51 protein-coding genes, 1 tRNA gene and 1 riboswitch (2 of these 53 only partly in view) are annotated in these 57671 nt (G+C 36.2%); of the genes, 26 read left to right on the forward strand and 26 right to left on the reverse strand.

All coding sequences use genetic code 11. The features are described from left to right. Both ACTJIP_RS02725 and ACTJIP_RS02730 read left to right on the forward strand, forming a co-directional pair. Positions 1-1807: the 3' portion of an endonuclease MutS2 gene (locus tag ACTJIP_RS02725; protein WP_180564324.1), read on the forward strand. The gene continues 341 nt to the left of window position 1, outside the view; the window shows 1807 of its 2148 coding nt (coding positions 342-2148); the start codon falls outside the window, past its left edge; its stop codon occupies positions 1805-1807. Between the two features lie 109 nt (positions 1808-1916). Beyond that, complete coding sequence (locus ACTJIP_RS02730) at positions 1917-2585, forward strand: hypothetical protein (RefSeq protein WP_219073082.1); 669 nt, start codon at positions 1917-1919, stop codon at positions 2583-2585. 53 nt (positions 2586-2638) lie between these two features. On the opposite strand, the gene ACTJIP_RS02735 is transcribed toward ACTJIP_RS02730, so the two are convergent. Beyond that, positions 2639-3730 carry a GEVED domain-containing protein gene (locus ACTJIP_RS02735; protein WP_428168017.1) on the reverse strand — a complete coding sequence of 364 codons (1092 nt, stop codon included), beginning with the start codon at positions 3728-3730 and terminating at the stop codon, positions 2639-2641. Between the two features lie 259 nt (positions 3731-3989). On the opposite strand from ACTJIP_RS02735, the gene ACTJIP_RS02740 reads away from it, so the two are divergent. Beyond that, positions 3990-4790, forward strand: a complete 801-nt coding sequence (locus ACTJIP_RS02740; RefSeq protein WP_077418366.1) for a hypothetical protein — start codon at positions 3990-3992, stop codon at positions 4788-4790. Between the two features lie 33 nt (positions 4791-4823). After that, positions 4824-5003, forward strand: a riboswitch (cobalamin riboswitch). Positions 5004-5122: 119 nt separating this feature from the next. Further along, positions 5123-5506: an acyl-CoA thioesterase gene (locus ACTJIP_RS02745; protein ID WP_002977578.1), complete on the forward strand. Its 384-nt coding sequence runs from the start codon at positions 5123-5125 to the stop codon at positions 5504-5506. Positions 5507-5563: 57 nt separating this feature from the next. Here ACTJIP_RS02745 and ACTJIP_RS02750 read toward each other — a convergent pair whose 3' ends face one another. Next, positions 5564-6154, reverse strand: a complete 591-nt coding sequence (locus ACTJIP_RS02750; RefSeq protein ID WP_077418364.1) for an HD domain-containing protein — start codon at positions 6152-6154, stop codon at positions 5564-5566. Position 6155: 1 nt separating this feature from the next. Next, positions 6156-6854: an XAC2610-related protein gene (locus tag ACTJIP_RS02755; protein WP_440704088.1), complete on the reverse strand. Its 699-nt coding sequence runs from the start codon at positions 6852-6854 to the stop codon at positions 6156-6158. 511 nt (positions 6855-7365) lie between these two features. Between ACTJIP_RS02755 and ACTJIP_RS02760 the strand changes: the two genes are divergently transcribed. The 5 genes from ACTJIP_RS02760 (at position 7366) to ACTJIP_RS02780 (ending at position 11951) form a co-directional block, all read left to right on the forward strand. Then, positions 7366-7695, forward strand: a complete 330-nt coding sequence (locus ACTJIP_RS02760) for a PadR family transcriptional regulator (protein ID WP_047387534.1) — start codon at positions 7366-7368, stop codon at positions 7693-7695. An 11-nt stretch (positions 7696-7706) separates the two neighbouring features. Next, complete coding sequence (locus ACTJIP_RS02765; RefSeq protein WP_219073084.1) at positions 7707-9428, forward strand: PspC domain-containing protein; 1722 nt, start codon at positions 7707-7709, stop codon at positions 9426-9428. Between the two features lie 316 nt (positions 9429-9744). After that, on the forward strand, positions 9745-10332 hold the full coding sequence (locus ACTJIP_RS02770; protein WP_077418358.1) for a 1-acyl-sn-glycerol-3-phosphate acyltransferase: 588 nt from the start codon (positions 9745-9747) through the stop codon (positions 10330-10332). 45 nt (positions 10333-10377) lie between these two features. Beyond that, the gene (locus tag ACTJIP_RS02775) at positions 10378-10806 is read left to right on the forward strand and encodes a PaaI family thioesterase (protein ID WP_440704089.1); all 429 of its coding nucleotides are present in this window, start codon (positions 10378-10380) and stop codon (positions 10804-10806) included. 158 nt (positions 10807-10964) lie between these two features. Beyond that, a complete protein-coding gene (locus tag ACTJIP_RS02780) occupies positions 10965-11951 on the forward strand; it encodes a chorismate-binding protein (protein ID WP_219073085.1) in 987 nt (328 codons plus the stop codon). A 328-nt stretch (positions 11952-12279) separates the two neighbouring features. On the opposite strand, the gene ACTJIP_RS02785 is transcribed toward ACTJIP_RS02780, so the two are convergent. The 10 genes from ACTJIP_RS02785 to ACTJIP_RS02830 form a co-directional block, all read right to left on the reverse strand. Beyond that, entirely contained in the window at positions 12280-12480 is a 201-nt protein-coding gene (locus ACTJIP_RS02785; protein ID WP_047387519.1) for a hypothetical protein, read from the reverse strand. A gap of 5 nt (positions 12481-12485) precedes the next feature. Continuing rightward, positions 12486-13088, reverse strand: coding sequence for a MarC family protein (locus ACTJIP_RS02790; protein WP_047387516.1), 603 nt, complete (start codon positions 13086-13088; stop codon positions 12486-12488). 44 nt (positions 13089-13132) lie between these two features. Then, positions 13133-14872 (reverse strand): BatD family protein, encoded by a 1740-nt coding sequence (locus tag ACTJIP_RS02795; protein ID WP_219073086.1) that lies wholly within the window; start codon positions 14870-14872, stop codon positions 13133-13135. After that, positions 14872-15615: a tetratricopeptide repeat protein gene (locus ACTJIP_RS02800; protein WP_077418350.1), complete on the reverse strand. Its 744-nt coding sequence runs from the start codon at positions 15613-15615 to the stop codon at positions 14872-14874. The genes ACTJIP_RS02795 and ACTJIP_RS02800 overlap by 1 nt, the downstream gene beginning before the upstream one ends. Positions 15616-15714: 99 nt before the next feature. Beyond that, positions 15715-16722 (reverse strand): vWA domain-containing protein, encoded by a 1008-nt coding sequence (locus ACTJIP_RS02805; protein ID WP_077418348.1) that lies wholly within the window; start codon positions 16720-16722, stop codon positions 15715-15717. Continuing rightward, complete coding sequence (locus tag ACTJIP_RS02810) at positions 16722-17714, reverse strand: VWA domain-containing protein (protein WP_077418346.1); 993 nt, start codon at positions 17712-17714, stop codon at positions 16722-16724. The genes ACTJIP_RS02805 and ACTJIP_RS02810 overlap by 1 nt, the downstream gene beginning before the upstream one ends. Further along, positions 17707-18603, reverse strand: a complete 897-nt coding sequence (locus ACTJIP_RS02815) for a BatD family protein (protein ID WP_180564328.1) — start codon at positions 18601-18603, stop codon at positions 17707-17709. Before ACTJIP_RS02815 ends, ACTJIP_RS02810 begins: the two co-directional genes overlap by 8 nt. A gap of 55 nt (positions 18604-18658) precedes the next feature. After that, the gene (locus ACTJIP_RS02820; protein ID WP_047378531.1) at positions 18659-19522 is read right to left on the reverse strand and encodes a DUF58 domain-containing protein; all 864 of its coding nucleotides are present in this window, start codon (positions 19520-19522) and stop codon (positions 18659-18661) included. Between the two features lie 60 nt (positions 19523-19582). Continuing rightward, on the reverse strand, positions 19583-20041 hold the full coding sequence (locus ACTJIP_RS02825) for a GNAT family N-acetyltransferase (RefSeq protein WP_077418342.1): 459 nt from the start codon (positions 20039-20041) through the stop codon (positions 19583-19585). After that, positions 20041-21045, reverse strand: coding sequence for an AAA family ATPase (locus tag ACTJIP_RS02830; protein WP_077418735.1), 1005 nt, complete (start codon positions 21043-21045; stop codon positions 20041-20043). The genes ACTJIP_RS02825 and ACTJIP_RS02830 overlap by 1 nt, the downstream gene beginning before the upstream one ends. A 251-nt stretch (positions 21046-21296) precedes the next feature. On the opposite strand from ACTJIP_RS02830, the gene ACTJIP_RS02835 reads away from it, so the two are divergent. The 8 genes from ACTJIP_RS02835 to ACTJIP_RS02870 all read left to right on the forward strand — a co-directional run bounded on the left by ACTJIP_RS02835 (position 21297) and on the right by ACTJIP_RS02870 (position 29382). Then, positions 21297-21770, forward strand: a complete 474-nt coding sequence (locus ACTJIP_RS02835; RefSeq protein WP_047387497.1) for a DinB family protein — start codon at positions 21297-21299, stop codon at positions 21768-21770. A gap of 114 nt (positions 21771-21884) precedes the next feature. Beyond that, positions 21885-22634: a 23S rRNA (guanosine(2251)-2'-O)-methyltransferase RlmB gene (gene rlmB / locus ACTJIP_RS02840; RefSeq protein ID WP_077418341.1), complete on the forward strand. Its 750-nt coding sequence runs from the start codon at positions 21885-21887 to the stop codon at positions 22632-22634. A gap of 2 nt (positions 22635-22636) precedes the next feature. Further along, the gene (locus ACTJIP_RS02845) at positions 22637-23758 is read left to right on the forward strand and encodes a serine hydrolase domain-containing protein (RefSeq protein ID WP_440704090.1); all 1122 of its coding nucleotides are present in this window, start codon (positions 22637-22639) and stop codon (positions 23756-23758) included. A 12-nt stretch (positions 23759-23770) separates the two neighbouring features. After that, entirely contained in the window at positions 23771-24820 is a 1050-nt protein-coding gene (locus tag ACTJIP_RS02850) for a DUF6263 family protein (RefSeq protein WP_077418337.1), read from the forward strand. A 58-nt stretch (positions 24821-24878) separates the two neighbouring features. Then, positions 24879-25109: a hypothetical protein gene (locus ACTJIP_RS02855; RefSeq protein WP_047387482.1), complete on the forward strand. Its 231-nt coding sequence runs from the start codon at positions 24879-24881 to the stop codon at positions 25107-25109. A gap of 30 nt (positions 25110-25139) precedes the next feature. After that, positions 25140-27680: a YfhO family protein gene (locus ACTJIP_RS02860; protein WP_440704091.1), complete on the forward strand. Its 2541-nt coding sequence runs from the start codon at positions 25140-25142 to the stop codon at positions 27678-27680. A 176-nt stretch (positions 27681-27856) separates the two neighbouring features. Beyond that, entirely contained in the window at positions 27857-28039 is a 183-nt protein-coding gene (locus tag ACTJIP_RS02865) for a GIY-YIG nuclease family protein (RefSeq protein WP_317169714.1), read from the forward strand. 53 nt (positions 28040-28092) lie between these two features. After that, entirely contained in the window at positions 28093-29382 is a 1290-nt protein-coding gene (locus ACTJIP_RS02870) for a glycosyl transferase family 1 (RefSeq protein WP_077418333.1), read from the forward strand. A gap of 64 nt (positions 29383-29446) precedes the next feature. Here the strand turns inward: ACTJIP_RS02870 and ACTJIP_RS02875 are convergent, their stop codons facing one another. Continuing rightward, on the reverse strand, positions 29447-30088 hold the full coding sequence (locus ACTJIP_RS02875) for a hypothetical protein (protein WP_077418331.1): 642 nt from the start codon (positions 30086-30088) through the stop codon (positions 29447-29449). A 131-nt stretch (positions 30089-30219) separates the two neighbouring features. On the opposite strand from ACTJIP_RS02875, the gene ACTJIP_RS02880 reads away from it, so the two are divergent. Continuing rightward, positions 30220-31185, forward strand: coding sequence for a YpdA family putative bacillithiol disulfide reductase (locus ACTJIP_RS02880; protein ID WP_077418329.1), 966 nt, complete (start codon positions 30220-30222; stop codon positions 31183-31185). Positions 31186-31268: 83 nt separating this feature from the next. Here the strand turns inward: ACTJIP_RS02880 and ACTJIP_RS02885 are convergent, their stop codons facing one another. After that, complete coding sequence (locus tag ACTJIP_RS02885; protein WP_440704229.1) at positions 31269-32450, reverse strand: MFS transporter; 1182 nt, start codon at positions 32448-32450, stop codon at positions 31269-31271. Between the two features lie 303 nt (positions 32451-32753). On the opposite strand from ACTJIP_RS02885, the gene ACTJIP_RS02890 reads away from it, so the two are divergent. Together ACTJIP_RS02890 and ACTJIP_RS02895 are read left to right on the forward strand one after the other, a co-directional pair. Then, a complete protein-coding gene (locus ACTJIP_RS02890) occupies positions 32754-33632 on the forward strand; it encodes a helix-turn-helix domain-containing protein (protein WP_077418325.1) in 879 nt (292 codons plus the stop codon). Positions 33633-33721: 89 nt separating this feature from the next. Continuing rightward, positions 33722-35662 carry an oleate hydratase gene (locus ACTJIP_RS02895; protein ID WP_440704092.1) on the forward strand — a complete coding sequence of 647 codons (1941 nt, stop codon included), beginning with the start codon at positions 33722-33724 and terminating at the stop codon, positions 35660-35662. Between the two features lie 83 nt (positions 35663-35745). Here the strand turns inward: ACTJIP_RS02895 and ACTJIP_RS02900 are convergent, their stop codons facing one another. Further along, complete coding sequence (locus ACTJIP_RS02900) at positions 35746-37419, reverse strand: glutamine--tRNA ligase/YqeY domain fusion protein (protein ID WP_077418321.1); 1674 nt, start codon at positions 37417-37419, stop codon at positions 35746-35748. 155 nt (positions 37420-37574) lie between these two features. Here ACTJIP_RS02900 and ACTJIP_RS02905 point away from each other — a divergent pair, with 155 nt between their 5' ends. Further along, the gene (locus tag ACTJIP_RS02905; protein WP_440704093.1) at positions 37575-38705 is read left to right on the forward strand and encodes an alpha/beta hydrolase; all 1131 of its coding nucleotides are present in this window, start codon (positions 37575-37577) and stop codon (positions 38703-38705) included. Between the two features lie 430 nt (positions 38706-39135). Next, positions 39136-39303, forward strand: a complete 168-nt coding sequence (locus ACTJIP_RS02910) for a bacteriocin-like protein (protein WP_156118473.1) — start codon at positions 39136-39138, stop codon at positions 39301-39303. 9 nt (positions 39304-39312) lie between these two features. Here ACTJIP_RS02910 and ACTJIP_RS02915 read toward each other — a convergent pair whose 3' ends face one another. Then, positions 39313-40323 carry an o-succinylbenzoate synthase gene (locus tag ACTJIP_RS02915; RefSeq protein WP_440704094.1) on the reverse strand — a complete coding sequence of 337 codons (1011 nt, stop codon included), beginning with the start codon at positions 40321-40323 and terminating at the stop codon, positions 39313-39315. Continuing rightward, positions 40323-41339 carry a class 1 fructose-bisphosphatase gene (gene fbp, locus ACTJIP_RS02920; RefSeq protein ID WP_047421077.1) on the reverse strand — a complete coding sequence of 339 codons (1017 nt, stop codon included), beginning with the start codon at positions 41337-41339 and terminating at the stop codon, positions 40323-40325. Before fbp ends, ACTJIP_RS02915 begins: the two co-directional genes overlap by 1 nt. Before the next feature lie 324 nt (positions 41340-41663). On the opposite strand from fbp, the gene ACTJIP_RS02925 reads away from it, so the two are divergent. From ACTJIP_RS02925 to ACTJIP_RS02940, 4 genes are all read left to right on the forward strand, one after another. Then, on the forward strand, positions 41664-42902 hold the full coding sequence (locus ACTJIP_RS02925) for an aspartate kinase (RefSeq protein ID WP_180564338.1): 1239 nt from the start codon (positions 41664-41666) through the stop codon (positions 42900-42902). A gap of 22 nt (positions 42903-42924) precedes the next feature. Further along, positions 42925-44766 (forward strand): lysophospholipid acyltransferase family protein, encoded by a 1842-nt coding sequence (locus ACTJIP_RS02930; protein ID WP_047387446.1) that lies wholly within the window; start codon positions 42925-42927, stop codon positions 44764-44766. 108 nt (positions 44767-44874) lie between these two features. Next, positions 44875-44947: transfer RNA gene (locus ACTJIP_RS02935), tRNA-Phe, on the forward strand. Positions 44948-45168: 221 nt separating this feature from the next. Then, positions 45169-46515: a DUF3472 domain-containing protein gene (locus ACTJIP_RS02940; RefSeq protein WP_440704095.1), complete on the forward strand. Its 1347-nt coding sequence runs from the start codon at positions 45169-45171 to the stop codon at positions 46513-46515. Positions 46516-46603: 88 nt separating this feature from the next. Here ACTJIP_RS02940 and ACTJIP_RS02945 read toward each other — a convergent pair whose 3' ends face one another. The 8 genes from ACTJIP_RS02945 to tssD all read right to left on the reverse strand — a co-directional run. Further along, a complete protein-coding gene (locus ACTJIP_RS02945; protein ID WP_440704096.1) occupies positions 46604-47848 on the reverse strand; it encodes a hypothetical protein in 1245 nt (414 codons plus the stop codon). A 15-nt stretch (positions 47849-47863) separates the two neighbouring features. Further along, complete coding sequence (locus ACTJIP_RS02950) at positions 47864-52096, reverse strand: hypothetical protein (protein ID WP_440704097.1); 4233 nt, start codon at positions 52094-52096, stop codon at positions 47864-47866. Positions 52097-52114: 18 nt separating this feature from the next. Next, positions 52115-52909, reverse strand: a complete 795-nt coding sequence (locus ACTJIP_RS02955; RefSeq protein WP_440704098.1) for a hypothetical protein — start codon at positions 52907-52909, stop codon at positions 52115-52117. Between the two features lie 23 nt (positions 52910-52932). Beyond that, positions 52933-53175: a hypothetical protein gene (locus ACTJIP_RS02960; RefSeq protein ID WP_077418303.1), complete on the reverse strand. Its 243-nt coding sequence runs from the start codon at positions 53173-53175 to the stop codon at positions 52933-52935. A gap of 436 nt (positions 53176-53611) precedes the next feature. After that, on the reverse strand, positions 53612-54007 hold the full coding sequence (locus tag ACTJIP_RS02965) for a hypothetical protein (RefSeq protein ID WP_440704099.1): 396 nt from the start codon (positions 54005-54007) through the stop codon (positions 53612-53614). Further along, a complete protein-coding gene (locus ACTJIP_RS02970; RefSeq protein ID WP_180564343.1) occupies positions 54007-55302 on the reverse strand; it encodes a hypothetical protein in 1296 nt (431 codons plus the stop codon). Before ACTJIP_RS02970 ends, ACTJIP_RS02965 begins: the two co-directional genes overlap by 1 nt. A gap of 1 nt (position 55303) precedes the next feature. Further along, on the reverse strand, positions 55304-57184 hold the full coding sequence (locus ACTJIP_RS02975; RefSeq protein WP_077418296.1) for a type VI secretion system Vgr family protein: 1881 nt from the start codon (positions 57182-57184) through the stop codon (positions 55304-55306). A 127-nt stretch (positions 57185-57311) separates the two neighbouring features. Further along, positions 57312-57671 carry the 3' portion of a type VI secretion system tube protein TssD gene (gene tssD, locus ACTJIP_RS02980; RefSeq protein ID WP_077418293.1) on the reverse strand. The gene runs 45 nt beyond the window's last position, so the window shows 360 of its 405 coding nt (coding positions 46-405); its start codon lies beyond the right edge, outside the window; its stop codon occupies positions 57312-57314.

Consider the following 57671-nt stretch of genomic DNA (forward strand, 5'->3'; position numbering starts at 1 on the left):
ATTTCCTACTTTATTACAAGAAGTTTCTGTACTGGAATTCAGAAAAGAGATCATTGATAAAGTAGATAAGGTTTTCAACCGTTTTGGTGAAGTAAAAAATGAAGCTTCTCCGGCCTTAAAAGGCATAAGAACTGAAATTCAGCTTGCTAAAAAAGCAATTCAGGAAAATTTCAACCGTGCACTCACCACCTATGGACAGAGTGACTTTTTGGATGATATCCGGGAAACAATTATTGATGACCAAAGAGTTCTGGCTGTAAAATCAGGATTCAAAAAAAGAGTGGCCGGAAGAACGTTGGGAATTTCCAAAACAGGTTCCATTACTTACATTCAGCCGGACAGTGTTGTAAAACATTACTTCAAGCTTCGTGAAAGTGAAGAAGAAGAGAAAAAAGAAATCGACAAAGTTCTCCGACAGCTTACCACAGAACTGGCAGAGTTTCAACCTCAGCTATGGAGATATCAGGTTTATATTTTTGACCTGGATCTTACAAGAGCGAAAGCTAAATTTGCTGATTTAGTGAATGGAATTCTTCCAAAGATCAACCGTCATAAGACATTGAAGCTTAAAGACGCTTACCATCCATTGCTATGGTTGAGAAATAAAGTAGAGAATAAAACGATTCATCCCCAGACTCTTGCTTTAACAGAACATAACAGAATCATCTGTATTTCCGGGCCTAATGCCGGTGGAAAATCAATTACTCTGAAAACAGTAGGATTATTACAGCTGATGATTCAGAGTGGTATTCTGGTTCCGGTTCATCCCAAATCTGAAATGTTTTTCTTTGAGAAAGTCATGACCGATATTGGTGATAATCAATCCATTGAAAACCACCTGTCGACTTATTCATCCAGATTGAAGAAAATGTCCGGAATCATCCGTGAGGCAGATGCCAATACGCTTCTATTGATTGATGAATTTGGTACCGGTTCTGATCCTGAACTTGGAGGTGCGCTGGCAGAAAGTTTCATGGAGTTTTTCTACGACAAAAAGAGTTTTGCCATTATTACAACACACTACACCAATATTAAACTGGTGATAGAACAGCTTCCCAATGCCCAGAACGCAGCAATGCTCTTCAATGAAGAAACACTGGAGCCGATGTATAAGCTGGAAGTAGGCCAGGCAGGAAGTTCATTTACTTTTGAAGTTGCAGAAAAGAATAAAATCCCAAGATTTATTATCCATTCTGCGAAGAAAAAGGTAGAGCATGATATTGTTAACCTTGATAAGACTATTGTAAAGCTGCAGCAGGAGAAATTTGAAGTTGAAAAGCTGAAATCTGATCTTGCAGAAAGAAAAGAATCTGTAGAAGATAAGCGTGACAATCTTCAGAAACTGAATGATCAGCTTCAGCAGAAACTTTTCAATTTCCAGAAATTATATGAGGAGGAACACCGCAAGCTTCAGTTCGGGAATAAGATTGAAACATTCATCGACAGTTATACAAAGGGAAAATCCAGAAAGGATGTTGTAAAAGACTTTGTAAAGCTTCTTGAGCAAGAGAAATTCAGGAAATTGGGCCATGACAAAGATGAAACAAAACGCCTGCAGGTTGTTAAGAGAAAAATTACTCAACAGCTGAAAAAGGAGGAAGTAATTGAAAAAATTGCAGAAACCAATGAAAAACTGGAAGAACAGCGTAAAAGCGACCGTGCTCTTTGGATGAAGATTGGACAGCGTGTTCGTATTACAGGAAGTACCAGTGTAGGAACTATCGAAAAGATTTCCCGAAACAAAGTGATTGTTAATTACGGAACTTTCAAAACAACAATTAATGCGGATGAACTTGAGAGAATCTAATTAATCCGAAAATTAAGTAAATGCAAATAACAAGGGAGAGTGCCAGAAGGTGCTCTCCCTTTTCTATTTAATCCTAAATTTTTTCTATTTTTATATAAAACTATAATTTATGAAACCATTAAAAGCACTTTCAGACCTTTTACCAATACCCAGTTATACGATTATTATTCTATGTTTTTTCTTTCCGTTTTTCCTGATAAAATGTGGAGATACAACATTAATGTCTGTCAAAGGAACTGATCTTATAACAGGAGTTTCCAAAAAGGCTATCAATGAGCGAATGAAGGAAAGCCTCAAAAAAAGCTCACCTTTTGGCGCCGCACTTGGAAATGATAAAGCAGAAGCAGATACATCTTCAGACACAGATATTGAATATTCGCCTCTGAACGAACCCAAGAATAAAAAAGACAAGCAAAACATTCCTCCTAACCCATTGATCATCATTGCATTTTTGGCTGCTATTGCAGGAATTCTTGTTCAGGTGATGAAGAATGTCAGAAAGAAATATCTGTATCATATTATTCTTTCTATTATAGGACTCGCCTCTTTACTTATTTTTTATCTGACATTTCAATCTAATATGGAAGGATTTGGAAATAATAAAATAGCGATGGGATTTGGAAGTGATATTTCGATCAGCTATGGTTTCGGGACTGCGTTTTATCTATGTTCCGTTTTATATCTTTTCGTTCTTTTATTCTATGGGATCTTTTCTTACTTTCTGAAAAATAATCCCCAAGCCATTTATGGTTCTACACAACAAAATACAGAATCTTAAAAACTATATTGCAGATAAAAAAAGAGTGTTTTTTCAAACACTCTTTTTTCATTTTATTTCTTAATGAATTTTAGTCGGGTTACTCTTTCTCTGTCTTTCAGCTGGATGAAATAAACACCTTTTGAAAGGTGATGAAGGCTCACTTTATGATCTGAAACTTTACCTTCTCCTGTTTTTTGTCCCACAGCATTATAAATTTCAAAATTTGCTGCTTCTGAAATGCCGGAAATATTTAAAATATCAGATGCCGGATTAGGATAAATTTCAGGCTGTACAGATTTTACTGATTCTCCAACGCCTAGTGTGAGATTTATAATATCTACCCCATAATCTTCAACCTCGCCATAGGTGAATGTCCCACAAGCATCTGTAGGTGTAGTTTGACTTGAAACCACTCGCATTACAGTACCACACGTTGTCAGTGTTGCAAAACTTGGAATATTAAATACAGACACAGCCGGAGCTGCCTGAGTAACATTATTGGCAACCATTACTCTTTCACTGGATTCAAAAATGCCGTTAGCATTGAGATCTATCCATGCAGTTACCGTTGTTGTACCTGGAGTTCCGGTCCAGCTATTACTTACCGAAAGTTTATTGCCCACACTTCCTACAAAAAACTTTATTCTACGGCTTACATCGCTTCTGTAATCTGTATAGTTGGATGAGCCGGAGTTGCTGACCATGGGAGCCGTAACCCCTGTGGAGTTTACTGTCACATTGGAAATATGCATCATGCTGGTATCTGTAGAAGCGCTTGCACAGTAATTGATGACTGTTGTAAAAAATATAGGAGTGGACCATGTTCCCGTTATCGTGTTACATATTTTTGCAACTTGTACTTCATAAATTGTACAGGGCTCTAACATACCAATAGTAAACACATTTTGCCCAGACAATCCCGTTGCTATCATCCAGGTGGTACTGCCAGCTTTCCGGTATCTTACATAATTGTTCGGAGTATTTGGGTCAGCAGTCCAGGTAACCGTTGCGGAAGTAAGGCTAACATTTGATACCACAACATCTGTTGGAGCATTTGTATCACAATAAAATAAAGATTTTGATCCTGCTTCTATCTTGTTTTCTGCCTGAAAGCTTGAAATACCCAAAATAAAAGAGAATACATAAAGTAGTCTTTTTGTCATGTTTATTAGTTTTTAAATTCTCCTGAAAAATAGAGCATTTTTTGAAATAATTCTTATAAATATTTCATTTATTGTTATATTTTATCAATACATTTTAAATTACAAGCCAAAAATCACACCTATTATACAAAATAATCCCATAAGATATCTGCATTTTTAATCCATCTGAAACAAATACAAGATTTTAAAGAACTGCAATGGTATAAATTATCTCCTGAAAAGCATTTAATTTATATATTTGGGGGATCAAAAAATTTTCATGATGACTTTCATAAACAAAGCATTCTATTTATCCGCTTTCAGTATTTTATCTATAGCCTTTGTAAAAGGGCAGAATAAAGTTCCTTTCGGAGTTGTAAAAGCTGAAGAAGGATATGCCAATGTACGGGTTCATAAAGACAATTACAGAAAAATTGTAGATAAGATCCGTATGCGTAAAGGAGATGTATTTGTTTATGTAAAACCTGCTCCCGGAGAAACAGAGTGGATCTGGATCAAATATCCTGAAAAACAGGATGAAGACAAACCATTTGTACGTTATGAAACACTGGACAAAGAAGGAATGGTCAATAAAGAACGTATTGCTTATATAGACCAGCTTCCGGCCTATACTCCCTCCAGGTCCAAAAACGGAAAATCACTTATTTTCACAGATAATTCTGATCCAAAAGTTCCTACTGCCCAAAGAAGCAAAGTTGTGATTGATATCTACCCTTCCAATGCCGGCTACCGTAAAAAGGAAAAAGATGCGGAAGGAAAACTTCTTACCATTGATAAAGTAAAACCTTGGGGAATCGGAAATGATCTTCCTGAAGGAATGACTGAGATCAAATCAATCAGAGTACAACAACCCGGAAGAGGTTCTGTCTTTGTAAGAGAAGCCATCAAAAACATGTTCCAGCCTACTATGGATTTTGAGAATATTGGCGTAACATCCCTGGACACCGATAATATTTTCTTATACATGATAAACGGTTCAGGAGAAAACAGATACACCACGCTGTGGACCATCAAGAAAGGAAGAGTAATCAGCCAGATTATTTACCATAATCCGGAATAAATTCATTATTTTTGCACTCGAAAAGTTTTACGCTTATTCATCACAGGAATTGGTTCTGCATCACTGCAGATTAAAAGGGAACCGTGTGAAAATCACGGACTGTCGCGCAACTGTAAGTAACTGAAATCTTTATCAAAGATCCACTGTGCGAGGCATGGGAAGGAGATAAAAGATGTTACAAGTCAGGAGACCTGCCTATTTCTTTAAACAAATAACTTTCGCGATTTGAAGTTGTATTGATCTGATGGATTGTTTCAGGGGGTTCTTTAAGTTCCTGTCATTATTCTGTTGTTTTAATATCGTTTTCATTTCGCTTTAATTAATAATGATATATGACTACAGAAGAAAGAATTGAAGCATCCGAAACCAGAATCTTTAAAGCGGTTTTCCCTAACACAACCAATCATTACGATACCCTTTTTGGTGGTACGGCCATGCAGCTGATGGACGAAGTAGCTTTTATTACAGCCACACGATTTGCCAGAAAAAGAGTGGTAACAGTGAGCAGTGACAAGATCGATTTCAAGAAACCTATTCCAGCCGGAACTATTGTTGAACTGATTGGCAAAGTTTCATACGTAGGAAAAACAAGTATGAAAGTAAATGTTGAGATCTATACCGAGCAGATGTATTCCTATGAAAGAGAAAAAGCCATTGTAGGTGATTTTACTTTTGTAGCGATTGACGAATTCAAGAAACCAATCCAGATACTATAAATGATAAATTTTCGGGCGGCCAAAGGCCGCCCGAAAATTATTCTATTTTCAATAAATTTATTTCACAACTTTTTCAGTTTCCAGGCTTCTGCTCAGCAGCAGTTCAAAGGCTTCTCCCATTTCATCCGATGCTCTGCTGATAGCATTTTCAAGCATATTCCGGATTTGTTTTTCTGTTACTCCGGCTTCCGTCCAGCTTTTTCCTGAAGTATGAGAATTTAAGATAAATGGCATAATTCTGTCGATTCCACAGGCAAAAATAGCATCCGGTGTTTTCTCATCTTCAAACTCAAGCCATAGATTGAAGAACTCTGTACGCAAAGGCTCATCCAGGATACCGAAAATCTTTTGTGCAGATGCTTTCTCTCTGTCAAACTTCCCTACCATTGCTTTTTCATCAAAAATAAAGGTATCCCCAGCTTCTATCTCTACCAAATCGTGAATGGAAAGCATTCTTATCACTCTCAACAGATCAATATCTGCACGGTTTTTAGCATATGGATAAAGAATCTGAGCCAGAATGATGATCTGCCATGAATGTTCCGCAGTATTCTCTCTTCGGGAATCGTCAGCATTATAATTTCTTCGCTGTACATTTTTCAAGGCATCCACTGCCAGGATAAAATCAATCTCTTTCTGAATTTTCATCTTACTTTTCTCTATTATATTGTTCTGAAGGGTACACCTTTGTTTTGGTTACCCACTTATTATTGATCTTTTCTTTAGTGATCACTTTTACGCGGCCTTCTACCGTCATATCTTCTTCTTTTTCAAAGACTTTATCAAGTCCTTTATTGGGAACAACAGCATATTCAGTGGTAAAAATATCACAACAGCCAGATTTTCCATAGGAGATCAGGCGCTTACGTTTCACATCCACATCAAAAATATCAAGAGCACTGGACGCAAGATCCGTAAGTTCTTTACTCTTCACATATGCCATTCTTGTACTGTTGAATACATAAACGTCATAGGAAGCAGCGCTATAGTTTCCCATATTCCCGTTCCTTACCGCTATATCTTCAGTTCCGTCAAAATTAAAATCATTAATGATTACAGAGTTCTGTTTATTTGTCAGCTGGATCATTTTTCCCAGCCTGGGCTTTTCAGTCTGATCTGTTTCCAACACCAGATTATCCGATGCAAAAGTCTGTACCTTTGTATTTTTATGATCAAACAATTCTACAGTTCCTTTGCCGCTGCACCGGCCATCATAGCAATTTTCTACCTGGATGATTGCATCATAATTCTTTGATGCATTTTTAACCTCAAACTGATATTGTCCGAAACATGCAGGCCCCAGTAAAACAAAAGCCGGTAAATGTTTATACTTATTGAATAAATTCATGGTAATAGTAAGTGATTTAGGTGTTTTTTTCCTAACAAAAATACGAATCATAATACCGATCTCAAAATTCCTGCCTTATTATCTGTAAGGATCTGAAACATTTTAACAGCCTTTAAATAAAAGAGTGTTCAGTAATAAGAAGCTATTTCCCGCTATACGCTCATACTCCTCGCTCCGTACCTGAACCCAAGCCGCTGTGGGGTAACCGCTGCTATCGGGGCTATATCTTGGGTAATGAGCAATAATTAATGAATAATAACTTTTTTCTCTTTATTTCTTTCATTTAAAATTTAAACATTTTTTGATCAAATTCATTCTTATCAAAATTCATAGTAAAATTTATAAATCTGATTATCAAATATTTATACTATTTATTTTAAAAATTTCACTACTTTGTATTGCATAATACCATTTTATTTACATATCTTTGTAATGTAAAATCGAAATAGGTACAACTAGCTAGGTTCCGAACTTCGAAAATTATATAACTAATTAACAAAACTTATCAAAGATGAATACCGAAAATACCAAAGCGCAAATGCGAAAAGGAATTCTGGAATTCTGTATTCTAAGTCTCATCAATAATCGCGAAATGTATGTTTCTGATCTTATTGACGAACTGAAAAAAGGAAAACTGGATGTAGTGGAAGGAACCCTCTACCCTCTTCTTACAAGACTTAAAAACGGAGAGTTTCTCTCTTACAGATGGGAAGAATCTACAGGAGGACCACCCAGAAAATATTATCAGATCACAGAAAAAGGAAAACTTTTCCTGGATGAACTTCAAAACACATGGAATGAGCTGACAGCCTCAGTAAAAAACATCACCCAACAAAATTAAAAAACAAAGCTATGAACAAGACACTCTCAATAGGACTCGCAGGTTTTTCTTTTACAATAGAAGAACACGCATATATAAAGCTCAGCGATTACCTGAACGCTCTGAGAAGCTCACTGGATGCTTCTGAAGCTGATGAGGTAATGCATGACATAGAAATAAGAATGGTGGAGATTTTCAAAGATTCTCTGGGAAAACGTGAAGTAATAAATGATACCGATGTAGAAAAGGTAATCGCACAGATCGGAAGCCCGGAAAAAATTGAAGAACAGGAAGAGGCTTATTTTTCTGAAAAAACATCTACCAGAAATACCAATTCAGGAACTTATTATTCCGATAAAAAACAACTGTTCCGTGACCCGGAAAAACAAAAAGTAGCAGGGGTTTGCGCAGGTTTAGCTCAATATGTAGGAATGGATATTACCGCAATGAGAGCAATCTGGCTGGGAATCTTTGTATTAGGAATTTTTACAGCAGCCATTTCATCTTCACTGATCGGTCTTTTATATGTAATCCTTTGGATCGTACTTCCAAAAGCTGAAACAGCAGCAGATTTCCTGAAAATGCAGGGAAAGCCTATGAACTTCGACAATCTTAAGAATGAGTCTAATAAATTGGTTCAGTTTGCCAATGAATCTACTCAGAGGGTCGGAGAAATATACAACGAAAACAAACCTTATATCAACAATGCAAGCAGCGGAATCTGGAATGTTTTCAAGTATATCGTAGGAGGATTCTTCGTATTGATGGCTGTAAGCAGCATTATCGGAGTATTTGTATTATTCGGTCTTTTCGGAATGGATACAGACTTTCCTGGTGCCAATGAAATAAGATTCTATATGGATGACCAGGGTCTTGATAAAGTATTGGCAGCCATGATGGTAATCGGAAGCTTAATTCCAGCAATTCTTTTCAGCTTATTAAGTATTAAGATATTTTCTCCAAAAACAAAACTGAGAAATATCGGATGGGTAGTAGGAGGTTTATTTCTTCTTCTGATCGGACTGGGAACGTACTTCGGAATAAGCATGGCTAAAAAAGACATGATCTACAGAGGAAGTAAGGAAGATGTAGAGAATGTGGCCATCAACACTACTTCAGATACAGTGTATGTAGATGTAAAGCAAATCAATATTCCTCAGAATTTCAAAGCTTATAATAATGACATTTATTCTGACAAAAGATCAGTGTATGAAGAAGACTATATCTCTGTAGACGTAACAAGAAAGCCAGATATTAAAACACCTTATCTGATCATCAAAAAAGAAGGAAAAGGATACAATTTCCCAATTCAGCTGACAGTTCCTGTAGAAGTTGTAAACAACAAAATACTACTTCCAAACTATATCAAATATCCATATGAACACAGATTCAGAGACTATAGCCTGGAATATGAACTTGTAGTTCCGCAAAAAGCAGTGGTTATTTCAATGAACAAAAACCATATCCATATTGATGGTGACTTAGACGGAGATGGTATCAATGATGAAGATCAGGACAACGATGAAGATAACAACGGCGTTAGAATTGAAAAAAATAAAATCACGGTAAACGGTTCTAGTATTGAGTATAACTCTGATGATCAAGACAGTATCATCGTAAATGGCAAAAAAGTTCCGAACAACCAGGCAAAGAAAGTAATTGATTCTGCAGTGTCCAATATCAAAAAATCAAATAAAGATATGGACATCAAAATCAAAGACGGGAAAAACGAAATTTCCATACAAACTAAATAATTAACTTCAGAGAGTGGTAGAAGGTGTGAGTGGATGGCAACCGTTTGAAATTCACACTCTTCTTCTCTCAGAAAAGTAAAAATAAAACCATATTTAGTTTCTTATGTAAAAAAAAAGGTTTAATTTCGTAGAGCTAAAATTTAATAACCAACCAACCAAAAACACAGCTTTATCATGATACAATTTGCAATGGAATTCGTAATGAAAATCGTAGATTTAATTAGCGGTTTGTTTTAAGAGCGATAATATTTCAATATATTTGTAAAGTATAACCAAAGTTTGGTTATACTTTTTTTGTTTTTAATTCAAGAAATCTATGAAAAAGCTGATAGGCAAAGCAATGTTAAAAATATTAGGCTGGAAGGTCGTTCTGCAGGGCGATGTTAACAACCTGAACAGGTGTATCCTAGTGGTAGCACCTCACACCCATAATATGGAATACATTTTAGGAAATTTCGCCTATTGGTCACTGGAAAAACCTTTAAAAATCATTATTAAAGATGCCCACACCAAAGCCTGGTACGGAAGTATCGTAAAAGGTCTTGGCGGTATTGGTATAGACAGAACCCAGAAAAATGATCTGGTGAATTTTGTAGCCAACCAGTTTTCCAAAGAAGATTTCAGTCTTGTTATTACCCCGGAAGGAACAAGAAGCTGGGTTCCGAAATGGAGAAAAGGATTCTATCATATGGCTCTCGCTGCAAAAGTTCCTATTGTACTGGCAGCAGGTGATTTCAAAAGAAATATTGTTTACCTGGGTTATACTATTCCTTACGAAAGAATAGCTTCCGTTCCCTTTTCAGAAATTATGAAGGAAATTCAGGACTATTATATAAAAAATGATATTGTCCCGAAAGTTCCCGAAAACTGGAATCCTGATATCATGGGAACCGGTAATGAATAAAGCTAAAAACGAAATTAATCAATCATCATTTATCAATTATAAAAAATGAAAGGTCAGACAAAAGAAGAAATATTAGCATTCATCAATAACTGGGGAGGTGCAACGCTTGCCAAAACCCTTGAAATAAAATTCATCGATATTGATCTTGAAAACGAAACCCTTACTGCCACTATGCCTGTTCTTCCAAGAACACATCAGCCGTTTGGAATCATGCACGGAGGAGCAAGCTGTGTTTTGGCCGAAACTTTAGGGTCAAGCCTGTCTAATATCTTCATTGATGGTGAAAAATATTACGGAGTAGGAACCAATATCAATTCCAATCATTTAAGAAGCAAAAAGGACGGCATTGTAACGGCTACTGCACGTTTTATCAGAAAAGGAAAATCCATGCACGTTTCAGAAATTGAAATCCGTGATGAAAAAGGTGTTTTGATCAATCATACAACAATGACGAATAATATCATTAACAGATAAGTTACCACAACATAAAAAATAAAGAGCTTAAAATAAATTTAAGCTCTTTTTATTTTGACATTTTTAAGACTAGTAATACCTTTGCAGAAAGGAAAATTACTCCGGAAAGTCCTTATATTATTTCTGGTCATTGATTTTCAAAAATTCCTTCATAGCTCATGATTTATTTCAAACTCCCTTTTGACGAAAGACTACTGTCTGCTGATGAAAAAAATATAAAAAATGCAGTCAATTTTTATTCCTACAATGGTTTAGATCAAATCAGTTTCCATGGAAATATTGTTGAAGTTAATGCTGAAGAATTTACCCATACTTCAATTACAAACCAAGAATTGATCAGTGACTCAACAAATTCTGCTGCTGAAACGAAGGAAGAATACTGTAATACTCTACAGCAAGTGATTGAAGTAATCAAAGAAAACAATCTGCCTAAACTTGTTTATTCAAGAAGGAAGATTTTTACAGATTTCAAGACAATCAATTATAGAGAAAGTTTCGAAAATTTGTGTAATTCTTATCCCAATGCTTTCAGATATCTGTTTAACGACGGGCAAAACACATGGATGGGGGCTTTCTCAGAAGTTTTAGGAAAATTCAATAAAATCACCCACGAGTTTGAAACCATGGCCCTTGCCGGTACTCTTCCGGTATCTGAAGAATGGTCTGAAAAGGAAATTGAAGAACAGAAACCTGTTACTACTTATATTCAGGATATTCTTAACAATTATTCTGACAATGTAAAACAATCGGAAACCTATGATCATATTTCAGGAAATATAAAGCATTTACGCACAGATTTTAAGACCCATATTAAAGCAGAAGACCTTGACCGTATTATTCAGGACCTGCACCCTACTCCTGCTGTCTGTGGCATTCCAAAAGACTTTTGCAATGAGAATATCCGTAAATACGAAAAATTTCCACGTGAATTTTATGCCGGGTATATCAAAGTTGAAACCGAAGAAAGTATTCTGTATTTTGTAAATCTACGCTGTGCAAGGCTTTATAAAGATTCTGTACATGTTTTTGTGGGAGGTGGAATAACAGCTCAAAGCAATCCGGAGAAAGAATGGAAAGAAACGGAACTGAAGTCTGAAGCCATATTGAAAAACCTGGTTATTTCACAGAACTCCGGAAACTTTTAATATCTTGATTGATTGTACTATTTAACCACAGATTTCCGGATTTTCGCAGATATTTGCCTATAGTTTTCTTTGCTGAGTGTAACGCCATTGCGAACGATTTTAAAATGGTTTATAATCATTTTTGCGAACTTTGCGTAATAATTTGCTTCGACTAATGCCAATTGAGGTTTTATACTTTTTTGAACAGACCAAAGCACACCTATATTGAATATAAAAAACCAAAATTGTATTTAAGATAACCTATTTCCTAATCCCTATTACCTTCTACCTAATAAAACAAAAACCTCCTTCAAAATGAAAGAGGCTTATATCTATATGAAATATTCAATTATTTCTTTAAACCGATTCTACTCCATGTATCCATTACAAAAAGCAAAATAAGGCCTAATGCAGCAGCTCCAGCTGAGAACGCAAACCTAACGTTATCTTCATCTCCTAAGATATCTGTCGCTTGCCAGTTGATCGCATAAAGATTGATGGCGATGAATACAATAAACAGTACTAAAAATACTTTATAAAACTTCTTCATGACTCTTAAAAATTAATATAATTCTGCACCAACTGGGCAAAATTTGCGGTGAATAATTTAATTGAAATTGCCAAAAGGATAATTCCGAAAACTTTCTGAAGGATCATCAAAGTAGCATCCCCAATTTTCCTCTCCAACCATTTCGCTGATTTCAGCACCAAATATACGAAAATTGTATTAAGAACAATTCCGAGGATAATATTAATATCATGAAATTCAGCCCTCAGAGACAGTGCTGTGGTTAAAGTTCCAGCTCCTGCAACCAGCGGAAATGCGATGGGTACAATAGATGCAGCCTTTGCTTCAGTTGTTTTATTAATTTCAATTCCTAAAATCATTTCCAGGGCTATGACAAAAATCACAAAAGCACCGGCAATGGCAAAAGAATTTACATCTACTCCAATAAGTTTAAGGATCTTGTTTCCTACGAAAAGGAAAACAATCATAATAGCACCAGCAGTGATTGCAGCCTTTCCGGCCTCAATCTGTCCGAACTTCTGCTGAAGACTTACTATAATGGGAACCGAGCCGATAATATCGATAACGGCAAAAAGAACCATAAAGCTGGTAACGACCTCTTTAAAAGAGAAACCATCAAAAATTTCCATCTCTTTGTAATTAAAAATTTCGCAAAAATATGAAAATAAACTGACTATTTGCTAATTTGTGAATACAAATTAACAATTGTTTTCAAAAGTTCTTCAAGTGCATCAGCAGATTTCACAGGATTGTATTTCTCCATCTGAACTCTCTGCTGCAATTTATTGTATTCTTCTGCAACTGAAGCGCCTTTGTGTTTTTCAAGAAAAGTCTTAAACTCTGCTGCAGAGCCTTGAAAATACTGATTTCTCACTTCCTGATCCAATTCCTCTAGCGTTGTAAAGAACTTTTCATAATCGCCGTTATCTTTAAGATTTTCCAGATAACCGAAATAATCATTGATATCTGTTTTCAGCAATTCTCTGATCTCTTTTTCTGTTTCAGCTACTGAACCTAAAGGTTTTGACGGTATATTTTCCCTAACTAATGTACGTTTTTTTTGCCAATTTTTAAATAACAGATAAGCCACAAATAAGCTTATAAGAATGGCGATATTCGTTAAAAGGATATTCCAATGGAATTTACTTTTTTCTTTTACTTTAAATGAAGTAGTTTTTAAAACCGGTGTATTTACAGTCTCCAGAAGGTTATTAGTATACTCATTTACTTTTTCTACCGTAGAGCGGGCTTCCAGGATCTGATCGTGAGAAAAAGCATTAAGATCCAGTGTTTTTTGTCCCAGATCTACATATTCTTTATTTTCAGGATCAAAGAAAGCAAATTGCTCAGTTTTAATAGAGATTGCTCCTGATTTTTTTGGAATAATAACATAATTAGCCAGAATCTCGCCTTTCATTCCTGTAGTTCCCGGAGAAATTTTGGAGGTAATTTTCGGAGGAAAAACTTCATAATCCGGAGATGCTGCAATTTTAGGAAGTTCCATATCCGGTAAGTTTCCTTCTCCTGAAACCTTCACAACAACATTCAGCGGCTTTTTAGCTTCCGGCTTTTCTTTGGAAGCATTATATACATTGACATTAAAGTTTCCAACAGCATTTTTAAAACATTCAGGAGCTCCTTCCGGAAGCTTTCTTACATTGATTTTTACTTTATTGGAGACAATCTTCGTTTTATTAGAATAGCTGCTCACAGAAGCCGATACTCCGGGAATTTCAACAAACCCTGCTTCATTTGGAAATACCATAAACATGGCCAACACCTGTGAAGGCATATTTCCATATCCAGACGGATCTATCTCAGATTTATCAAAATTAATAGGATGTACATTGATATTATCCTGCTGTGGAAGATGGATATTTTTCACCTTTCTCAGGTTATCCATATTTCTTGAATATACTCTAAGAACAGCAATGGTAGGCTGATCCTGATAGACTTCCCTGTCATCAATTTCCATATTCAGATAGACATCATTGGATGTATTGGCAGCTAATGCTCTTCTATCAACAATATCACGGATATTGACATCGAAAGGTTCTGTTTTATAGATTCTGTTGTTTACTGTAACCAGCACAGAACCAATTTTTATTTTTCCTTTTTTCTTAGGTTCGAGAGCAATTCTCGATACTTTTTGAGTAATTAAAGTATTGGTAGCAGGATCAATCACGGTATTGGTAACAGATCCGCTTCCTATAATATTAAATTTTGAAAGATCCGGAAGCTGAAAACCTGTCTGTTGTACAAGGTCACTTCCGTTAAGTTCAAGAACAATAGTAAGGTTTACGATATCCTTCCCTGCATACTCGGATTTGTCAGCATCCAGAGTAAGATTTACCTGTCCGTAAGTAATTACGGATGCGAGGGTAAGCAATATGTAAATCAATTTGTGCTGCATCACCAATCTTTCTCGTTGCTTTCAGGCATCGAATAAGAATTTTTGTTTAAAATTCTTCTGGCGGTTTCTTTTTCTTTTTCGTTTATTTTATCTAAGATCGCATTTTCAAGATTCTTAGGCATTCTGCCTTCATTATTCTGATTCTGCTTAGGATTATCCCCCTGGTCGCTTTTACCTTCGTTTTGCGGGCCATTTCCTTGATCCTGTTTTTTGTCTTTGTCACCTTTCTGATCGTCACCTTTGTTCTGATCATTTCCGCCGCCGCCTTTTCCTGAGTTATTCTCTTGGTTCTTTTGTTGTTCTTTTTCTTTCTCTTTCAGTTTGGCAATCTCATAATTTTTTCTGGTTACCTCACTGTAGGGATCCTGCTTCAGAGCTTTCTTATAAAAATCAGCCGCTTTTTCCGGCTGGTTCATCTGCATATAAGCATTCCCTAAATTATGAAGAGCGGCAGTCTTATCAGGAAGTGTTTGTGAAAGTTTCTCTGCTTTTTCAAACTCCGTCTTTGCCTCTTCGTATTTTTTACTTTTATAGAGAGCATTCCCCATATTATAGTGAGCAGTAAAATCTTTATCATTAGATTTTATTGCTTCCATATATTTTGAGGAGGCTCCGTCATAATCTTTACCGTCAAATTTCTGGTTGCCTTCATGAACTAAATTCCTGTAGTTTTCCTGCCCAGACATGAAGCCTGAGAACGAGATGACAACAATAAACGATAAAAATATGATTTTAGTATTCATCACTTGCAAAATTATTCCTTTATATGTTAAGAAACAGAGTTTTATTTGTTAAAATTCGGTTAAAGTACTTGTAGAATTTCTTCTATAAATAAGGAAAATCTACACATTAAAATCCTTTTTCGGATTAAAAATATAAATTAAAAAGAAAAACAGAATAGATACTCCAAGGAAATATTGATAATAATGATTGGCATTCTGTGATTTCACCATGGTTTCAGCACCTGCAGACTTTTTATTGACTGCATCAACAATTCTGTCCGGAGCTTCATTGATATTATTGCCATCAATATAAGTTCCGTCTGTAGATTCTGCCATTTTCTTTAAGGCTTCAGTCTGTCTCTTTGAAATAACTGTTCCACCGTTCACATCTGTTTTGTACCCCATCAGCTGCCCAAATACATATTCCGGAACCGGGGCTCCTTCGTCGGTACCAATTCCTACAGAAGTAACGCTTATACCTTCTTTATTTGCCAGTCTTATCGCTGCATTATCGTTCCCTTCGTTATCTTCACCATCACTCAGCAAGATTACTTTTCTTGATCCTTTGCTTACATTTTTAAATTTATCCGCGGCAGCCTGCATCCCTTTTAGAAAATCCGTCCCCTGAATCTGCATAGAATTGGTTTCAATCCCGCTGATATAAGTCTCTGCAGAATTATAATCTGTGGTAAGAGGCATGATAGACATTGCATGTCCGGCAAAGATGACAATACCCACCTTGTCATTATTCATTTTCTTCATTGTAGCCGTCATCAGGTTTTTAGCTTCTGCAAGGCGGCTTGGGTCTATATCCTCAGCATTCATAGAATTGGATACATCCAGCATGAAGATCACATTGTTCAGTTTCTGGGTACTTTTCACCTCTTCTGAACCATTCAAAAGATCAATGATGGAAAATATCAGAAACAATGTTCCTAATAAATATAATGCAGGAAAAAACTTCGTGAATCCTGATCTCTTTTCAAATAAGTTATCGTGAAACTGGCTGGCTGCAAAAATTTCTCTTTTTTTGTTTCTCCATTGTAAGAAACGGATCAAAAAGAAAGCTAACAGCGGCAGAAGCAACAGTAAAAATAAATACCAATAATTTCCTAAAGACCAACTCATCAGCTTAAAATTTTATAAAACACCCATCTCAATAATGCGTCAAATACCAACATTCCTAAAGCAATCCAAAGAAATATCTTGAAATATTCTTCATAATTGTACAGTTTGGAAACTTTCACATCAGATTTTTCCAGCTGGTTGATCTCATCATATATTTCTTCCAGACTACTGTTTGAGGTTGCTCTGAAGTATTTCCCTCCTGTAGTCTGTGCAATTTCTTTCAAGGTATTTTCATCAATAGTCACTTCCGTTTCCGTAAAGATAAGATCTCCAAAAATGTCCTGCGATGTCGGCATCAGAGCATACCCATTGGTACCGATTCCGATTGCATATACTTTTATATTATTATTTTTTGCCAGCTCAGCTGCAACCTGTGGAGGAATGGCATTCTGAATATTGCTTACCCCATCCGTCATCAGGATCACAACTTTACTTTTTGCTTTGCTTTTAACCAAATGATTCACTGCAACAGAAAGACCTTCTCCGATAGCCGTACCAGGTTCAAGACCTGCAGAATTCAGGTTTTTAATTTCATCAACCACCACCTGATGATCTGAAGTAACCGGAACTTTGGTAAAGGCTTCTGCAGCATAAGCTACCACTCCAATTCTGTCATTGGGACGTTTCTGAACAAATTTTACAGCAATATCTTTCAATGCTGTAATTCTGTCGGGATTCAGATCCTTTGCAAGCATACTTAACGAAACGTCAATGGACAACATAATATCTACTCCTTTTGTATCATCCCTGTCTTGAGAAATCGTAAACGTTCTCGGTCTGGCCATGGCAATAATCAAGGCAGAAAGAATAATATACTTTGAGATTTTCAGTAAAAAAAGTACACCCTGGATTCCATCGCTATGGTCCATATTTTTTATGGTAGGCACTTTTATACCTTTTCTTCTCTGTTTTCCGGTATCCTTAATTAAAAGTGGGATAAACAATAGAAAAAGTAACAAGAACCATGGGCTGTAAAATTCAAAATTAAACATCCTTTCTTAAGTTTTCGAATTCTAAATCTTTGGATGATCTTTTCACAAAATCTCTGATATTGGCAAAATCGGTTTCCATTGTATTTTGATCAGGGAAGGTTTTGGCAAATTTCACCAGATCTCCTCTCAGGAATACATCCTCTATTATTTTTTCGTTGTCCTGTGAAATTGTATTGTTCTTTTTCATGACATCAATAAGGTCATCTGTAAGAAGAACATCTGCAGGAAGATGGTATTGTTTGGTAATGAAGGTTCTGGAAATATCGATCAGTTCAACATAGAATGAACGGAAGTTTCCTCCTTCAATATATTTTTTCTTTTTAAGTGAGTCAAGCTCTTTCAAAGTCTGATTGGTAGCTATTACCGGAGAACTTTTGGATTTCCTGCCCCATTTTACAATCATAACAATAGCAATGATTAAAGCAATACCTGCGAGTGCTGCCAGAATATAAAACTTGTAAAGCTCCCAATAATCCTTAGCGTCAAGTTTCACCTGCTTATTACTCATGATATCATTGATCTGATCTGCTTTCTGAGCCGTATTAATGACATCTATTTCATAAGGAATAGTTTTAAGTACTTTATCTCCTACTTTGAATTCCAGTTCCGGAATAGTAAACTTCCCTTCGTCGAAAACAGCAAATTCAATCTTTCTTTCGTAAGAATTGGCCGTCTGCCCGATACTGTCTTTGGTTTCTTCAAAATGAAAAGGGAGCAGTTCATTTTTCGGAGCGGAAGTTACCTGCTGCTCATTAAGATTATCAATCTTTATGGTAATATGATTGATTTCTCCAAGAGCAAGGGTTTTCTTTTCTACGTTAGAGGATAATATCTGTGAAAAAGCATTCGCACAGATCAGAAAAGATAATATTAAAAGTATTTTTCTCAATGTTAAAATAATAAAGGCAAATGCCTGATGTTTTTAGTTACGAGCTGAGCCCGTGTTATTTTTTCTGAAAATAATTATACAACAATTTTGAATAATCTGAGCCGGTATTAATATTCATAAAACTGGCAGAGCTGTTGGCAAAATCTTCTTCCAGAGCTCTCAGCTTTTGTTTTTGAGCTTCAGCGAAGGTATACCGCCATCTTGCACTGGAAGTATTGGCCCATATTTCTTTTCCGGTTTCCACATCAAGTAAACGGGCATATCCTACGTCAGGAATTTCATTATCTTTTTCATCATAAATCCTCATTCCCAACAACTGATGCTTCTTTGAAGCTACTCTCAGCATTTTGGAATCATATTCATCTCCAAAATCTGAAAACAGAAAAACCAAAGATTTCCTTTTAAAAATCCCCATCATATATTCCATAGCTTTGTCTATTCTGGATTCTGCCGGAACATAATCTGCGGTCAGAATATTACTGATAATGGAAAGAATATGTTTTCTTCCTTTTTGAGGAGGAATTACTTTATATACTTTATCAGCAAACAGGATCAATCCTACTTTATCATTGTTTCCGGCTGCTGAAAATCCTAGGCTTGCTGCTATTTCGGCTACATATTCTCTTTTCAGCTGAACTTTCGTACCATAATCCATGGAAGCAGAAATATCAACAAGAATCATCATCGTCAATTCCCTTTCTTCCTCCATTACTTTTACGAATGGCTCACGGAATCTTGCAGTTTTATTCCAGTCGATTCTTCTGATTTCATCTCCAAACTGGTAAGGACGAACTTCAGAGAAAGTCATCCCCTGCCCTTTAAAAGCGCTGTGATATTGCCCCATCAAAGCAGCCTCCGTCTTTTTTCTGGTACGGATTTCAATCTGCTTTACTTTTTTTACAATATCTTTTATCTGCATAGACCAAATTAAGGTTTAAAATTCAAAGTTTAATGTTGAATACAGGATGATAGTTTCAAGTTAATCTTTCAACTCAATAGATACATTCAACCATTCGTTATCAAACTTCGGACTGTATTTTTTATAAAAATTGATGGCTGGCTCATTCCAGTTCAATACCTGGAACACCATTCCACTGTAGTTTTTTGATTTCCCATATTCCAGCGTAGCATCAAACAGCATTTTTCCGATCTGTTTTCCTCTCAGTCTTTCTGTCACAACAAGATCTTCAAGATACAGCCTTCTTCCTTTCCATGTTGAATATCTGTCATAATACAGCGATATTCCCACTATTTCACCTTCAAATTCTGCCACAAAAGCTCCCCAGACCGGAGAAACTCCAAAACCATCCTGAATAAATTCATCCAGCGTCACTGTTACTTCATGCAATGCTTTTTCATATTCCGCCAGCTCTTTAATTAAATCCAGCATGGAAGCACAGTCCTCCAGAACTGCTTTTCTGATTAGTACATTACTCATTACGGGGCCTGGATTTTTGCTAAAATTCTATTAACGATTTCTTCTGATGAAACTTCTTCTGCTTCAGCCTCGAAAGTCAAGCCTATTCTGTGTCTCAATACATCTTTTGCCAATGCTTTTACATCTTCAGGAATCACAAAGGCTCTTCCCTTTAGGAATGCATATGCTCTTGAAGCGATAGCAAGGTTAATAGATGCTCTTGGAGACGCCCCAAAGCTGATATAATTTTTAAGATCAGAAAGACCGTAATTTTCCGGATAACGCGTCGCAAAAACCATATCCAGAATATATTTTTCAATTTTCTCATCCAGGTAAATCTGGTTGATCAATTCTTTTGCATCTACAATATCCTGAAGAGAAATCACAGGTTTCACAGTCGGCTGATGTGAAGTTGAAACCATTCTCATTACCTGTCTTTCATCTTCAAAAGAAGGATAATCTATGGTACATTTCAACATAAAACGGTCACTCTGTGCTTCAGGCAGCAAATAAGTTCCTTCCTGATCAATGGGGTTTTGGGTTGCCAATACCAGGAACGGCTTCGGCAGCTTCATTGTTTCATCACCAATGGTCACCTGCTTTTCCTGCATTACCTCCAAAAGAGCCGACTGCACTTTTGCCGGCGCACGGTTGATCTCATCTGCCAGTACAAAGTTCGCGAATACAGGACCTTTTTTTATAGAAAAATCATTGTCTTTGATATTGTAAATCATGGTTCCCACTACGTCTGCAGGAAGCAAATCCGGTGTAAACTGAATTCTTGAAAATTCACCATGAACAGCATCTGCCAACGTTTTTATGGCAAGGGTTTTAGCCAATCCCGGCACCCCTTCAAGAAGAACGTGACCATTCCCCAAAAGCCCTACCAAAAGACGGTCTACCATGTAATCCTGCCCAATAATAACTTTGTTGATTTCCTGTCTCAGAAGAGAAAATAAGTAGTTTTTTTCTTTTACTTTTTCCGTCAATTGGCGGATATCTTCAGCTTGATATATCTCTGACATAGCTTGATTTAAAATAAGTGGTAAATTTCTGATAAATACTTGCATTAATCAACACAATAAATGCCATTTTTGAGTTAAAGTTTGTTAAATATTCCAGTATTGATGCAAGGTTAAGAACTGCTGAAAGCTTAAAACTCAATAAGATTATTCTATTTTTTCATAAAAATATATAAATTTTGCTTTAATCACCTGCTCAAAAATTGTCATTTCCAGTTTATTAAACTATTTTTGGTGATTAAAAATTTCGCAAAATGAATTATCATTTTCAAGCGCACAGACAGGTAAGAAAGAACCTTTTAGACGTCCTTCAGAACACATCCCATGAAGATCTGATTCTTATTCCGGATGGTTTCAACAATAATATTTACTGGAATATTGCTCATACTGTTGCTACACAGCAGCTTTTGCATTATTACCTAAGCGGAAATCCTTTCCGTATTGACAAATATTGGATCGAAACTTACAAAAAAGGAACTTTACCGAATTTAAATGTTCAGAAGTCGGAAGTAGAAGATTTAGAGTTTTTACTTACGGAAACTTCGAAGATTTTAATGAAGGATTATGACAGTGATTTCTTCTCAGACTACACTCCTTACACGACAAGTTTTGGGATGGATCTGAAAAGCATTCAGGATGCCATTATCTTCAACAACATGCATGAAAGCCTTCACTACGGATATGTGATGGCGCAGAAAAGAGCAATTTTAGGAGAGAAAGGAAGATAGTAAATCTTGCTGCGCAAGTCAATGGTTAAATGTGAATATTTACACACCAAAATTGACTTACAACGTAAAATTCACGATTGACAATTCACTCTATAACTATATAATAAATTTTCAATGAAAGACGATTTTATTTTCGGGCTGCGTCCCGTGATTGAAGCAATTGAAGCGGGAAAAACGATTGACAAGGTCTTTGTGCAAAATGCACTTCAAGGTCCTATTTATGCTGAACTAAAAGCAATTTTAGCGAAAAATAAAATCCGTCCCAATTATGTTCCGGTTGAAAAACTGAACCGTTTTACAAGAAAAAACCACCAAGGTGTGGTTGCTTTTATTTCGGATGTACCGTTTCATAAAGTGGAGGATATTGTTCCACAATTATTTGAGCAGGGAAAAACTCCTTTTCTTTTAATTCTGGACAGACTTACTGATGTAAGAAACTTTGGTGCTATCTGCAGAACGGCAGAATGTGTAGGTGTTGATGCTATAATCATTCCGGAAAAGGGTGCAGCTCCTATTAATTCTGATGCTATAAAAACCTCTGCAGGTGCTATTTACAATATTAAAATATGTAAAGAAAACAACCTGGCTCATGCTGTGGATTTCCTTCAGCAAAGCGGAATTTCTGTGTATGCAGCCAGTGAAAAAGCTCAGAAATTAATTTATGATGTCAACCTTACAGAGCCATGTGCTATTGTTATGGGGAATGAAGAAACCGGAATTTCTAAAGAGGTTCTGCATCATGCTGACGAAAAAATAAAACTTCCTATTGAAGGGAAAACTCAATCTCTGAATGTTTCTGTAGCATGTGGAGCGATTTTGTATGAAGCGGTAAGACAGAAAATGACTGCTATACCAAATCCTTAAACATGAAAATAAAATTGCTTTTACCATTATTTTTTGTACCATTTGCATTGAATGCACAGACAAAAAATACAACAACTGACAACCACCTTACCACTGAACTTGATAAAATTGTTCAGAAGGAAGCGCTCACTTATATGCAGAATCCTGCACGTGTAGGGCTCTCAATAGGTATTTTCAAAGATGGTAAAAGTTATTTTTATAATTATGGAACCACGGAAATCGGAAAATCAGAACTTCCGACCTCCAAAAGTTTTTACGAGATCGCATCCATCACCAAGACTTTTACCGGAACACTTCTGGCCCATGCTTTAGCAGACGGTAAAATTAAAATAGATGATGATATCCGGAAATATCTTAGCGGGAATTATCCTAATCTTGAATTTGAAAAACACCCAATAACGGTCGGTAATCTTACCAATCATTCATCAGGATTACCTCAGTTCTTACCGGATCAGTCTGAAACATTCAAAAAACCGATGGACTCTGTTGCCATAGCATTAGCTGATTTTTATAAAAACTACTCGAAAAAGAAGTTTTATGAAGATCTTCATCAGGCTAAAGTAGATTTTGTACCCGGAACAAACTATAAATATTCCAATGTAGGAACACAGATCGCAGGAGATATCCTGGAAAAAGTATATCAGAAAAGCTATAAAGATCTGCTTTCAGAGTATATTACAAAGCCTCTGAAAATGAACCAAACCATTGTTGGTACGAATTCTGCACAGCTATTGACTCGCTATAATGAAAAAGGAAAAGTAATGCCCAGAAATTTCACAACAATTATGGCTCCTGCAGGCGGAATTCTTTCTACAACAGGAGATCTCGTGAAATACATGCAGTACCATTTGGATGAAAGCAATAAATATGTGAAAATATCCCATACTCCTCTTGTAAAAAGCGATGGAGATGGAATCGGATTGTACTGGAGGTCACATACCTATGAAGACGAAACTCAAATGTTTTTTCATACCGGAGGTACATTTGGTTTTTCAAGCGTACTTCAGGTCTATCCATCAAAAAATATGGGAGTTGTTATACTGTCTAATGAGTCAGATGGAGAATCTCAGGGGAAACTGTATGATATTGCAGAAAATATAATAAGAAATAGTAGTAAAAAATAAAGTTAAAATCAAATGAAGAACATTGCAGCGCTTGCGCTTATATCATCAATAGCTCTTGTATCTTGTAAAAAAGAAACGGCAAAAATAACGAAAGTAGATCCTAAAACCGGAAAAACGGTAACCGTAGAAGTTCCTGCTGATTCTGTGGCAAAAGTTGCAGAAAACCCGGCAATCAAAGATTCTGCGGGAGTTATCAAACAGACTTTTAAGCTTGAAAAAGGGAAAACTTATCCTCTTACCACTTATCAAAGGGATGTAAAAACAATGACGGATCCTCAGGGAAAATCTATCACTGCAACCAGTGAATCTACGGATGAAATGAACTTTGTAGTCAATGATATTAAAGGAGATGTATACGAAATGACCCTTAATCTTGTAGCGAAAAGAAATTCTCAGTCTGCACAGGGAAAAACAGTAGTGGTAGATACCAAGCTTGCTCTTCCTAAAGAGGATGATCTTAAAATGATCTGGAATGTAAACAAAGCACTTACCGGAAACAAACTTGCCATGAAAATGGATACAAAAGGTAATGTAATCTCTATTACAGGATTTGATGCTGTTTATACAAAAGTTTCCAATGCAGTAGGGACTCTTATCAAAGATGCCAATCAAAAAGCGAGTGTTGTGGCAAGTCTTAAAGAATCATTCAATGAAAAGGTATTAAAAGATCAGTTCCATAAAAATCTGATGATTATTCCTAAAAAAGGAGTAAAAATTGGTGAAAAATGGTCTACTTCTGAAAATGCAGATGCAAGTGGAGCTGTAAAAGTAACTTCCAATTATGTAATGAAAAGCTTAGGAAACGGATCAGCAGAAATTGCCGTTACCGGAGGTATTCCTAAGAAGACTGAAAAGAAAGCTCAGGGACCTATTACACACAGCCTGAGCAGTGAACTGGTTCAGAACGGAACTATTAAGTTTGACGAAAGCACAGGATGGATTACCAACCAGAATATCAACGTAAAAACGACACAGATAGAAACCATTTCAGATGGAAAACAATCTCAGTCTATGAAAAGCGTTTCCAATTCATCGGTAATGGTAAACCCATCTGCTAAATAACTGAATTAAATGCATTCAGGGTTTATTATTTAAACCCTGAACTTTAAATTTTAACATTATGAAGTACATTCTTGAGTTAGTACTCACTGCCATTATTATTTTCTTTGTCTGGAATATTCTGAAAAGGATTTTCTTTAAGACATTTTATAGTTACCGTTTTAATAACAATAATCAAAACAACGGACAGCAGGATATACAGGACTCGAATAAGAATAACAAACAGAACCTTAACTGGGATGCAGAAACTGTAGACTTTGAAGAGGTGAAAGAGAGTAAGGACAAAAGGTAACATTCCAAGAAATAAAAGATAATAACCAGCATGGCAAAAAATAAAAACTTCATTTATATTGCAGCTTCATTAGTCGTATTTATAGTTTTAGCATTTTTATATTCCACCCCTGTATTTACAGGAAAACAGCTTTTCCAGCACGATATTGTGCAATACAGAGGAGGAGCAAAAGAACTGCTCGACTATAGAGCGAATACCGGAAATGAAATCTATTGGAGTGACTCCATGTTTGGGGGAATGCCGACTTATCAGATGGGAAGCCAGTTCAAAGGTGACATCATCAAGAAAATCGACAGCAATCTGAATTTCCTGCCAAGGCCGGTTAATTATCTCTTCCTGCTGTTTGCAGGTTTTTTCCTTTTGGGAATGGTAGTAGTCAGAAACTGGAAGTATGCGCTCTTAGGGGCCACTTTCTTCGGACTTTCAACCTATTTTTATATCATTATTGCAGCCGGGCACAATGGTAAAGTAAACACCATTGAATATTTTGCACCGCTGTTAGCCGGAATTTTACTGGTTTATATCAGAAAACAATACATCTGGGGGTTCATTGTTACTACCCTTTTTATGGGGCTTCAGATTGCAGCCAATCACCCGCAGATGACGTATTATCTGTTCCTTGCACTAGGATTTTTATTCTTGTCTGAACTGATCAGAGCAATACTGAAAAAGACACCGATGAAGCATTTCCTTATTTCATCAGGAATTATTGCAGCATCATGCATTATCGGAGTTGGAATGAATTCACAAAGAATCATGGCCAATTCTGAGTATGTAAAAGAAACAGTTCGTGGAAAGCAGATCTTAAATAATGACAGCCATACTTCAGGAAAATCCGGAATGGATAAAGAAAGTATGCTGATGTGGAGCTATGGACAGCTTGAAACTTTAAACCTTTTCATCCCAAGATTGATGGGTGGCGGAAGCCAGGAGCCGGAAGGAAAAGAAATGATGAACAGAGTTCAGGAACTGGTTCAGGAAAATGTTGGTTCACAGGCTGAAATGGACAGAATTTCAAAAGGCTTCAGCGGAATGACCTACTGGGGAGATCAGCCGGGAACTTCAGGACCTGCTTATCAGGGAGCCATTGTATGTTTCCTTGCTTTTTTAGGATTCTTCTTTGCCAGAAAAAAATACCGTTACTGGATCTTAGGTGCTTCTATCCTGACTATTTTACTGGCTTGGGGAAGTAACTTTATGCCATTATCTGACTTCTTTATTGATTATGTTCCGTTTTATAATAAATTCAGAGCCCCTTCTTCAATCCTGGTAGTTGTAGAATTATTATTCCCTTTGATTGCCATTTTGGGATTATACAGATTCTTCACAGACGAAGAGCTGACTGAAGAATACAAGCAGAAAATTCTTATGTATACAGGAGGTGGAACTTTAGGATTTTTATTAATTCTTTTGATCTTCGGAAAATCATTATTAGGGTTTTCTACAGAAGGCGAAAAAACTTATTTTCCTCCTTTCCTACTGGATTATCTTGTAGATGAAAGATATAAACTATTCAGAATAGATGCCATAAAGGCATTTATTTATGTAGCGATTACTGCTGCTGCCTTATTCTTAACCTTAAAGAAAAAGCTTAATCAGAATATTGCTTTGGTAGTAATTGGAGTAGTAAGCTTATTTGATCTATGGACCGTAAACAAACGTTATTTAAATGACGAAAACTACGTAGATAAAATATTTGCTGAAAATCCTTTCCAAACAGAAAGTTCAGATCTGCTGGCTGAAAAAGTTCAGGGGAATCCTAATCTGGAATCCATTTTATCCAATGTCAATATTAACAAAACATTGGAAACAATCGCTGAAAAAGACAAAACTCACTACAGAATTTACAACCAGACCTTGGGTGTGACAAGTGAGACCAATACCTCTTATTTTAAAGCTTCAATTGGTGGTTATCACGCCGTAAAACTAAGAAGATATGATGATGTTCTGAATGAATACATCAATAATGTAGACAGTATAAAAACACCTAATATCTTAAACTTATTAAATGCCAAGTACATGGTTTTCGGAGGACCTGAGCAGCCACAGGTTGTTCCTAATCCAAAAGCCAATGGAAATGCATGGTTTGTAAGTGATTTAAAGTTTGTAGATTCTCCTAATCAGGAAATTAAATCCATCGGGACTATCGACAATAAGAAAACAGCAGTTATTGCATCATCTGATAAATCCTATTTTGACAACAAACCGGTTCAGGCAGATCCTGCTGCATTTATCAATCTTACGAAATACCAGCCTAACGAACTTGAATTTAAATCTCAGTCGAAGACTCCGCAATTAGCAGTATTCTCTGAAGTATATTACCCTCATGGCTGGAAAGTATTGGTGGATGAGAAAGAAGTTCCGTACATCAAAGCAGATTACTTACTTCGTGCAGTACATGTTCCTGCAGGAAACCACCACATCAGAATGGTATTTGAGCCTGAAGTAATTGAAAAAGGGAAATGGCTTTCTCTACTATCATTCGGATTATTCATCCTGTTGTCTGCATTTGGAATTTTCTGGATGAACAAGAATAAGAAAAAAGAAATTTTAGCTGAACAAAAAGCTTAAAACAATATAATATTGCACAATGTCATTCTGAATGAAGCATAGCGTAATGAAGAATCCCAAATGAAAACGTTAGGTAAACATAATTACTATGTCTATATACTGACTAATAAAACAAAGACAGTATTATAACCAACGATTTACAGAAAAGATTATACTGGCATAAAAATCCAGAAGCTATTGAAAAAAATTTCACATCAAAATATAATTGTTTTTATTTAATATATTTTGAACATTTTGATGACATTGAGACAGCAATAATAAGGGAAAAGCAAATAAAAGGCTGGACCAGTCAAAAGAAAGAAAACTTAATTAAAGAATTCAATCCGGATTGGAAATTTCTCAATGAAGAGATAGAGTGAGATTCTTCACTGCGCTCCGCTTCATTCAGAATGACATAGACATCAATTAAAAAATGGAACAGAAGAAAATATTGATTATCACCTATTACTGGCCTCCTGCGGGAGGTCCTGGTGTTCAAAGATGGCTGAAGTTTGCAAAATATCTGCCGGATTTCGGATGGAAACCTATCATTTATACTCCGGAAAATCCAAGTTATCCATTACTGGATGAAACCCTGATGAAAGATGTTCCTGAAAATATTGAGATGGTAAGAACCAAGATATGGGAACCTTACCAGCTGGCTGAAAAGCTGAATAAAAGCAATAAAAAATTTAAAGCAGGACAATTTGATGTAGGAAAAAATCAAAGCTGGAAATCCAGACTTTCGATCTGGGTGAGAGGTAATTTTTTCATTCCTGATGCCAGAGTTTTTTGGGTAAAACCTTCCATTAAATTTCTGGAGAAATACCTGAAAGAAAATAAAATAGATACGATTGTAACTTCGGGTCCTCCCCACTCGCTTCACCTGATTGGTTTAGGACTTAAAAATAATATACCGAGTCTGAAATGGATCGCTGATTTCCGCGACCCATGGACAGAAATTTCTTATTACAAACATCTGAAACTAACTAAAAGTTCGGATCAGAAACACCGTCAGCTTGAAAGTGCCGTATTTAAAAATGCTGACATCACTTTGGCTACAAGCTATACTGATGCGGAAAACTTCAGAAAAGCAGGAGCTAATGCTGTTTGTATTACGAACGGATTTGATGAAAGTGATTCGGATAGTAAAGTAAAAGGACAGAATAGTAAAGATCAGTTTACTCTAAGTTATATTGGTGTTTTAGAGCAACTCAGAAACCCTGAGAATCTTTGGAAAGCACTTGATGAACTGGTGAAGGAAAATGCTGAATTTGCAGCTGATTTTACATTGAAATTTGTAGGCAGAATAGATGATAAAATCCTGCAGTCTATCGAAAATTCAAGTCTGAAAAATCATATTCAGAACCTTGGATATCTTGCCCATGGAAAAGCGGTGGAGGAAATGCAGAATTCAGATCTGCTTCTTATCACCAATTTCCCAAATGAATCTTCAAAAGGAATCATTCCCGGAAAAATATTTGAATATCTGGCTTCAGGAAAACAGATTCTTTCATTCGGGCCGGACAAAGCTGATGTTGCAAAAATTCTGGAAGAAACCCAGGCAGGAAAACATTTCAGTTATCAGGATACAGAAATTATCAAGAAGTTTATTCTTGAAAAATTTATCCTTTGGAAAAACGGAAATCTTCTCGAAAACACTCAGCATATTGAGCAGTTCTCAAGAAAAAACCTAACCCGCCAACTGACTGAAATTTTATAATACAAAGAAAGGAAGTTAGAAGCTGGATGCTGGAAGTAAAATACCGGCTTCTAACTTCTAATTTTTAAATCGTCCACTGATCATTCACCACTGCAATCAGATAATATTTCCCCTGAAATTCTTCAAATACAAAGCGGAGTGTTTTCCAATCCATTTCGCCATTTTTTTCGGTTCCTTTGATATAGTTTTCGGTGAAGTCATGTTTAGGATAAATTTCCTTTAAATTATTCAGGGAATTACCTCCTCCTATGAATTTATTCAGTGAATATTGGGATGCTGTAAAATCTTTAGAAAAGACCCATTTACCAAGATAATCATTGACCGTTGTCTTATAAGGATCTCCTGAACCGTCATGTGCTCCCCAGGTAAATAGTGTTTTAGTAGGCTGATATTTTTCAAAATCTGCTTTAGAAAAATGTTTATCTCCCTTTATATCCACAAAAGCATACATTGAAAAACGGATTCCTTTTTCAGGGTGGATCAAGGCAGCAAAACTGGTATAGTCCTTATTTTTCAGAGCCTTCAAAACCTCATCATTGGTCTGTTTCAACACAGCTTCTTTATCAGCAATATTCTGAACGGTACCTGCACTGTCTGTTTTATTTTGTGCGATGGAATCAACCACATTGGGAACAGGTTTTCCTGCCTCTTTTTTACAGGCTACAACCAGAACCAAAACAACCAATGGAATAAGTATTTTTTTCATATTATAAATTTTGCTATTGGTAAAAAACACCAAAACTGATGCCAAGCGGTAAATGATTTAAAGAGATAAAGACTATGAGAGCTGCTGGGTTATCGCTTCTCATTTTAAAAATTACATCGTACATTTGTTAGATGGAAATGTTGGATATTCTCATTATCGGGGCCGGACCCATCGGTTTAAACTGTGCCCTTGAAGCTCAAAAAAATAATCTTAGTCATTTAATCATAGAAAAAGGAACCATTGTCAACTCTCTGTACAACTATCCTTTATATATGCGTTTTTTCTCTACTGCAGAAAAACTGGAAATTGACGAAATTCCATTTATTTCGACAGCTCCCAAACCAGGAAGACAGGAGGCATTGGAATATTATCAGGGAATTGCCAGACAAAAAAAACTTAACATCAATCTGTATGAAAAAGTACTGGGTGTTTCCAAGAGCAATGAGCTGTTTGAGATAAAAACAACCAAAGCAACCTATCATGCTAAAAATCTGGTGATTGCTACCGGATTCTATGATATTCCCAACCTTATGAATATTCCCGGCGAAAATCTTCCAAAGGTCAAGCATTACTATACTGAACCATATCCTTATGCAAAACAGAAAATTGTTGTTGTAGGATCAAGTAATTCTGCGGTGGATGCAGCCCTGGAAACCTATAGAAAAGGTGCTGAAGTAACGATGATTATTCGTCATTCCGAGATTTCAAAAAGTGTAAAATATTGGGTGAAACCGGATATAGAAAACAGAATTACAGAAGGCAGTATTAAAGCCCATTTTAATGCCGAAATGATCGAAATTAAAGATAATACTGTTGTTTTTAAAGATGAAAACGGAGAAGTTCATGAAATTGACAATGATTTTGTGCTGGCGATGACGGGTTATCTTCCTGATTTTGATTTTCTGAGAAATTCGGGTATTGAACTCAATGGAGACTGCCTGAACCCGTTCTATAATCTTGAAACTATGGAAACCAATATTCCCAACCTTTATCTTGCAGGAGTTGTATGCGGTGGAAAAGATACTCACCTCTGGTTCATTGAAAACTCGAGAATTCATGCTCATATGATTATCAATACCATTCTTTCCAGATCTTAATATTAAACAACTCATATATACTAAAAAGCTTCGGGCAATTTCTACGAAATTGCCCGAAGCTTTTTTTTAAACTGATTCAATACTTACATCATTTCTCCTTCTGCTTTATTTTTATCCTTAAGCAGCCATGGAATGATAAAGTAAAAACCGATGGCAATAGCTACAGCCAGCACCCCTGTTCCAATCCAAAGTACATTGAATCCTAATTTTTCAGCAATGAGTGTTCCTATATAAGGTGTAATGATGAATGCTATAGAAAATGACATCCCGTTCAATCCCATGTAAGCACCTTTATTATTCTCTCCTGAACGCAATGCTGTAATGGTTGACATAAAAGGAAGTGTCCATATTTCTCCTACACAAAGTAATGTCATAGACAGCACAAGGGTAACCATACTATAATCGAAAGCCAGCATTGCATAGGAAACTCCACACAGGAAAGTCCCGATAAGCATGGTAAAAGCTAAAGTAAAATATTTTTCAGCAATCTGTACAAGACCCATCTCAAGCAATACAATCAGAAAACCACTGTATCCAAGAATATAGCCGATATTTTGCTGACTCATATGTGCGGTATCTTTATAAAATATTGTCAGTGTACTGAACAACTGGAAGAAACATATTGAAAACAGCATACAGAATACACAGTATACCAAAAATTTACCATCCCGGTACGGAGAATTCTCTTTTTTAATGACAATTGCTTCTTTTACCTTTTTCGCCTTTTGTTTGGCCAATCTTGCGCGGCCTTTAAAGAACCATATATACATCAGCCCTGCCAGCAAAGCAGCCAGCGCATTACTGAAAAACAGAAATTCATAAGAAATAGCAGATAAAATACCTCCTAATGCAGGCCCGATAGAAAACCCAAGATTTACAGCCATACGGTTCAGTGAAAAAGCCCTAGTGATATTTTCAGGTTTCGCATATTTGGTGATTGCCACCGAATTTGCCGGACGGAATGTTTCACTTACAATACTCTGAGCCAAAATAATCCCGGCCAGACCAGCTTCAGTTGTAAAAAGCGGAATTAAACAAAATAATGGAACACTGAGGAGTAAACTCAGACTCTGTACCCTGTATTCGCCAATTTTATCTGTGATCATACCTCCCAGCCACGAACCAATTACCGAGCCTATTCCAAAAAAGCTCAGAACAATTCCTGAATTTTCAATACTGAAATGTAAATGATTGGTCATATAAACTCCCAGAAACGGAAGTACCATAGAACCGGCCCTGTTGATGAGCATTACCAACGCCAGCATCCAACTCTCCTGCGAGAGTCCTTTGAAAGAACTCGTATAAACGTTAATTAATCTCACAATAATATTTTGGGGAAAATTTGAAAGAGCAAAATTAGATAAAAATAACCCAAAAGCCTTTATTTAAAACCCTTTTTTATAAATAACATCCATAAAAACAGACTATCAGCTGTATCCTAAAAAAAGCTTTTTTTTTTACTATTTAAAACTAAAATTCATTTATAAAAACCGTAAATTGCAGTAACAACAGGGATTTTTAGACTAAAGTCACTTAAAAACACAATAAAAATTCAATCAATACTAAGAATGGTAACCTACGAGAATTTACATGATACACTATCCTTTTACAGTATTGACTGCCGGCAATCTTACTATATTTCCTCCGGAAAACCCATTTTTGAATTTCCTAAAGCTCCTTTCAGAATGGATTATTATGCACTGTGCATCTGTACTGCCGGAGAAATCAATATTGAGATAGACCGTCAGAAATATAAAGTAGATGCACACAGTTTTCTTATGGCTGCTCCTTCTACAATTGTAAAATTTGGAAAAACCAGTGATGATTTTATCATGAAACTGCTGTTCTTCGACAAGAATTTTCTGATTAAAAATATTTCTAATCCCTTTATCATTGAAAAAATGAATCTTTTCTCCAAAGGGTCTTACAGTGTTGTAAAAACCACTTCAAAAAATTCTTCATTACTCCAGAATCTTCTGGATGATCTTGAAAAAAAATCGAGAAAGCAGGGTAAATTTACAGAAGAGATTATCCGGACCATTATTTTTCACCTGCTGCTGGAAACGGCTGAGATCATGGAACAGGAAAATTCTTCAACTCCGGGAAAAGAGGATGGAAAAAAAGACCTTTATCTGAAATTCAGCAAACTTATCAGGGAAAATATCAGGCAGCAGCGAACTGTTCAGTTTTATGCGGATCAGCTGCATGTTTCCAATAAATATCTTATAGAAATCATTAAAAAAGCAAGTGGAAAAACACCTCATGAGGTTATTGATGAAACTTTGTTGAAAGAAGCTTACGTTATGCTTGGGAATCCGGATATTACTATTTCAGAGATAGCATTTGACCTTCAGTTTAATTCGGCATCTGCGTTCGGACGTTTTTTCAAAAAGCATACTGCTCTCTCTCCTTCAGAGTACAGAAATAAAGAAAATATTCAGTCATGAGAATTTGGGGATAATAATTCTGAACTTGAGGATATATGTCGCTTTGTGAATAGAGGTACCTTTATACTGTTAATTAAAAACAATAAAAGATGAGTACGATCAATTCAAAATTCGACAACGTTTTAAATGCCTCTGACCAGTTTGGAAAAGTAAATCACGAACCGGATTCAAGTAAAGAAGTTCAGATTAACACTCCTGAAAAAACGATGCCTTTCTCCGACCAGATTGGAAATTATCAACGTAATAAAGGAATTCCTTTACAGTCTTACGAAAACAGCAAAATCTATATTGTAGGAAGCGGAATTGCCGGTATGTCGGCTGCTTACTATTTCATCCGTGACGGACGTGTTCCCGGCAAAAACATTATTTTCCTTGACCAGCTTAATGTTGAAGGTGGATCTCTGGATGGAGCCGGTAACGCAAAAGACGGCTATATCATCCGTGGCGGAAGGGAAATGGACATGACCTATGAAAATCTATGGGATATGTTTCAGGATGTTCCTGCTCTGGAATTGCCTGCACCGTACAGTGTACTGGACGAATACCGTCTAATCAATGACAATGACCCGAATTATTCTAAAGCAAGATTAATTCATAACCAGGGACAGATCAAGGATTTCAGCAAATTCGGACTTGAGAAAAAGGATCAACTGGCCATTGTAAAACTACTGTTGAAGAAAAAAGAAGAACTTGATGATCTTACGATTGAAGATTATTTTGCAGAATCCTTTCTGAACAGTAACTTCTGGTTCTTCTGGCGCTCTATGTTTGCCTTTGAAAACTGGCACAGCTTACTGGAACTGAAACTGTATATGCACAGATTTCTTCACGCGATTGACGGAATGAAAGACTTTTCATGTCTTGTGTTCCCTAAATACAACCAATATGACACTTACGTAACTCCACTGAAAAACTTCCTGGTAGAAAAAGGAGTACAAATCCAATTCAATACGCTGGTAAAAGATCTTGACATCCATATCAATACGGAAGGAAAAACAGTAGAAGGAATTATTACGGAACAAAACGGAGAGGAAGTAAGAATACCGATCGGTAAAGATGATTATGTTATTGTGACCACCGGATCTATGACTGAAAGTACTTTCTACGGAGATAACAATACCGTTCCTGAAGTTACAATAGACAACAGCAGTGCAGGACAAAGCGTAGGATGGAAACTGTGGAAAAATCTCGCTGCGAAATCTGAAGTATTCGGGAAACCTGAAAAATTCTGCAGCCAAATTGAAAAATCTTCCTGGGAATCTGCAACATTAACATGTCGCCCTTCTGCCTTCACAGAGAAATTAAAAGAGCTCTGTGTAAATGACCCTTATTCCGGAAGAACTGCTACAGGAGGTATTATTACCATTACAGACTCCAATTGGGTAATGAGTTTTACCTGCAACAGACAGCCTCACTTCCCTACCCAGCCGGATGATATATTGGTGGTATGGGTATATGCCTTACTGATGGATAAAGAAGGTAATTATATCAAAAAAACAATACCTCAATGTACCGGAAACGAGATTCTTGCCGAACTATGTTACCACTTAGGAATGACAGACCAACTGGATAATGTCATAGAAAACACAATTGTTCGTACTGCATTCATGCCTTACATCACTTCCATGTTTATGCCAAGAGCGCATGGAGACCGTCCGAGAGTAGTTCCTGAAGGATGTACCAACTTAGGCCTTGTAGGGCAGTTTGTAGAGACCAATAATGATGTGGTTTTCACTATGGAAAGTTCTGTAAGAACAGCAAGAATAGCCGTTTACAACCTTCTTAACCTTAACAAACAGGTTCCGGATATCAATCCGTTACAGTATGATATCCGACATTTGTTAAAAGCTACTCAGGCTCTGAATGACTACAAACCTTTCTTAGGAGAAGGTATCATAAGAAAAGTATTGAAAGGAACTTATTTTGAACATATTCTGGTCAACCGTCCTGAAGAGAAAGAAGAACATGAATCTTTCATCATGGAACAGGTAGGTAGATTCCAGGAATGGGTAAAAGGCGTGAAGGGCTAATATCTTAACACTTACACTACTTAACACAATAAAAAAGCAGGACTTAGATTAAGTCCTGCTTTTTTATTATCTATTCCTTAAAATTATTCAGGTTTAAAAGAATCTTTCAGTGTTACTGTACGGTTAAATACCATAGCTTCATCTGTAGAATCCTGATCTTTTGTAAAGTATCCTATTCTCTGGAACTGAAGAGGTTCACCAACAGCTACATCTTTCAGACTTGGCTCAGCGAAACCTTTCACGATAGCCATAGATTCAGGGTTGATAAAGTTCAGGAAATCAACATCTTTCTCAGCATCAGGCTGTTCCACAGTAAACAAGTGATTATAGATTCTTACTTCTACAGGAATCGCATGTTTTGCAGATACCCAGTGCAGAGTTCCTTTTACTTTTCTTAAACTTTCTTCTGTACCGCTTCCAGACTTACTCTTCTCATCATAAGTAGCATAGATGGTCGTGATTTCTCCATTTTCATCTTTCTCTACTCTTTCAGCTTTAATGATGTAAGCTGATTTCAAACGAACTTCTCCGCCTAATTTCAGTCTGAAGAATTTATTGTTAGCTTCTTCTTTGAAGTCTTCACGCTCAATGTATAACTCTCTTGAGAAAGGAACTTCTCTTGTTCCCGCATTTTCCTGCTCAGGATTATTTTCAGTCTCTAACCATTCTTCTTTGTCTTCAGGGTAGTTTTCGATCACTAATTTTACTGGATCTACAACGGCCATCACACGTTTCGCAACCTTATTCAGGTCTTCACGTACACAGAAGTCAAGCAACTGGATCTCGATAAGATTTTCTCTTTTCGCAACCCCTACTTTATCAATAAAGTTTCTGATGGAAGTTGGAGTAAATCCTTTTCTTCTCATTCCTGAAATGGTAGGCATTCTAGGGTCATCCCATCCGGTTACCGCTCCTTCCGCTACCAATCTCTGCAGCTTTCTTTTGGAAGTAATCATATAGGAAACGTTCATCCTTGCAAATTCTCTCTGCTTGTTTTTAACCCTTCCTTCTTCGTAAACCTGATCCAAATACCAGTTGTATAGCGGTCTGTGATTTTCGAACTCCAAAGAACAAAGTGAATGTGAAACTTGTTCAATATAATCAGATTCACCATGAGCCCAATCGTACATTGGATAAATTTTCCAGGCTGTACCTGTTCTGTGGTGAGGTTTATTCAAAATTCTGTACATCACAGGGTCACGCATATTCATGTTTGGCGAAACCATGTCGATTTTTGCACGAAGAGACATTGAACCACTTTCAAATTCTCCGTTTTTCATCCTTTCGAATAAATCTAACGATTCTTCAACAGGACGGTTTCTGTATGGAGATTCAATTCCTGGCTCTGCAGGATTTTTTCTTTGCTCAGTAATCACTTCAGATGCCTGCTCATCTACATAAGCTTTACCTTCTTTAATTAACTGAACTGCCCAATCGTAAAGCTGCTGGAAGTAATCGGATGCGTACAAAACTTTATCCCATTTGAAACCTAGCCATTCAACATCTTTCATAATAGAATCTACGAATTCCTGTTCTTCTTTTTCAGGGTTCGTATCGTCGAAACGAAGGTTTACGGGAGCGTTGTATTTTTCACCCAGGCCGAAGTTGATGCAGATCGCTTTTGTGTGCCCTACATGCAGATAACCATTCGGTTCAGGTGGAAAACGGAAACGAATCTGATCTTTTTTCAGACCGTTTGCCATATCATCTTCAATAATTTGCTCAATGAAATTGAGTGATTTTTTTTCTTCTTCCATTAAAGTAGCTTTTATTTTTTAGCTAAAAAAGTTTTACAAAGTTACGGAAAAATAAGCTTTTGTAAAAGTGATAATTTAAAAGCCTTATTGATTGTAATTCAATATTTTTCACTAACTTCGGGAGAACTAAAACCATTTTAACCAACTTAACCATCATGGCTGTTTATATCTTAAGCAACCGGAAAATTATCCGGTATAAAGGCGAAAGAGTGGACTCTTTTTCCAATGATGAATATTCTATTCCCAATTTCAGGATCGCCAAATGTGATTTTGACAACTACAAAGAACCCACCGCTCAAGCCAAAAAGAAAAAAGACTATACCAACAGGAATATCTTAAACTACAAGTTCTTTTCTGAGCCCGAAAAACAGGGTTATGAAGAAGTTTTGGATGTTCTGCTCAATGAAAAAGGGATTAAAAAATCCGCCCTTACAGCCAATAATCTTGGCGGAACTCAAAGAATGTTCTATGAACTGTACAAAAACATGTCTTCCACTAAAGACCGAAGCGATGTACTGATATTCATCCACGGTTATCTGTATGATTTTGATGATGAATTAAAGGCTATTCTTGATCTTAAGAAAATATTCATTGATAACCCGGCATCTCCTGTAGAACATATTTTATTCGTAAGCTGGCCAGCCTCAGGAAGTATTATCCCGTTGAGTTATTTTGATGATAAAGCTTCCAGTATCAATTCCGGAACATCTCTGATGAGATTGTTTTATTTCTACACCCAATTTTTAAAAGATATCTTTTCCAACCGGGATCTTGCGCCCTGCAATCAAAGAATTCATATTATGGCTCATTCTTTGGGGAACAGAGTACTTCAAAGCATGCTCTACAGCCTTAAAAGGGAGAATATACTTCGTGTTATTGATCAGGTTTTACTGTTGAATGCAGATGTAAGCTATAAGGTATTTGAAGATTCCGAAGATTCCTACAATAAGCTGCCATTACTGGCTAACCGGATTTCTATTTACCTGAACAGACAGGATGCTGTTTTGGGAATTTCTCAGTTTACAAAAAACATTCTGACACCACGACTTGGCAAAAACGGACCAAGTGATCTTACCCATTACAAAGATATTGTTTCTATTATCGACTGTACGTTTGTAAAAGAAGATATTTTGAACAGCTTTAAATATGAAGTGGGAAACCACTGGGGATACCTCTCCAGCTCGCAGGTACAGTCAGATATCTTTCAGAATTTAAATGGAATTGACAGAAATCTTATTACCAACCGATCCAAGGATAACGAAAACATTTTCACAATTATTTCTTAACAAATAGTTTAAATAATTCTTAAAAAATGAACACTACGTTAAAATTAGTTCAAATCCACAGTGTGGCATAAATATTGCTAATTCAAACTATAGGGAATTATAATTTTTTTTATTATGGAAAATATTAAAAAACAGTTTTCTTATATATTAGACTATATTAAGAAGACCATCTTCGTAAAAGATGTCATTTAACTGAATAACAACCTCTAAATCAACAAAATATTCGATCCAAAAATTACTCCTCCTTGTAAAACAGACCGAAAAAACCAATAATTATTCCTCTTAATCTGATGCAGGAATATATTTTCATGTTTGAAATTTATTGAAACATTCCTTTGATATTGTTAAATATTGCTAAATAATTCCCCATTTGTTGTATAATTGAAAAAAGTTTTAGACATTTACTTATCAATCAAATAAAATTAATATCATGAAAAATCTAAAGAAAATCAAAAGAGGAGAATTAAAAACAATCAAAGGAGGAAGACCGCCTCTTGGGTGCAACAGCTGGAACCCGGTTGCTATGTGCTGCAGATCATGGGGGCCTGACTACTGTGGTCAAACCACTTGCCCGGATTCACCTCCCCCATTATGCTAATTAACTTTTCTAAGTTATACTTTTGAACCATAACAGCTCATTTCTGAGTTCTAAATCGGATTCAAAATTATTTACAAATAAAGCTCCAGTGCCTAAACCTTGAGGCATTGGATTTTTTTTGATAAATGTATACTGAGCAATGGCATTCAATCCGATATTACTCTCCAAAGCTGAAGTAATCCACCAGCCGATATTTTGATTTTCTGCAAGAGAAATCCATTCATCCGAACCGGAAAAACCTCCTACCAATGCAGGTTTCAGAATAATATATTGTGGTTGTATTTTTTCTAAAAGTTTTTTCTTTTCTTTAGGATCAATAATTCCGATCAGTTCTTCATCTAATGCAATCGGAGTAGGTGTTTTAGCACATAATTCTGCCATATCATTCCAGTTTCCTGCTTTAATTGGCTGTTCAATAGAATGGATATGAAGATCTGCAAGCTGCTGTAAAACTGTAACCGCTTCTTCTGTGCTGAATCCCCCGTTTGCATCCACACGAATCTCCAGCTGATCTTTGGAAAATTTGTCTCTTAACTTCTGAAGAATAATATGTTCAGATTTCCAATCGACCCCGATTTTTAATTTAATACAATGAAATCCTTTTTCAAGTTTATCCTGAATCTGTTCTTCCATATACCCTACTCCTCCCATCCATATCAGGCCATTGATGGTAATAGCAGATTTACCTTCCGTAAACTCACTTGGAAAATAAAGGCTGTCTCCATATTTCAAATTCTGAACCGCTTGCTCGTAACCAAACCAAATGGAAGGAAACTCTTTCAGTTCTTCTTTTAAAAATGCTCCATCCTGATTGATATTTTCACAAAGCCATTTCAGCTTTTCTTCATAACCGGGCCTGTCATCAAAACTCAGGCCTCTGAAAATAGCACATTCACCAACACCTTTTCTTCCGTCTTCCGAAATAGTGAGGATAAAGGTTTCCTTATCAAGCAAAACGCCGCGAGATGTTCCACTCGGGCGTTTGAATTGTAATAAATATTTTAAATAAATTGCTTCCATTATTTTACGCTGTCGATACGCATGAATTCTTCCGCTTTTTCTACCATTTGTATACTTCCACAGAAGAACGGAATTCTCTGGTGAAGTTCTGTAGGTTCTATTTCAAGAATTCTTCTGAATCCGTCTGTTGCTTTTCCTCCTGCCTGTTCTGCAAGGAATGCCATTGGATTACACTCGTATAAAAGTCTTAATTTACCATTTGGAGCCTGTGAGTAGGAAGGATAGATATAAATTCCTCCTTTCAGCATATTTCTATGAAAATCCGCGACCAAAGAACCGATATATCTTGAAGTATAAGGACGGTCTCCTTCTTCCATCTGACAGTATTTAAGATAATTTTTTACTCCCTGAGGAAATTTGATATAATTTCCTTCGTTGATAGAATAGATTTTACCTGTTTTCGGGAAAGTCATGTTAGGATGAGAAAGATAATATGTTCCTAAAGAAGGATCCAGGGTAAATCCGTTTACTCCGTTTCCGGTAGTATAAACAATCATTGTAGAGGAACCGTAAATCACATATCCCGCAGCAATCTGATTGATTCCTTTCTGTAAAAAGTCTTCCAGCTGTACAGGAGTTCCAGGTTCAGTAACTCTTCTGTAGATAGAGAAAATAGTTCCTACGGAAACATTTACATCAATATTGGAAGATCCGTCTAAAGGATCGATAAGTACTACATATTTACTTAAATGTCCGTTTTCACCACATTTAATATCAATAAAATCATCATTTTCCTCAGACGCAATACCACAAACAACCTCTCTTTGAGACAAAGCCGTAATAAAAATTTCATTAGCAATCACATCAAGTTTCTGCTGTTCCTCACCCTGAATATTTTGGTTACCGGCAGCTCCTGTAATATCTACAATTCCGGCTTTATTTACCTCTCTGTTTACCACTTTCGAAGCCAATCTTATTGCGCTCAGAAGACGAGAAAATTCACCTGTAGAATATTGAAAATCGTCCTGTTTATCTATAAGAAATTCTCCTAAAGTCTGTAATGGTTGATTTGACATATTTTTCTTTTTACGTTTTCCCCAAATTTCGGAAAATTTATCGCATTAAGAAAATTTAATTACAAAAGATCTTATCCACTGTATTTCAACAAAATACAAACAAAAAAAAGCATAACACTGAACTGTTATTGAAAATTATATCTCCGGATTTGTTATCTCAGATGCACAAAAAATCCAAATTATTTCATTATTTGTTGATTTTAAGGAAATCTTAATTCTATCTCCCTTTCAGGCTATTTCATATCTCGTTGTAAATTTATAATTTTGACGTCCGTAAAAAACTCATGTAATTTTTTATCTAACAATTTTATTTTTAATAATTTAATGAAAATTTTTAAGTTTGGTGGAGCATCTGTAAAAGATGCCGAAAGTGTGAAAAACGTGTCTATGGTTCTACAAAGCCAGGGATTTGCCAAATGCTTGCTGGTGATTTCAGCAATGGGCAAAACGACAAACGAGTTGGAAAAAGTTGTTGAACTTTATTTCAAAAAGGATAACTATCAAACTGAGATTGAAAAGATAAAACGAAAACACATTGAGATTGCGGAAGGCCTTTTTCCTGAAAATCATGCCGTTTTTGCAGAAATCAATCTCTTTTTTGATGATATTGATTCTTTTTTAAGAAGAAATAAATCTCCCAACTACAACTTTGTTTATGATCAGGTGGTAAGCTGTGGAGAAATGATTTCTACCAAAATCCTGAGCGAATACCTGAATGAAATCCAATTTACCAATCAATGGCTGGATGCCAGAGATTATGTAAAAACGGATAATTCATACAGAGAAGGTACGGTAGACTGGGTGAGAACTGAGGAATTTATTTCCAATCTGAATCCTGAGATCTGCTATGTTACCCAGGGATTCATTGGTTCTGACGAAAACAATTTTACGGTGACTTTAGGAAGAGAAGGTTCAGACTACTCTGCTGCTATTTTTGCTTATTGCTTAAATGCTGAAGCGATGACAATCTGGAAAGATGTACCGGGAGTAATGACCGGAGATCCAAGAAAGTTCGATGATGTTTCTCTTCTTTCCAATATCTCTTATGAAGAAGCGATTGAAATGGCTTATTACGGAGCAAGTGTTATTCACCCAAAAACATTACAGCCGTTACAGCAAAAAAGTATCCCTTTTTATGTAAAGTCTTTCGTAGATCCTACCAAAGGAGGAACAAAAGTAGGTGCTTCTGAAAAAAACCAACAGGAAGAATCTTATATTTTAAAAGAAAACCAGGATCTTCTGAAGATTTCTACAAGAGATTTTTCTTTTATTGCAGAAGACCATATGAGCTTAATTTTTGGATATTTATCTAAATATAAGATCAAGGTTTCCCTGATGCAGAATTCTGCTATCTCCCTGGCATTGTGCCTTGAAGACAAATTTAATCATATAGATGAGCTCAACCAGGAGCTTCAAAAAATTTTTAAAACCGAAGCAATTAAAAATGTATCTTTATTCACAGTAAGAAATGCGAAGATGGATCACATTGATAAATTTTACCATGAAAAAAATGTATTATTGGAACAAATTTCCAAGAATACTCTTCAAATGGTAACACAATAATATTAATTGCGACTAAACACACATGAGTTTAATTTCGAAAAACGATCTGATCAAAGCTTCCGGCTTAAGTAAACTTGGGTTCCTCAAGAACCCGGTAGCATCTGCTGTGATGAGCATTGCTAAAATAAACGAAGTAAATAAATTATACGACAAACTAAAAGATAAGGAAGGCAAAGACTTTTTCGACTCATTTGTAAGAGAAAGAAACTTAAGCTATGTAGCTTTTGAAGAAGATCTGGCAAAGATTCCGAAAACGGGACCGTTTATTCTGGTTTCCAACCACCCGCTGGGTGCTATTGACGGGATTCTGATGTGCAAGGTCTTATCAGAGGTTCGTCCGGATTTCAAGGTGATGGGAAATTTCCTTTTGGAAAAGATCAAACCTATGGAACCGTATGTAATCGCTGTAAACCCTTTTGAAAACAGAAAAGAAGCTTACAGCAGTTCTTCAGGAATGCGTGAAACACTCAAGCATTTACAAAACGGAGGCTGCGTAGGTATTTTTCCGGCAGGTGAAGTTTCTAACAAGAACAATCCTTACGGAGAAATTTTAGATAAGGAATGGGAAAAAACGGCACTTAAGCTTATCAGAATGGCTAAAGTGCCGGTAGTTCCTATGTATTTTCATGCCAAGAACAGCCGTCTTTTTTATCAGGTGGCTAAGCTTCATCCGAATTTGCAGACTTTGATGCTTCCTTCAGAAATGATGAATGATAGAGAAAAACCTATCAGAATCAGAATCGGGCGTCCTATTACTGTAAAGGCGATGGACGATATGGAAACAATTGAGGAATTGGGAGAGTTTCTGAAACGTAAGGTTTATATGATGAAATCTTACTACGAAAAGAGAAAATCCCTTGCTCAAAGCATCAATCTTCAGAACTTATCGGTGAAGTTTCCTTTATTGAAGGAAGAAAACATTGTTCAGAATATTATTGATGAAACGCCTCTGGAAGACATCATTAAAGATGTTGATAAATTGAGAGGAACAGACAAAATGCTGTTCAGTAACGGGAATTACGAAATTTACTTTACCACTTACGAGGAAATACCTTCTATTATGAGGGAAATCGGACGTCAGAGAGAGCTTACTTTCCGTGCAGTAGGTGAAGGCAGTAATCTTCCGTTTGACCTTGATGAATATGATAAACATTACCATCACCTGTTCCTTTGGGACAACGGGGAGAAAAAACTGGCTGGTGCTTACAGAATGGCACTGGGTAGAGAGGTTATGAAGAAATATGGTATCAAAGGCTTCTATACAAGCTCTTTATTTGAGTTTGAGCAGGATATTCACCCTTTCTTTAAAAAGGTGATCGAAATGGGCCGTGCCTATATCTGCCAGGAATATCAGCAGAAACCACTACCTCTTTTTCTTTTATGGAGAGGGATTGTGCATGTGTGCCTGAGAAATCCTGACCATAAATTCCTTATGGGTGGTGTGAGTATTTCCAACAAGTTCTCGGAGTTCTCAAAATCATTGATGATCGAATTTATGCGTTCCAATTATTTTGATTCCGCAGTAGCTCAGTATATCACTCCAAGGAATGAATATAAGGTAAAGCTTCGTGACAGGGATAAAAACATTTTCTTTGAGGAAATGGAATCTGATCTTAATAAGCTGGACAAAATCATTGATGATCTTGAGCCTGAATTGAGACTCCCTGTTCTGATCAAGAAATACATCAAACAAAACGCAAAAGTAATCGCTTTCAATGTAGATCCTAACTTCAATGATGCGATAGACGGATTGATGTATATCCGAATCAGTGATCTTCCGGAAAACACGATCAAACCGGTATTGGAAGAGATGAGTGAGCAGATCAGAAAGGAGCAGGAAAATAATCCGGCTGATAATCAGTAAGTTTTTAACTTTATTCAAAAAAAGTACGATGAATACTTGCTTTGTATACTAAAACTTACTACTTTTGCATCACTTTAAAACAACGAAGTAATAAACAAAAACATAAATGGTTTCTTAGCTCAGTTGGTAGAGCAATGGATTGAAAATCCATGTGTCCCTGGTTCGATTCCTGGAGAAACCACTTAAAACCTCTAATTCAGTTTAGAGGTTTTTTTGTTTTTATATACCTCCCTTTCCTCCCAGTAGTTTCTTCCGGAATATTGAAAAACGAATACTTAATCTTAATGCACTTCTAGATAAAATCTGTTGAAAAAATAAAATTAATCAAAAAGATGGGAATTAATTTTTTATTTGATCGGTAAAACTTAATTTAGTATTGTAAACCAAATTACAAATACTATTATGAGAATAAAATTATTTGCAGATACTTTTCTGGGTGTCGCTCTGCTTGTTTTTCAATCCTGTGCAGAAACACCGATGATAACAGAGGACACTGCTGCTGCACAAAAAAATGTCTCAACTTTAAAGAACGCATCGTCCTTCAATGTACCCGTTGCCGGGAATTCTTTTTTTACGGTAAAACCTTCGGGAGCCAGTGAGGTGATCACCTCTACTAATTTAGGTAACTGGACCAACTCCGCTACTGTTATCAGCACCTATTTCAGAGTAAGCAATACAGGAACATTAAACATCGCTTTAAAAGCCTCCGTTCCTTCGGGCACAAGTGTTGTAAAAGTAACAGTAGGCAGTACATCCAAAAATATTACTTTAACAGGATCGGCTTATACAGATTATACTGTTGGAGAGTTTACCGTTTCTACTCCCGGCTATGTAAAAGTCGATCTTCAGGGTGTTTCTAAAACCGGTGGATACTTTGCAGATGTTACGGATGTTATCTTCAGCGGCGCAGCCTCTACAGGAACCAATATTTACAGCAATGACCCTTCCTATTATTATTGGGCGCGCAGAGGACCTTCATGTCATCTGAATTATGCAGTTCCCACCACAGACAATGTGAGCTATTATTATAACGAAGTAACTGTTCCTGCCGGAGAAGATAAGATTGGTTCTTATTTTATGGCTAATGGCTTTAGTGCAGGCTATTTTGGAATGCAGGTGAATTCTGCCACAGAAAGAAGAATTTTATTCTCTGTATGGAGCCCATTTGATACTGATGATCCTAATAATATTCCTCCTGATCATAAAATCCTCCTCAACAGAGCAGGCACCGGAGTAACAGTTGGAGAATTCGGGAATGAGGGCTCTGGCGGACAAAGTTATTATAAGTATAACTGGAGTGCAGGACAAACTTATAAATTCTTATTAAAAGGCGAACCGGACGGAACCGGAAAAACAGATTTTACAGCCTGGTTCTTATCACCTGATACGACAACATGGAAACTGATCGCCAGCTGGAAGCGACCTCAAACCAGTACTTATCTTAAAAGCTTCTATAGTTTCGTTGAAAATTTCAATCCCGAAAATGGATATCAGGGCAGAAAAGCAGAATTCAAAAATCAATGGGTAAGAACTTCAAACGGCAGTTGGATCGCTGTTTCCGGAGCAAAGTTTAGTGTGGATAATACCTATAACGCAAAACAAAGAATAGATGCAATGGGAGGAACAAGCGGTAATGCATTCTTTTTACAAAACGGAGGATTTTTTAATAAAACGGTTGCTCCCGGCTCACAGTTTTCTGTTACTGCACCTACGCAAGCTCCCAATATCAATTTTTCAACTCTTCCTTAAAATTATAACTTAAAAATAAAAGCCAGTTACTTTATAAGAACTGGCTTTTTATTATATTTTTCCAACTTCGTTCCGTGGATGAGATGCTTTAGTCTGGAGCACCTACACTATCAAATCCCTCTGCGTAACTTATTATTTCTTTTAAATTTGACAGGTTATAGTAATTATTTTTCTGCATTTCTTCTTTTAGCTGAGTCCACTTAATTTTACTTCTGGAGTCATCTTCAAAATAAGCGCCTAAAATATTCCATCTAGGATCCCAACCATCCTGATGCCTATGGTTTTTTTTGAACAAAAAATCATACGTGTTAGCCAGATAAGCTATCATTTTAATTTTTTCTTTTTCCGAATAATTATTATATTCTTCAGTTTCTAATAACTTAGAAGAAAACTCCATTAAACCAAACAGATCGTGAGGATTTGAACTTTTTTGATAAACAGCAGCTATATTCTGTAATATTCCATTTCTCACCTCTAATTCTTTATCACAATTTTTAGCAAAAACAAGCTCCCCAATTTTATACATATCCTTCGATTGAATATATTCATTGATAAGCATTTCATTAAACTTAGGCTCACTGTCATAACCAAAATTTTTAACCAGTAACTTTATAAAGTTTTTATCATGAGTTACCAACCAAATGATATATGTTTTGTTATCATTGAACAAGTACATATTTCTGGCAATGATTCTTTGGATATTTACTTTTCTTTGTTCTTTTAAATTTGCAACATCTTTCCAATGTGGAATTTCAACGTCTACTTGTGAACTTGATTTCCTAATAATTTTGCTAGACTCAATATTATTCAATGTGGGATATTCTTTTTGATAATCAAGAATTTCGGGGAGATAATAAAAGTCAGTGAAAAGTTTTCTTTGTTTATCAATATACCCACCTTCATAATCTACGCTATTATTACTATAGGTAACAAAGTTTCTATCACATCTATCAAAATAATTTACATATAAAAACGGATTACCTGAATTAGGGTCTACTATTCTTCCAAAAATATTTTTAATTTTATTACTAAATTCGTTATCAGATAATTCTTTAAAACCATTAGATAATAATATTTTTTTTGCAGTTTCAGCAGATGCTTCAAGCTCTTCTATCCCAAACTGAATTTTAGCTAATTCAGCTCCCGCCTCATCAATTGATTTACCTGCACCTTCCTGCAACTGTTTCTTTAGAACCTTTTGTATTATAGTATCATCATTCATACTTATTGGTTTTTGACGATTGCCTAAACTTTGCTTTTTTTCTTGGCAGCCAAAACTGCTCATTATTAATAAGGAATATATTGTTAATCTAATTTTACTTTTTATATTCATAGAAATTATATTTTATTATCTGGAACTTTCTTTAGAATTTTCAGCACTAACATCATACTTTGGAAATTCTTTATCTTTTTCAGATATTGTATATTTTTTAGGTTTGGTAATAGCAACGATCGATTTACTCTCTTTATCAACAGAACCAAGTATTATTTTTTGATGTCCTGCTGTTTTTTCTCCATTCCCTTGATTTCCTCCCAAATATACATATCTTGTACCATCTAAATTTTCACCAGCAATTAATGCCACATGTGAATAATCAAAAACTATTAAAGCTCCAACAAAAGCATTACAATCTTCTCCATTTTCCCATGTACTTCCCTTCCAGCCAAAGGCAGCTGCACTTTTAGGAGTATTAATCCTTTGATAATCCTGAGTCTGATCAAAACACCAAGCTAAAAATGCACCACACCACGGATTTGTATAATCGTAACCTAATCCAGCAGCAGAAGAGACATCAAAGTATTCTGTGATTTTTTCTTTTAAAGGGCTATCAATTTCTCTTAATCCTTTATATTTTTCATATTCTTTCCATGCAGCTTGAAACCATGGAGCATTTCCCACCAAGTTCAATCCTGTCCCTTTACCACATTCTACAACTCTAAATACCGCTTTCATAGAATCACCTGCTTTAACTTCCCATTTATCTAGCTTACCTCCACGATACCAAATTTTTCTGTGTAGTCTTGAAGGTGTAAGTTTATTCAAGATATCAACTACAGAATCAACTACAACATCATCCGATAATTTGCCTGTATCATCCGCTTTCAAATACATAGAGTCCTTATACCAATCTGCCATCCCAGTTATTGCTGCTTCCTTAGGGGTATAGTCCCTATCTACTCCGTCAGAAATCATCACTCCAGAGTCTTTAGCTTTTTCATCTATTTTTTTCTGAATTTCTTTGTAATTACCCTTTCCTGTTATTTGTAACAATCCTCTACCTCTAAAATTCCAGGTATCATCAACAGATTCATTTCCAAGTCTTCCTCCATATGCTATTTCTGCAATTTTCTTTTCATTAGATTTATATCCGTTTTTTGAACTTCTACCATATTCATACGCCAGATCATTAGGTGGGCTTTGCTTACCCAGTTCAGGATTTGCTCTAAAATTTTTAAAATGTTTTGGTAGATCTTCGGCTGCATAATCCAAACTTTCACCATGGAGACCTCCTTTTAAACTCGTTCCTGCTTCTTGTAATGACTGTGCGAAAAAATGAGCTTTTCTTGCGCAAGTATTTAATTCGAAAATATTTCTGTATTTATTTAAAGTTAACGCTAACTCTTGTAAATCGTCATTCTCAGCATTTTTATATACTCTTTTGAGAATATCAACTGTAATTTCAGCTTTACATCGTGGACAGCCATTTTCTCCTTCTTTCTTCACCTCCGCCATCTCCACCACCACAGGCATCACATCATTATCAATAGCCTCAGGTGTTTCTTTCTGAGAAACCTTCAGACAACCGCTTTCATAAAAAATATACTGTTTCCTTAACTCCAGCATTTCTTCTTTTGTAAAAGGAGTTCCGTCTTTTTTATAAGCTTTGATTCCCAGCTTTTCCATATCTTCCGTTCTAACCAGATCGGCAGGAAGTGTATTATTAATCGTAAACTGGCTTTTTTCTATTTTCCATACCTTTTTTTTAGGATCTGCAGGATCTTGCACTTGCCGGGAAACCTGTGCTATATAATAATCAAAATTCTTTGGTGGATTTTTCCATTCTTCTTTTGCCGTGAAAGAAACTTCGAGCAAGCCGTCTTTTCCTGTCTTTTCTTCGTTGTAGCTTTGTTTGCTTTCGTGGGTATAGGTTATATGGTCTTTTTCGTTTAACCCTTCTTTAGGAATTTCTTTCAAAACGTCAATTTTCAGAACTTCTTCAGTCATATTGACGGTGTGCACCCAAAGTTTATGGGTTTTACCATAGAAAGTCTGCTCCCGCTGGATATCTTTACCATTTTCTGTGGAGAACATAATGGAGACAATTTTCTGTTCGGAAGTCATCACCAGTTCTTCATTGAAATCCAGAACTTCCAGATAAGTTGTAGTGGCATCTACCACTACAGGACGTGTTCCCTGAATGGTAATATTCCCTGGAAGCACAATATCTGCAGATGAATTCGCCTGAAGTTCTACGGTAAATACCAGACGGTAAGACGGGTTGGGATTTTCTGTTGTTTTGGGTATAGCTGCCAGCAATTTTTTCTTGTAATCGTCATTGATGGTAATAAGAAAAGACGCTTTGCCCTCACTGTTAAGGGTGACGGTTTTTTCTTCCAGCATATATTTGTCTTTCTCTTTATAGAAATCATCGCCTTCTCCTTTTACCCAGACTTTTACTTTTAAAGCCTGGTTCTGAAGACCATCAATTTCAAGAAATCCATAGGCTTCTTCTCCAAACCCTGTTTCGGTACGTTTTACTCCGGTTCCATATGCCCAAAGTGCTCTTTTTACGGTTGGTTCCGAAACTTTTACTTTAGCTTCTATTTTCTTGCCATCCGTATAATCTCCTGTTAAATAAGCGGAAATCGTATATTCTCCGAGATCATTGAATGTAATGGTTCCGTCTCCGTTATTGGTGACTTTATCCGGTACTTCTATTTTTATGGCCTCATTTCCAGCCAGTGTAGCAATTCTTGCTGTTGCTGTATATTTTATCTTGGTTCCTTTCGGAATATTCGTGGCGGGAACGGTGAATTTATCAATTACATTTTGAATCACCTCAAAATTAAAACAGTCTGATCCTGAAAATCCGGGTTGTTTTCCTTCTCCAACCGGGCTGGCATAAGCTTCCAGCACATATTTTCCGAAATACTGATTACTGGCCAGCTTTGCATCATTATAAAGCAATTCAGCAACTCTTTTACTGATGACACTAGTCCTGAAGGAAGGTGAATTTTCAAATAAGGCCACTCTTCCAATTCCTTCTTTTTTAAGATACCAATATACAGATGTCCCGGAAGGTATATAATTAACGTTGAACTTAGAGGCCTGAACTTTGATAGTATCACTGAATCTTACTAAACCCGGTTCTCCTTTCACTCCCATTACCCCGAGGCTGTTTTCTATTTTAACTTCTATAGACTGGGGTTTTGGATCTGTGGGATCTGTAAATGCTTCTACAGTATATTTTCCTTCATTTTTAAAAGTTAGAAATATACGATCACCAATCCCAGTTACATCCACAAGGTGTGGAGAAGAGACTTCTGAATAACTGCTATAGAGTACTGTCGTTCCTTGTTTTACAGTCCATTGAACGCTATTCACAGGCATAAAGAAACCTCTGTTCAGTATTTTCGCCTGGTCGGTCGCACTGCTGAGTTTACGTTCAATAGATACGGGCAAAGGGATTTTAATTAAGGTTGAAGATCCTGGACTGACAATCTTCTTAACAAAGTCCTGAACGACCTCTACATTAATAGAGCATTTAGCATCACCAGCTTTTTTGCCATAAGCTTCGAGCCTGTATTTCCCTTCTGCAAGACCATCAAATATTTTACTCATAGATTGGCTGAAATTGCTTCCCAATCCAATAAATGTTTTTACTTTATCTTTGGTTCCTTCTCCTTTGAAAAGAGCCCAGATGATTTTTTTCTCATCACCTTTAAATTGGGCTTTCAAATCCAGATTATCACCGCCAAAAGGATTTGCAATGGGAAATAACGGTCCGTTCATCCCTTTGATATAATAATAGTTTCCGACAGGCTTATCTTCCGGTATCGGCCTTATCATTGAGATTGATGACACTGCAATGCTCGCTTCAGACGCAGCAGATGAAGGCCATTGTGGTGAAGTATTGGCTACGGAAAATTCATCTGCTTCTTTGACTTCAATCTGGGAAACGTTATTGGCCTGCCCGGTAGTTGCAAAAGCAATCGTTCCGGGAACGCCATATCCAGGGCAATTTCCGGTAGAAGCATCCAACAGTATTTTCATACTCTTGTTGAATTCTACGTTTTCATAATAGTCTTTATATTTGATACTGCATTTGCCTTTGCATGGGTAAGTTTTCCCATCTGAACCTTTACAGTTTCCAAATCCATTGCCACCACCGAAGCTGTCGGCTTTATCATCAAGGTAAGTTGCTACAGGTTTATTCTGTGCAAAGTATTTGTTTTTGCCTAATTTTTTTTTCTGGCTTTTCACTTCCATCGGAACAGCGGTTCCATTGGAATTATTGGTTACAGAACTGCTGCAGTACGCAGTGGCTCCTTCTATAATGATGTATCCTTTATCCGCCATGTCATTTGTTCATAAAGATTAAGTCATTGTGATCGTTTCCCGGTATACTGTTTTTTCTCCATCTGACAATATAAAGTCAGCTTTCTTTTTGGAATACTGTTTTTTACGGGAGTTGTATTCCATTTCTATACTTAATTTTACCTGATACTGTCCCGCGTAATACAGGTATTTCTTATCTAATTCTTCCTGTATGGTGTCCGGAACTTTGATTTCGGAAGTAAAAAAGGCATTAAAACCATATTCTCTCTGTTCTGCATTGATGACTCCGGGACATTCTATATCACCAATTCCTTTGATATTCCATATGATAGACTCATGGTTTTCTCCTCCGTTATCTACATAATAAGGGGCGAATAACAGCAGATTCCAGAAGGGTTCTTTCAGTTTATTTTTATAAAAAACAGCTTCATCTTCAAGCGCAGACAGATATTGGTTTCTGAAGACCTCAGCATTCTGGTATTTTTCCTGAAGCACTGCCGTTTTGAGTTTCCAGTTTTCTATATTTTTTTGATGGCCTGCAGCTCCTAGAAAGCTTCCTTTTTCATCCACTTTTATTTCCAGTGGATAAGAGCTCTGCTCCAGGATATACAGGATTTCCATAAATTTATTTTCAGATGGAAAAGAGGAATCATCTACCTTATCTATCAGCCAGTATTTTGTATGATCTTCATTCTCTTTCTCCTGCAGTGTAATTCTAAAAGATGAATAAAACCCTTTTGCTTCTCCAAATTGTATTTCAAGCGCATTCTCCACGTGATAATCATGGGTTCCTAAGGCATATTTCTGAAAAGGTTTTACTCTTGTTTCTACCATATTGGTTGGTTATTGTCTATTATTTAAAAGTCGTTCCACTCCTGGTGCAGCTCGCTGATTTTATTAATCATTACACTTATTATCCATCCGGAGGCCACACCAATCGACAGATATATCAATGTTTTCAAACTAAAAACCGAATGGAAAATAAATCCAATCTTCATATGGTCACTCAATGATGCTGAATCAGTATGATCAACTATTGAATCCCATGTTGAGAATAATATTCCTATAAATCCTCCTGCAGTTATTATTTTTTTCTTCATTTTGGAATAAAATATTTCTTCATTAATTTTCAATATAACCTGAGTTGTATTACTATCATTATTTTCTTTTTCTAAAAATCACAATACTTATAAAAGATAAAAAAACAACTATTAAAAGGGAATATATCACTGTTGTAAAAATTCTGTGTCATATTGTGTCGCGTCATGATTTCCATCTCCATTAAGCGAATCATACCTTAAAAAGGAATAAATAATATATGCTCTTGCCAAAAAGGAAGTTCAAGAAATATTATAATTCCGATAGCTATCTTAGATCTTTTATCAATTATCATTGCTTACTAATTATCTGAAATAAAATGTATGAAAAGATAAATTTCATTATACTATTTAAAATCACACTAATGAATATGTGCTTATAGGTTAATAAATCTATTTTAGTCCAATCTGTTTCGATATTATTTGACCATTCAACCTGTTACTTTTTCATAAAAGAGTAAACATATTCTTTACCATCCAGACACTCATAAAATATCTGATATTTATAATAATTTTGATGCAGGCGAATACTATCTAATCTTCTCTTTATAGAAAAAGCATTACTTCTATAAAATAAGGTATCAGAGGTACAAGGAACCTTATTTACAATAATTTTATAAACGGTTGTATCTTTAGGTTGATCAACATTATATTTAGGTTCTCTTAATACCTCTTTTGCATGATTTTCTATTTTTATTTTTTCTAAAAGTACTTTTTCAGATGAACTTAAAGTTCCTTCTTTAGGTGTTGTAAGCCAAAATACAATGAGAAAACCATATCTGTAAATGATCAGACACAGTACTGCAATAATTCCTATTATTAAATATTTCTTCATTAATTTTCTGTATAATATTTTTTTGTTTTTTCATCATAAAAGTAAAATTTAGAATTTTTATATACTCTTGAAAAAGGTGTTGGGCTTTTTACTTTTAAGGCATTAAAATTCTTTTGTAATACTGTAGTAGATGTTCCTCCATATCCCATTCCGCTACCAGGTGTTGTGTATGTTTTATTTTCCTGATTTACAAATTGAAACTCTATCAGCTCAAGATCTTCAAACCATCCCCATACAAAAGCTTCGTCTTTTGTATACATATGTCCGAATTCATCCCCTTTTGGATTCTTTGAAATACCGCTGAATTTCACACCTCTTATTGTAGAGGAATCATTAGCATTTTTATACATAAGCACAGGATCCCAGTCAATATCTATCTGGTAAGTTATTTGTGGAAATGTAACACTAAAACCTGAGGTATCTGCCGGGGACAGATGAACAACTTTTTCAATATTGAGCTTTTGGTTTTTAAATACACTCAGAACCCCTTCTGCAAAAGCTCCTCCCATACTATGTGACACCACCATTATACGACGTTCTTCTTTGAATAATTCCTGATAAAATTTTGATGCCTGATTTTTAAGCCTGGCTTCTGCAAACGATTTACCTTGTTTATACCGATCTCCTCCCGATGAAAATTTTGTGCCGGCTCCGTTAATAAAATATTCTTTTGTGGATCTAAAATACTTCTTAGCGCTGCTTTTAAGCCCAATACCCCAATATTGTTCTCCCCATTCACTTCCAGCATAAGGCATTTTTTTATTCCAATATCCACAAATATAAATAATGATTGGATCCAAAATTTTGAATGAAACTTCTGCTCTTACCTTTTCATCTGGTGCTTTAAAGAAAGCATACACTCTTAATTTGGATATTTTCCTATCCTTAGGAACAATATAGGATATCTTCTCCTCACCTGTTACCTGAGAAGCATTAGCTAAAGGGGTATCATCATACTGGATAGCCCACTTAAGACCTTTCAATTCTGATTTCGTAGGAGTTCTGCTATACTGTATTGCTTTAAAGTAATATTTAACTTCTTTTTTTATAATCTTAACTTCTTTTGTACATTCTATATCTTCATAACATTTCACAGCCTTTACAAGTAATGACTGAGTTTCACTTTTCGCCTGATATTCATCAAATTTCTTTCCTCCTTTTTTCCCATAAAAGGTGTTTTCCTGAGGGGATTTAAAATCCAATGTCCCCTTGGAAGCATCTTTCATAATATGTTCTGCTTCCTTGTAGGACTTTCCAAAGACATTTCTTACGATATTTCCACCTTCGCCCGCCATATTACTGCATTTTTACCTGTTTACCGCTATTGATAAGCACTTCTTTGGCACTTTCTACATTGATGGCATCTTTTGTACTGATGTAAGAGCCGGCTTCCATATTTTCTGTAATATTTTTAGCTGTAGATTTTCTGCCAGCTTCAGCCGTTTCAATGATATTGCTTGCTGTCAGATTATAATCATCATTGGCGGTTTCCGTGATATCTTCTCCAGCCATAATATTGACATTTCTCTGCGCTGAGGCAATAATATTTTTACCCGCATTGATCTGTACATTTTCTCCGGCTGTGAAGGTTATATTTTTGGGAGCATTAACTATTATATTCCCTTTTCCGTCCATTAAATAAGTATTTCCACTTGGATCTTCTATGAAAATACTTCCTTCCTGATCATTAAAAATCACTTTATTGCCACTCCTTGTCTGAATAGATTTAAGATGGTTATTGATACTTCCTCCCAATGCCACCTGCCCATGGAACATTCCTCCCATTGCAAACGGAAAATCCGGGTGGTGGTATTCAAAGCCTACCATTACCTGGTCTCCCACTTCGGGTACTGCTACAAAGCCTCTGTTTTGAGTAATAACATCTGTACCGCCTGCATCCGGGCTCATCATTCTGATAAAATGGGTAGTATCGGGATTTTTCTGCCAGTCAAATCTCACCTGTATTCTTCCCTGATTAAGTGGGTCCGTATTGGAAATAACGGTAGCTACCTGTGGTTCAGCTTTAGGATGTATGAAATCCGGTTTCGGCATAAAGCCTGTACCTTCTGCAATAGCTTCAAAACTTCCCGTATAATACCCTCGGGCGTTTACTTCATGGGATACTTCGGTAATCGTAAGTTTTGTAAAATAAGAAGTCTGACTGGTATCCGGTTTCCTCATTTCAATATCAGCAAGACAACCTGGATATAAAAACGGAACGGTTGTATTTCCTGAAACAGTAAATACTTCTACGGCAGCACTTCCGGCAGCGCTTTTCTGAGAATCGCTCACATCCACAAACATATTGGCATTGATAGGCGCCGGAGAAAGTGAATGGGTTTTAAAAATATTATTATTCAGTTCATAAGCCTTGGACGGAATTTCTCCCAAATGTCTGATATTATTTTCAGAGCCTTCCATTTTTGTGTGGCTGCTGCTGTTATATCCAAAAAACCGGGGATTGGTATGGACAGCGTTCAGCTCCACCTGAACGTCTGTTGCATTGCTTCCATATACAAGCCTGATCGGTTTTTCTGAAGGGGGAAGCTTTCCGAAATGAAGGACTTCACCATCATAATAAAATTGTTCTCCGTAGGCTTCTGCAGTTCTTGCAAGATAATTATAATGGGTTTCGTTATATTGTGCACTATAATTAATATAGCTTTTATTTTGAGTATCTACTCTGAAATCAAACTTCTCAGATCCCAGTGCTTCTTTACATATTTTATTGGCAATGATTCCGGTATTAACAGCCTGATCCCCTCCAAAACTTTGAGTATGGGGAGCGGCATCCATAAGAATGGTAGGGCTCTGACCTCTCAGTACAATATTTCCCAGACTCATTTTTTCCTGGCTGAATGCCGCTTTAGTGATGACCCCCACAAAAGTTCTTTCAGGGCTTTCACTTTCATAATCTTTGTATTTAAAGACAATCGTAATCCTCTTTCCCAAAAACTGACGTGCTTGTTCCAGGGTATGGTTTTGGGCTTCTCCAAGAGAATCATGGGCTAGAATAAGTTCAAAATTGTGATGTCTTCTGGCACTTTGCTGTAAGCGGAAATGCTTGAAGTGTTTGATAATTTTGCCTTCAATCACAATATCCAGCTTTACCACACGGTTGATTCCGGGAATATGATTCTCAGAAATCTTATCAGAATTCGAGGCATTTTTATTCATAGTGATTAGGTGTTTTTTTCAGAACATTTTTTTAAATAAACAGTCGTTCTATAAGGTTAAAAAAGGCAGAACAGCATCCCTTGGACCGGGTGTACTATTCTGCCTGATATTTAAATTCTGAGTAGGCTTAAGAAGGCCATGCTCCGAAATAAGAAGAATTCCCCAGATCTATCTGTTCTGCACTTATTATAAAACTGATGTACATACTGTTCTCATCTACAGCATCGAAATCTACCTCATGCTGGATTACATAACCGTTGTTCCACTTCAGTGTTGTTAAAGTTCCTTCTTCGTGAGATTTATTGAAAGTAATCTCTCCTACAGTAGGCTTGTACTTTCCATTCAATAAACTTTCCAGAATATCTGATTTTTCAGTAGCTTCTACCGTGATTTTGATAAGAGCATTGGAAGGATCTGATGCTACACGTCCCGATACATCTGTAGATCTTGATACGCTGTAGTTAAGCTTTAATAACTTTTGCCCTTC

Origin of the sequence: Chryseobacterium sp. 22543, assembly GCF_052044565.1 — a bacterium.
Taxonomy (GTDB): domain Bacteria; phylum Bacteroidota; class Bacteroidia; order Flavobacteriales; family Weeksellaceae; genus Chryseobacterium.

Coding starts and splice junctions, on each gene's coding strand:
- ACTJIP_RS02925 (WP_180564338.1), top strand. CDS start 41,664: ATGAAAATTTTTAAGTTTGGTGGAGCATCTGTAAAAGATGCCGAAAGT.
- ACTJIP_RS02770 (WP_077418358.1), top strand. CDS start 9,745: ATGAAAAAGCTGATAGGCAAAGCAATGTTAAAAATATTAGGCTGGAAG.
- ACTJIP_RS02960 (WP_077418303.1), bottom strand. CDS start 53,175: ATGAAGAAAAAAATAATAACTGCAGGAGGATTTATAGGAATATTATTC.
- ACTJIP_RS02930 (WP_047387446.1), top strand. CDS start 42,925: ATGAGTTTAATTTCGAAAAACGATCTGATCAAAGCTTCCGGCTTAAGT.
- ACTJIP_RS02860 (WP_440704091.1), top strand. CDS start 25,140: ATGGCAAAAAATAAAAACTTCATTTATATTGCAGCTTCATTAGTCGTA.
- ACTJIP_RS02785 (WP_047387519.1), bottom strand. CDS start 12,480: ATGAAGAAGTTTTATAAAGTATTTTTAGTACTGTTTATTGTATTCATC.
- ACTJIP_RS02875 (WP_077418331.1), bottom strand. CDS start 30,088: ATGAAAAAAATACTTATTCCATTGGTTGTTTTGGTTCTGGTTGTAGCC.
- ACTJIP_RS02940 (WP_440704095.1), top strand. CDS start 45,169: ATGAGAATAAAATTATTTGCAGATACTTTTCTGGGTGTCGCTCTGCTT.
- ACTJIP_RS02850 (WP_077418337.1), top strand. CDS start 23,771: ATGAAGAACATTGCAGCGCTTGCGCTTATATCATCAATAGCTCTTGTA.
- ACTJIP_RS02780 (WP_219073085.1), top strand. CDS start 10,965: ATGATTTATTTCAAACTCCCTTTTGACGAAAGACTACTGTCTGCTGAT.
- ACTJIP_RS02880 (WP_077418329.1), top strand. CDS start 30,220: ATGGAAATGTTGGATATTCTCATTATCGGGGCCGGACCCATCGGTTTA.
- ACTJIP_RS02975 (WP_077418296.1), bottom strand. CDS start 57,184: ATGAATAAAAATGCCTCGAATTCTGATAAGATTTCTGAGAATCATATT.
- ACTJIP_RS02775 (WP_440704089.1), top strand. CDS start 10,378: ATGAAAGGTCAGACAAAAGAAGAAATATTAGCATTCATCAATAACTGG.
- ACTJIP_RS02795 (WP_219073086.1), bottom strand. CDS start 14,872: ATGCAGCACAAATTGATTTACATATTGCTTACCCTCGCATCCGTAATT.
- ACTJIP_RS02805 (WP_077418348.1), bottom strand. CDS start 16,722: ATGAGTTGGTCTTTAGGAAATTATTGGTATTTATTTTTACTGTTGCTT.
- ACTJIP_RS02905 (WP_440704093.1), top strand. CDS start 37,575: ATGGCTGTTTATATCTTAAGCAACCGGAAAATTATCCGGTATAAAGGC.
- ACTJIP_RS02830 (WP_077418735.1), bottom strand. CDS start 21,045: ATGTCAGAGATATATCAAGCTGAAGATATCCGCCAATTGACGGAAAAA.
- fbp (WP_047421077.1), bottom strand. CDS start 41,339: ATGTCAAATCAACCATTACAGACTTTAGGAGAATTTCTTATAGATAAA.
- ACTJIP_RS02760 (WP_047387534.1), top strand. CDS start 7,366: ATGAATACCGAAAATACCAAAGCGCAAATGCGAAAAGGAATTCTGGAA.
- ACTJIP_RS02900 (WP_077418321.1), bottom strand. CDS start 37,419: ATGGAAGAAGAAAAAAAATCACTCAATTTCATTGAGCAAATTATTGAA.
- ACTJIP_RS02835 (WP_047387497.1), top strand. CDS start 21,297: ATGAATTATCATTTTCAAGCGCACAGACAGGTAAGAAAGAACCTTTTA.
- ACTJIP_RS02825 (WP_077418342.1), bottom strand. CDS start 20,041: ATGAGTAATGTACTAATCAGAAAAGCAGTTCTGGAGGACTGTGCTTCC.
- ACTJIP_RS02755 (WP_440704088.1), bottom strand. CDS start 6,854: ATGAATTTATTCAATAAGTATAAACATTTACCGGCTTTTGTTTTACTG.
- ACTJIP_RS02750 (WP_077418364.1), bottom strand. CDS start 6,154: ATGAAAATTCAGAAAGAGATTGATTTTATCCTGGCAGTGGATGCCTTG.
- ACTJIP_RS02730 (WP_219073082.1), top strand. CDS start 1,917: ATGAAACCATTAAAAGCACTTTCAGACCTTTTACCAATACCCAGTTAT.
- ACTJIP_RS02885 (WP_440704229.1), bottom strand. CDS start 32,450: ATGCTGGCGTTGGTAATGCTCATCAACAGGGCCGGTTCTATGGTACTT.
- ACTJIP_RS02895 (WP_440704092.1), top strand. CDS start 33,722: ATGAGTACGATCAATTCAAAATTCGACAACGTTTTAAATGCCTCTGAC.
- ACTJIP_RS02800 (WP_077418350.1), bottom strand. CDS start 15,615: ATGAATACTAAAATCATATTTTTATCGTTTATTGTTGTCATCTCGTTC.
- ACTJIP_RS02820 (WP_047378531.1), bottom strand. CDS start 19,522: ATGCAGATAAAAGATATTGTAAAAAAAGTAAAGCAGATTGAAATCCGT.
- ACTJIP_RS02810 (WP_077418346.1), bottom strand. CDS start 17,714: ATGTTTAATTTTGAATTTTACAGCCCATGGTTCTTGTTACTTTTTCTA.
- ACTJIP_RS02945 (WP_440704096.1), bottom strand. CDS start 47,848: ATGAATATAAAAAGTAAAATTAGATTAACAATATATTCCTTATTAATA.
- ACTJIP_RS02845 (WP_440704090.1), top strand. CDS start 22,637: ATGAAAATAAAATTGCTTTTACCATTATTTTTTGTACCATTTGCATTG.
- ACTJIP_RS02765 (WP_219073084.1), top strand. CDS start 7,707: ATGAACAAGACACTCTCAATAGGACTCGCAGGTTTTTCTTTTACAATA.
- ACTJIP_RS02745 (WP_002977578.1), top strand. CDS start 5,123: ATGACTACAGAAGAAAGAATTGAAGCATCCGAAACCAGAATCTTTAAA.
- ACTJIP_RS02870 (WP_077418333.1), top strand. CDS start 28,093: ATGGAACAGAAGAAAATATTGATTATCACCTATTACTGGCCTCCTGCG.
- ACTJIP_RS02950 (WP_440704097.1), bottom strand. CDS start 52,096: ATGGCGGATAAAGGATACATCATTATAGAAGGAGCCACTGCGTACTGC.
- ACTJIP_RS02790 (WP_047387516.1), bottom strand. CDS start 13,088: ATGGAAATTTTTGATGGTTTCTCTTTTAAAGAGGTCGTTACCAGCTTT.
- ACTJIP_RS02735 (WP_428168017.1), bottom strand. CDS start 3,730: ATGACAAAAAGACTACTTTATGTATTCTCTTTTATTTTGGGTATTTCA.
- ACTJIP_RS02740 (WP_077418366.1), top strand. CDS start 3,990: ATGATGACTTTCATAAACAAAGCATTCTATTTATCCGCTTTCAGTATT.
- rlmB (WP_077418341.1), top strand. CDS start 21,885: ATGAAAGACGATTTTATTTTCGGGCTGCGTCCCGTGATTGAAGCAATT.
- ACTJIP_RS02855 (WP_047387482.1), top strand. CDS start 24,879: ATGAAGTACATTCTTGAGTTAGTACTCACTGCCATTATTATTTTCTTT.
- ACTJIP_RS02955 (WP_440704098.1), bottom strand. CDS start 52,909: ATGGTAGAAACAAGAGTAAAACCTTTTCAGAAATATGCCTTAGGAACC.
- ACTJIP_RS02890 (WP_077418325.1), top strand. CDS start 32,754: ATGGTAACCTACGAGAATTTACATGATACACTATCCTTTTACAGTATT.
- ACTJIP_RS02970 (WP_180564343.1), bottom strand. CDS start 55,302: ATGGCGGGCGAAGGTGGAAATATCGTAAGAAATGTCTTTGGAAAGTCC.
- ACTJIP_RS02965 (WP_440704099.1), bottom strand. CDS start 54,007: ATGAAGAAATATTTAATAATAGGAATTATTGCAGTACTGTGTCTGATC.
- ACTJIP_RS02910 (WP_156118473.1), top strand. CDS start 39,136: ATGAAAAATCTAAAGAAAATCAAAAGAGGAGAATTAAAAACAATCAAA.
- ACTJIP_RS02915 (WP_440704094.1), bottom strand. CDS start 40,323: ATGGAAGCAATTTATTTAAAATATTTATTACAATTCAAACGCCCGAGT.